Raw genomic sequence first — 57,000 nt, 5'->3', positions numbered from 1 at the left:
GACGCCCATGATGTGGCCGCGCGAGGTTTCCCGGAAGCGCGCCACGCCGACCTCATAGGCGATCCCGCTCTCGCGCACCTGCTCCTCGGACTGGCCGACGGTGGAGATTTCCGGCACGGCGTAGATGCCGTAAGGAAACGTTTCCGGCGGCGGCGGCAGCGCCACGCCGAAGGCATGGCAGGCAGCCACCCTGCCCTGCTCCATCGAGGTCGAGGCCAGACTCGGAAAGCCGATGACGTCGCCGGTGGCATAGATATTGGGCGCGCTGGTCTGAAATGTCTGGGGATCGACCTTGATGCGGCCGCGGCTGTCGGCCTCGATGCCGACCATGTCGAGCCCGAGGCTGCCAAGATTGCCGCTGCGGCCTGCAGCGTAAAGCACGATTTCGGAGCGGATGGTGCGGCCGTCGGCAAGGGTCACTTCGGCATGATCGGGCTTGGAGGCGATTTCTTTTACCGTGCTGCCGAGGCGAATGGTCATGCCGCGGTCGCGCATCTGATGGATGAAGTCGTCGACGATTTCGCGATCGACGAAATCGAGGATGGTGTTGCGCGGCTCGACCAGCGTCACCGGCACGTCGAGCGCCGAAAAGATGGTCGCGTATTCGACGCCGATGACGCCGGCGCCGATGACGGTCAGCGTTCGCGGCAACCGGTTAAGTTCCAGCATCTCGTCGCTGTCGAAGACGCGTGTCTTGTCGAACGGCACGTCGCGCGGGCGGTGCGGCCTGGTGCCGACCGCGATCAGCGCATTGGCGAAACCGATCTCGCTGTAGTCGCCATTGTCGGTGGTCAGGCTGACCTTGTTGGCGCCGATGAACTTGGCCGTGGCCCGCGCGCTTTTGACCGCGTTGCGCATGAACTGATGCTGCAGCACCTCGACTTCGTGATCGAGCGTCTTGTGCAGGCGCTCGACGAGGTCGCTGACCGAAATATCCTGCTTGACCCGGTAGCCGCGCCCGTAGAAGCCGCGCTCGCGCCAGCCGGAGAGATTGAGCACGGTTTCGCGCAGCGTCTTGGATGGAATGGTGCCGGTGTGCACGGAGACGCCGCCGAGACGCCGGCCTCTATCGACGACCAAAACCGACTTGCCGAGCTTGGCCGACTGCACCGCGGCGCGGCGCCCGGAGGGCCGCTGCCGATGACCAACATGTCGTAATCCATATTCCCCATCCCCTCGGCGTCTTTTTGCGCCGCAGCAGGCTAACGCGATCCGCGCCTGGAATTCAATCGCCGCAGCGCCGCTCGCCACAGCCTGCCGCGCCGGCGTCACGAGCAGTCCATCTTGATTCCGCCATCGGCTTTCACCATTTCAGAGGCGAATGGCCGAGACTTATTTCCGGCCTGTTGCGAGGGCATGACACATGAACACGCGCGTGCTGGACGGCGAGATTATCACCACAAGGCTCGAGGATACACGCGCCTACCGCGGCGTGCGCACCAGGCGCGTCTTCGCCTTCATCCTCGACTATTTCTTCGTGGCGCTGCTCACCATCCCCTTCGCCATATTGGTCGCCCTACTCGGGCTTTTGACCTTCGGCCTGGGCTGGGCCCTGTTCTCCGTCCTGCTTCCGGCGGTTGCCATCCTCTATATCTGGAACACGCTGGGCAGCCGCGACCAGGCCACAGCCGGCATGAAGATCATGGGCATCCGGCTTGAGAGGCTCGACGGCACGCGCATCGACGGCCTGACCGCCGTCGTGCATTCGGTGCTGTTCTGGGCCGGCAACGTCACCCTGACGCCGCTGGTGCTGCTGGTCACGCTGTTTTCCGATCGCAAGCGCACGCTGCACGACCTGCTTCTCGGCACCGTCGTCACCCGCACCGATAGCTGACGCTATGTGCGGCCGCCCTCGCCGCGCCGGTTGTGCTAGATTATGAACAGCTTGGGCCGGCCGAGACAGCACAATCCTGTTGAATTTTTCGCCGGCCGGGCCAAAGGTAGGGCGATTCGCAGGAGCGTGTCCAAGAATCGATGACGCAGCATCCGACCCAGTCGCCGCAGTTCTTCCTGACCGCGCCGTCCCCGTGCCCCTATCTGGAGGGCCAGTTCGAGCGCAAGGTGTTCACGCACCTTGTCGGCGACAAGGCGCCCGAGATGAACGATCTGCTCACTCAAGGCGGCTTCCGGCGTTCCCAGAACATCGCCTACCGACCGGCCTGCGAATCCTGCCGCGCCTGCGTTTCGGTGCGCATCCTGGCGCAGGAGTTCACCGCCAGCCGCAACATGCGCCGTGTCACCCAGCGCAATGCCGACCTCATCGGCGCCATGCACGACGCGCAGCCTTCCACCGAGCAATATTCGCTGTTTCGCGCCTATCTCGACGCGCGCCATCGCCGCGGCGGGATGTCCGACATGACAGTGCTCGACTATGCGATGATGGTCGAGGACACGCATGTCGACACCAAGATCATCGAATACCGGCGCCGCGGCCCCGACACCTTCATCACCGGCAAGGGCCAGGGTGAATTGATTGCGGTGGCGCTGACCGACAAGATGGCCGACGGCCTGTCGATGGTCTATTCCTACTTCAATCCCGATTTCGAGGACCGCTCGCTCGGCACCTTCATGATCCTCGATCACATCGCCCGCGCCAAGGCGATGGGACTGCCCCACGTCTATCTCGGCTACTGGGTCAACGGCTCGCGCAAGATGAGCTATAAGATGCGTTTCATGCCGCAGGAGCATCTCGGTCCGAAAGGCTGGGAACGCTACGACCACGAAGCGGTCATTCGCTGACGTTTTTCCAAAGCCCGTTCTTAAACTGTTTCAAGGGGCAGGAAGCTGGTGTTTCCGCCACTCGCTGGAAGAGTGCGCCATCGATCCAGCCGCCGCCTGCAAATCATTGCGAGACCAATCATGTCTTCCCACCACGACCATCAGAAAGGCCTGCTGATCACCGCGATCGGCGGCCTGGTGCTCACCTTCGACATTCCCCTGATCCGGCTCGCGGATGGCAGCCCGTGGACCATCATGGCGCTGCGGACCGGGACAACGCTCGTCGCCACCCTGTTGATTTGGGTCGTCTGGCGAGCGGTGCGCGGCAACGTGCCGAAGCTCATCCCCGGCTGGTCGGGCCTGGCGGCGGCGATCTGCTACGGCCTGACTTCGATCACCTTCGTCACCGCCGTCTATCATACCTCGACCGCCGACCTCGTCTTCATCCTGGCCTTCAACACCGTCTTCGCGGCGCTGCTCTCCTGGCTGTTCCTCAGAGAACGACCGCGGCTGAGCACCGTGATCGCAATGCTGGCGATGATCGTCGGCGTGCTGATCATCGTCGGCGGTTCGGTCGGCACCGGAAAACTGTTCGGCGATTTCATGGCGCTCTGCTCGGCCTTCTTCGTCGCACTCGCCATCACCATCTCGCGCGCCAGCGGCAAGGACATGGGCTTCACCGCGCTGGTCGGCGTCGTCTTTCCGCTGGCGCTCGCCGCATTCATGGTCTCGGGTGAAGGACTGCACGTCAACGCGCCGTGGTGGATCATCTTCAACGGCGCGGTGATCATGCCGATCTCGTTCTTCTGTCTCGCCGCCGGCCCGAAATATATTTCAGGGCCGGAGGTGGCGATGTTTTACGTTCTGGAGACGGTGCTCGCGCCTGTCTGGGTCTGGCTGGTCTTTGCCGAGGCTCCGACACGAAACAGCCTGATCGGCGGCGCGATCCTGATCGTGGCGCTGGTAGCCCACTCGCTCTGGCAATTGCACGAAGGCCGCAGGCGCCGGGCGGCGCTCGCCGTCGCCTACCCGGCCTGAATTTTCCTGGTCTCAGGCGCCGTCTCGATCCGTGGCGGCCCGTTCCCTTCTTCAGCGGCAGGTGGAAGCTCATCCATCAGCTCGACCTCGCGCAGCCATTCGCGCCAGATGGCGACGAGCAGCGCCATCAGTACAGGGCCTATGAAGAGGCCGAGGAAGCCCATCGTCTTGACGCCGCCGATCAGGCCGAAAAAGGTCGGCAGGAAAGGCAGCTTGATCGGCCCGCCGACCAGCTTCGGGCGCAGCGTCTTGTCGACGATGAAAAGCTCGACCGCGCCCCAGACGAACAGCGCAAGGCCCGCAAACAACTTGCCGCTGGCGGCGAGGTAGATCGACACCAGCGTGAAGGAGAGCGGCGCGCCGCCCGGGATCAGCGCCATGATGCCGGTAAGCGCCCCGAGCGTGACCGGCGACGGCACGCCGGCCAGCCAATAGGCGACGCCCAGCACCACGCCCTCGCCGATGGCGATGACGGTCATGCCGGTGACGGTCGATGAAATGGTAGCCGGCACGACGCGCGAGATGCGCTCCCAGCGCGTCGGCAGGATGCGCTCGCCGAGGCGATCAACCTGCGCCGCGAAGCCCTCGCCGTCGCGATAGGCAAAGAACAGCGCGATCAGCATGAAAAGCAGCGTGAGCAGCAGCCCGAAGGCGCTGCCGCCGGCGGCCAGCGCGCCGCGATAGATGGTGCCGATGTTGGAGCCGCTGACCATCTGGATCAATTCGCCGATGCCGCCGGGATGGCCGAGATTGGCCGTCCACTGCTGGTTCAGCCATTCGCCGACGACCGGCATGGTGGCGATCCATTGGGGCGTGGCAGAGCCGTGGCGGTTGGTCTCGATCGCCCAGACCACCCACTCGCGAAGCTCGTTGATGGCGTAAGTGCCGGCGAGCGCTATCGGCACCACCAGGAAGGTCAGAATGAACAGGATCGCGAGGGTCGCGGCGATCGTGCGGTTGCCGCCGACCCCGGCGAGCAGCCGGCGGTAGAGCGGCCAGCTGGCGAAGGCGATGACGAGCGCCGCCAGCACCGGGAACAGGAAGCCGTGGAAGAAATAGACGCCGGCGGCGACGATCAGCACCAGGAGCCAGCGCGCCGCCGACAGCGGCGGGATGACGGCAGCCCTCAGCGGCGCCGACAGACCGAACAGGCGCTGCCCTGGTTTCTGGATCTCAGCCCGCTTCAACGCGGCGGTTCTCCCCTGCCAGCTCGATGGTTGCTTATGCACCATCATAGTGCAGCAATCGTGACGATAGTCCAAATGTTTGCGCCTAGCCTCCTCCCCGTGAGGGAGAAGGTGGATCGGCACGTAGCGCCGAGACGGATAAAGGATGTTCCAGCGGAGCGAGACCTCTGCGTTCCTTGGAACACGCTCATCCGTCGCCTTCGGCGACACCTTCTCCCACACGGGGAGAAGAGGGAGCCCCGCTACCCGAACTTGCCCGTCCTCGGGAAACCCTTCGGCACCATGCGACCGGCGGCTGCACGGGCGCCGATCCACTCGGCCAATTCCTCGCGCGACTTGGTGAAGGTGCGGTCGGCCGAATCCTGCCAGGTCAGCCCCGCTGCAATCGTGAAGGTCTTAAGGTCCAGCACGCCGCCGTCCTTGTATTTCTGCAGGCGCACACCCTTGCCTCGCGCCATTTCCGGGATTTCAGACAGCGGGAAGATCAGCATCTTGCGATTCTCGCCGACGATGGCGAGATGGTCGCCGGCAACCGGAATGCAGCGTTTGGCCTCGTCCGGCGCCTTGACGTTCATCACCTGCTTGCCCTTGCGGGTGTTGGCGATCACCTCTTCCTCGGAGACGACGAAGCCGTTGGCGTCGTATGAGACCAGAAGCAGCCTGCGCTTCGGGTCGTGCACAAAGGCGGTGACGATGTCCTGGTCGTTTTCCATGTCGACGATGATGCGGATCGGCTCGCCATGGCCGCGCCCGCCCGGCAGCCGGTCGGCGCCGATGGTGTAGAACTTGCCGCCGGTGGTGAAGACCAGGATCTTGTCGGTCGTCTGCGCGTGGAAGGCGAGCTTCAGGCTGTCGCCTTCCTTGAAGGCAAGCTGCGAATAGTCGGTCAGGTGACCCTTCATCGCGCGGAGCCAGCCCTTTTCCGAAACCACGACGGTGACAGGCTCGCGCTCGATCATGGCGTGCGCGATATCGGTGAGGTCATGCTCGGGCGCGTCGGCGAACTGGGTGCGGCGTTTGCCGAGCTCGGTCTCCGGACCGAACTTCTTACGAACCTCAGCGACTTCCCACTTGATCGTCGCCCATTGCTTGGCGTCGGAGGCAAGCAATGCCTCGATCTGCTTCTTCTCCTCGGTAAGGCCGTCGAACTCCTTGCGGATTTCGATCTCTTCCAGCTTGCGCAGGGCGCGCAGCCGCATGTTCAGGATGGCTTCGGCCTGATTGTCGGTGAGCGACCAGCGGGCCATCATCACCTGCTTGGGCTCGTCCTCCTCGCGGATGATCCTGATCACCTCGTCGATGTTCAAATAGGCGATCAGATAGCCGGCCAGGATTTCCAGCCGCTTCTCGATCTCGCCCAGCCGATATCTCGAGCGGCGGATCAGCACGTCGCGGCGGTGATCGAGCCATTCCTTCAGCACGCCCTTCAGCGACAGGACGTTCGGCACCTTGCCGCGCGACAGCACGTTCATGTTGAGCGGGAAGCGGCTTTCGAGCTCGGTCAGCTTGAACAGCGATTCCATCAGGATGCCTGGATCGACGCTGCGGCTCTTCGGCACCAGCACGATACGGATATCCTCGGCGCTTTCGTCGCGGACGTCCTCGAGCAGCGGCAGCTTGCGCGCCATCAGGAGCTCGGCGATCTTCTCGATCAGCCTGGCCTTCTGGACGCCATAGGGGATCTCCGTGACGACGATGCTCCAGGTGCCCCTGCCCTGGTCCTCCTGGCTCCATCTGGAGCGCACGCGGAAACCGCCGCGGCCGCTCTCATAGGCTTCGAGGATCGAGGCGCGGCTATCGACGATGATGCCGCCGGTCGGGAAATCCGGCCCTTGGACGAAATCCATCAGCTTCGCCACCGGCGCGTCCGGATGCTCGATCAGATGAAGTGCCGCGTCGCAAAGCTCGGCGGCGTTGTGCGGCGGGATCGAGGTCGCCATGCCGACCGCAATCCCGGACGAGCCGTTGGCGAGCAGGTTCGGGAAGGCGCCGGGAAGAACGGAGGGTTCCTCGTCCTCCTCATTATAGGTCGGCCGGAAGTCGACGGCGTCCTCGGTGATGCCGGCAAGCAGCTCGGTCGCCACCTCCGTCATGCGCGCCTCGGTGTAGCGCATGGCGGCGGCGTTATCGCCGTCGATATTGCCGAAATTGCCCTGCCCGTCGACCAGCGGGTAGCGCATCGAGAATTCCTGCGCGAGCCGCACCAGCGCGTCGTAGATCGACTGGTCGCCATGCGGATGGAACTTACCCATCACCTCGCCGACGATGCGGGCGCATTTGGCGAAGCCCTGATCCGGGTTGAGCCGCAAGAGCCGCATGGCATGCATGATGCGGCGATGGACCGGCTTCAGTCCGTCCCGCACATCCGGCAGCGCCCGGTGCATGATGGTCGACAGCGCATAGGCGAGATAGCGCTTCTCGAGCGCTTCCTTCAGATCGACCGGTTCGATGTTGTCGCCGCCGCCACTGTCTTCAGGCGGCAAATGCCTTTTGCCCATGGATTTGGACTAGCCGAGCGGGTGATTCGCGGCAAGCGCCGGGTTGGCAGTCGGCGGATTCGTCGCAAATGGCGACGTGAAGGATTTCACGGAAGCGGCAAGTTGAACATTCCAGTTTGCCCATTCTGCAACCGGCCCCGGCAGCAAGCGGGCTAACCGGCCAACATCAATCTGTTACATGCGCCCTCTATCTGGGCAGGCAACGCGCCGGCGCAGGAGAGCCGCGGTCTTCATGACAAATTCACCGCATCATGCAATGCGTGCCGGCCGGGTTTGCTTTTCATCGCCGTTTTCGACAAATGTGCCGGGAAACGCCTTGTTCCCGACCCGTTCGTCGCGGAATGGTGATGGAGTAGAATTCAAAAACACTTTTCAGGACAGGGAACTCGCCATGAAAATTCAACGCTCAATGCTCAAGAAACTGGCTTTTTCAACCATTCTGCTGGCCCTGCCGCTCAACACCGCCTTCGCCGCCGATCCGGCGGTGGCCGACCGCGTCAAGGCGGCCCTTGCCGCCCAGGGCGTCGACATTTCCTGGACCGGCGTCTCCGGCGACAATTCGAACGCGGTGCTGCAGGGCGTGTCCATCAAGCCGGCAGCCGAGAAGGAAGCCCTGCCGATCGGCGACGTGAAGCTGGAGGGCATCACCGAGGCCAATGGCGGCTTCGAGATCGCGACCGTCTCGAGCTCGGCATTCGAGCGCAGCCAGGACGGCGTGACGCTCAACCTCAGCCCCGTTGTCATTCACGGCATGAAGGTGCCGGCCGAAGGCAGCACCGACCCGCTCGGCTCGCTGATGATGTACAAGTCGGCCGAGCTCTCCAACATGACCGTCAAGGTCGGCGACAAGACGGCCTTCTCGATGGACGGGCTGGCCGTCCAGATCACCCCGCCGGCCGACGGCAAGGCGATGGACTTCACCGCCAACACGGAAAAGTTCAACGCCGACCTGACACTGGTCGAGGACCCGAAGTCGAAGGAGGCGATCCAAGCGCTCGGCTACCAGAATATCTCCGGTACGGTCTCGATGGCCGGCACCTGGCAGCCCAGCGACGGCAAGATGGAGCTGTCGAAATACGACATCTCGGTCGAGAATGCCGGCACGCTCGGCATGACCTTCAATCTCGGCGGCTACACCCTCGACTTCATCAAGTCGATGCAGGAGATGCAAAAGAAGTTCGCCGCACAGCCGGAGGGTGCCGACAATTCCGCGCAGGGCATGGCCATGCTCGGCCTCTTGCAGCAGCTGTCCTTCAACGGCGCCTCGGTGCGCTTCGACGACGATTCGCTGACCGGCAAGGTGCTCGACTATGTCGGCAAGCAGCAGGGCATGTCCGGCAAGGACGTCGCCAACCAGGCCAAGGCGATCGTGCCGTTCGGCATGGCGCAGCTCAACAATCCCGAACTGACGGCCGAGGTATCGGCCGCGGTCAACAAGTTCCTCGACGACCCCAAGAGCCTAGAGATCTCGGCCGAACCGCCGGCGTCGGTGCCGTTCGCGCTGATCATGGCCGGCGCCATGTCCAACCCGCTCGACCTGCCGAAGACGCTGGGCGTGAAGGTCAAGGCGAACGAGGACTGATCGGGGGCGCCTCGCACCTGCCAGCATTATCCAACGGCGGTTCGGATGATCCGGATCGCCGTTTTCCTACGATCAGGGCCTGACCTCCTCGACGAAGGCGTTCGTCGCTCTTTACAAAGAGTATGTCGGACCACACCGGCCCGCCGTGACCCTCCTCGGGGTCTCGGGTTTGGCATTCCCGCAGCAATTGGTTGAAATCCGGGCGGTTGCCCACACGCTCTGACCCAATCCTTGAGAAAATGGCTCTGGGAGCGATGGCCAGCCGCCAATCGCTCCCGGGGCCACCATCGATTCAGGATGAGCCCCCGCGTCAGTCCTTCTTCGCGACGGCGACGCGCAGCGACAGCTCCCGAAGCTGCTGCGGGGTGGCCTCCGAAGGGGCGTTCATCAGCAGGTCATAGGCCTGCTGGTTCATCGGGAACATGGTCACCTCGCGCAGGTTCTTGGCGCCGACCAAAAGCATGACGATGCGGTCGATGCCGGCCGCCATGCCGCCATGCGGCGGCGCGCCATACTGGAAGGCGCGGTAGAGGCCGCCGAAGCGCTCCTCGACCGTCTGGCGATCGAGGCCGACCATCTCGAAGGCCTTGACCATGGTCTCCGGCAGGTGGTTGCGGATGCCGCCGGAAGCGATCTCGAAACCGTTGCAGACCATGTCGTATTGGAACGCCTTGATGCCCAGCGGCTCCTGACCGCCGAGCGCGTCGATGCCGCCCTGCGGCATGGAGAACGGATTGTGGGCGAAGTCGATCTTCTTCTCGTCCTCGTTCCATTCGAAGAACGGGAAGTCGACGATCCAGCAGAGCTCGAAGCGATCGCGGTCGACGAGGTTCAATTCCTCGCCGGCGCGGGTGCGCGCGGCGCCCGCGAAGGAAACGAACTTCTTCGGGTCGCCGGCGACGAAGAAGGCGGCATCGCCATCGGCAAGGCCAAGCTGCTGGCGCACCGCCTCGGTGCGTTCCTCACCGATGTTCTTGGCGATCGGTCCGGCGCCTTCGAGCTTGTCGCCCTCCTTGCGCCAGAAGATGTATCCGAGGCCTGGCTGGCCCTCGCCCTGCGCCCAGGAGTTCATGCGATCGCAGAAGGCGCGGCTGCCGCCGGTCTTGGCGGGGATAGCCCAGACTTCGGCCTTCGGATCGTTGGCCAGGATGTTGGCGAAGACCTTGAAGCCGGAATCGCGGAAATGATCCGAGACCGCCTGCATCTCGATCGGGTTGCGCAGGTCCGGCTTGTCGGTGCCGTAGGTCCGCATCGCCTCGTCGAAGGGAATGCGGCGGAATTGCTGAGTCACCGGCTTGCCGGCGGCAAAGGTCTCGAAGACGCCGCGAAGCACCGGCTCCATGGTGGAGAGCACGTCATCCTGCTCGACGAAGCTCATCTCGAGGTCGAGCTGGTAGAACTCGCCGGGCAGGCGGTCGGCGCGCGGATCCTCGTCACGGAAGCAGGGCGCGATCTGGAAGTAGCGGTCGAAGCCGGAGACCATGATCAGCTGCTTGTACTGCTGCGGCGCCTGCGGCAGGGCATAGAAGGTGCCGGGATGGATGCGCGACGGCACCAGGAAGTCGCGCGCGCCTTCGGGCGACGAGGCGGTCAGGATCGGCGTCGAGAATTCGGTGAAACCGACCTCGCCCATGCGCTTGCGCATCTCGGCGATGATCTTGGTGCGCGCAACGATGTTCCTGTGCAGCGTCTCGCGGCGCAGGTCGAGGAAGCGGTATTTCAGGCGGATGTCCTCGGGGTATTCAGGCTCGCCGAACACCGGCAGCGGCAGCTCCTTGGCCGCCGAGAGCACTTCGATCTCGCGCGCGAAAATCTCGATCTCGCCAGTCGGCAAATTGGCGTTGACGGTCTCCGGCAGGCGCGCCTTGACCTCGCCGTCGATGCGGATCACCCATTCGCCGCGCACCGTCTCGGCGACCTTGAAGGCCGGCGAGTCCGGGTCGGCGACGATCTGGGTCAGGCCGTAATGGTCGCGCAGATCGATGAAGAGCAGCCCGCCATGGTCGCGCACGCGATGCACCCAGCCGGACAGGCGGACCGAATTGCCGACGTCGGTCTTTCTCAATTGGGCACAGGTGTGGCTGCGGTAACGATGCATTGTCATTGGTGGAGTCCGGAATTGCGGGCGAAAGCCCGGCTCGAAAATTGGCGCGAAAAGCGCATGAGAGGCCGGCTTTGTCAAGGCAAGCGGTCACACGCAGGCGCGGTGCCCCAGGTCAGGCAAAGTGGATTTCGGCACCCAGGCGCTCGAAATCGGCAAGGATGGGTGAAGGCGCCGTCTTGTCCACCACCAGATGGCTTATCGCGTCGGGCGCGGCGACGCGATAAGGCGCCGCGGTGGCGAGCTTGTCGTTGGTGACGACGATCACGATGCCGGCGCTATTCCCGGCCATGGCGCGCTTGACCTCCGCTTCCGCCGAATCGAAGGCGGTGACGCCACGCGAGGCATCGAGGCCGCAGGAGCCAAGGAAGAACAGATCGGCGCCAAGCTGCGCCACGGCGGCCAGCGTATCGCCGCCGACACAGGTGCCGAGGTCGCGGACATACCTGCCGCCCAGCACAAACAGCTCGACCAGGGGCAGATCGGCGAGTGCCGATGCGACGCCCGGCGAATTGGTAGCGACCGTCAGCTCTGGAGCGCGGGCTTCTTCGGCGCCGGGCTGTTCGGCGGCGCCATGGCGCATCTCGGCCTGTCGCCGCAGCTGCATCTGGCGCTGGTGGTGCCGATGGTGACCATTGCAACGGCCCTGTTTCTCGGCGGCTTCGAGCCGGCGCCCGCCCGCTTCGCCAGCTCCGGCGACAAGGCGCCGATGTTCGCGCGGCCGACATTGCCGATCCTGGTCCTGGTCGCCGTGACGCTTTCGGCGATGCTCCTCGAAGGCGCCAGCATCGACTGGTCGGCGATCTACATGCGCACCGTCTTCGACTCCGGCCCCTTCGTCGCCGGGCTTGACCGTGGCGCTGTTTGCCTTCTCGCAGGCAACCACACGCCTTTTCGCCGACTCCTTCGTCGACCGCCACTCGCCAAGCGGGGTCGCGCGCGTGCTCTTGGCAGCGATGGCGGCCGGCGTGCTCATCGTCTTCTTCTCGCCGCTGCCGGCCGTTTCGATGTTTGGCTTTGCCCTGTTGGGCATCGGCAGCAGCGCCCTCTTCCCGCTGGCGATCTCCGCCGCCGCGCAACGGACGGATCGCCCGGCGGCGATCAACGTCGCGGCGCTCTCACAGATTTCCTTCATCGCTTTCCTGCTCGGCCCGCCGCTGCTCGGCTTCGTATCGGACCATTGGGGCATCCGCTCCGCCTATGGCATCGGCATCCCCTTCATCGCGCTCAGCCTGCTGACGGTAGGTTCACTTGGCCGGAGGCCGGCCGTGGAGAACATCCATGCGTTTCCGGGCAAGACACCTGCTACGGTCGAGCTGGAGATAGAAATACGGGCCGGCAAGGCTTAGGACACCCCTACCCCAATTGGCAGCCCATCTCCTCGGCCGGGTGCAAGGATGTGAAGTTGCATTTGCGGCTGGCGTTGACAGGATCTATGGTCCAAGAAGAGGTCACAGATCCGTGATTGCCTCTCTTTAATGTCGTCCATCCGTCCGCTTATTCCGCTCCTGATTGCCGCCGGCATCCTGCTTGGCGGCAACGGGCTGCAGGGCACGCTGATTGCCTTGCGCGGCGCGCAGGAAGGCTTTTCCGCTTCCGATATCGGCCTGATGGGCACGTTCTATTTCGCCGGTTTCCTGCTCGGCTGCCTAGCCGTCACGCGTATCCTGAAGGCGGTCGGCCACGTCCGGACTTTTGCCGCGCTGGCCGCGATCGCCTCGGTCGGCACGCTGCTTCTGGTGCTCGTCATCGACCCCGTCATGTGGTGCGCGGTGCGCTTTGCCGGCGGCTTCTGCTTTGCCGGCCTGTTCACCGTCATGGAAGCCTGGCTGAATTCCGGCGTCGGCAACAAGGATCGCGCGCGGGTGCTTGCCATATATCGCATGGTCGACATCGGCTCCGTTACCGGCGCGCAATTCCTGATTCCGATCTTCGGCGCCGGCGGTTTCGCCATCTTCGCCGTCATGTCGATGATGATCACCTTTTCGCTGGTGCCGGTCTCGCTCGGGGACCGCTCGAACCCGGCGCCTCCGGAAGACGTCAAGCTCGACCTGCCGCGCGTCTGGCGGATCTCGCCGCTCGGCTCGATCGGCTGCATCGCCGTCGGCCTCACAAACAGCGCCTTTCGCACGCTGTCGCCGGTCTATGCCGAGGAGATCGGCATGTCGGTTGCCGATGTCGTGACCTTCGTCAGCGTCGGCATTTTTGGAGGCGCCCTCATCCAATATCCGCTTGGCTATCTCTCCGACCGCCGAGACCGGCGCTCGGTGCTGTTGGCGACGACGTGCTGCGCATTGCTTGCTGCGCTGGCGCTGGCCTTCGTGGCGCGCGCCGACCCGTTCCTCAACTTCATCATCGTTTTCATCTTCGGCAGCTTCGCCATGCCGCTCTATTCACTATCGGCCGCGCATGCCAACGACCGCGCCGGCAAAGGTGAGTTCGTGCTGATCAACGCGGCGTTGATGCTGTTCTACTCCTTCGGCGCGATCGGCGGTCCGATTGCGGCCTCGGCGGTGATGCAACATTTCGGGCCGAGCGCGCTGTTCGTTTTCAACGCCCTCGTCTATGCCGTTCTCATCATTGTGATCCTCTACCGCATGCAGGTGCGGTCGAGTGTGCCGGCCGGCAGCCGCAGCCGCTTCACCGCGCTTTTGCGCACGTCGACGCTATTCGCGCGGCTGGCGCGGCGGGGTGGCGATTCAGACAAGCAGGATTAGGCGTTTCAGCGTTTCGCGGACACGCCGAACCGCTCTATCTCTTTGATTTTACGCAATTACGGACGGAAAACTGTTCGTCACTTTTCCTGGAATTGCTCTAACTGCGGCTTGACGAAAGCGCTTGCGGCTGAAATTGAAGAGGCCTGATATGATGCCAAAAGCGAATTGATGCACGTCATCACCACCCAGAAAGAACTCGAGAGCGTCATCGCGGCGTTCGAAAAGTCCGAATTCGTAACCGTCGACACCGAATTCATCCGCGAAACGACCTTCTGGCCGATCCTCTGCCTCATCCAGATGGCCGCGCCAGGCGTGACGGCGCTGATCGATCCGCTTTCGCCCGACATCGACCTCAAACCCTTCTTCCGGCTGATGGCCAACGAAGCGGTGGTCAAGGTTTTTCACGCCGCACGCCAGGACATCGAAATCATCGTTCATCTGGGCGACCTGGTGCCGCATCCGGTGTTCGACACGCAGGTGGCGGCCATGGTCTGCGGCTTCGGCGACAGCGTCTCCTACGATCAGCTGGTGCAGCGCATCACCGGCGCGCGGCTCGACAAATCCTCGCGTTTCACCGACTGGCGGCACCGGCCGCTCTCCGACAAGCAACTCGAATACGCGCTCGCCGACGTCACCCACCTGATCAAGGTATATGAGCACCTCAGCGCCGAGCTGAAGCGCGAGGACCGCGCCCACTGGCTCAACGAGGAGATGGACGTCCTCACCTCGCGCCAGACCTACGATCCGCATCCGGAGGATGCCTGGAAGCGGCTGAAGATGCGGCTGCGCAAGCCGCAGGAGCTGGCGATCGTGCAGGCGGTGGCGGCATGGCGCGAACGCGAGGCGCGCGAGCGCGACGTGCCGCGCGGCCGCGTGCTCAAGGACGATGCGATCTACGAAATCGCGCAACAGGCGCCGCGCGACGCGACTGCGTTGGGGCGGCTGCGGACGACGCCGAAGGGCTGGGAGCGTTCGGCGACGGCAACCGCGCTGCTCAGCGCCGTCAACACCGCCCTTTCCCTTCCGAAGGAAGCGATGCCCAAGCTGCCGAAGACGTTCCAGCCGCCGGAGGGCTCGAGCGCTGCGGCGGAACTGCTCAAGGTGCTGCTCAGGATCGTCGCCGAGAAGGAAGGCGTCGCCTCCAAGGTGCTCGCCTCCAGCGACGACATCGACCGCATCGCCGCCGAGGGCGATGCCGCCGACGTGCCGGCGTTGCAAGGCTGGCGGCGTGCCGTGTTCGGCGAGCAGGCGCTTAGACTGGTGCGCGGCGAGATCGGCATCAAGTTCGACAAGCGCAGGATAGCGGTGTTCGACCTCTAAAGCGCGTCGCGCTGAAACGGTTTCCGGCAACGTGCTTCAAATACTTGAGTTGATGGCGTGTCGTTGTCCCAGAACCGCGCACACTTCTGAGCGACAAGCATCAGTCTACACCGCCCCAAGCAGGTGCAGCGCGAACCAGATCCAGGCGACGAGAAGAATGCCCGCGCCCAGGAAGAAGGCGCGGCTGCGGTGCAGCAGATAGTTTCTGGTGAGATGCACCCAGGCATGCACATAGCGCGTGACGACGAAGAGCCACATCAGCGTCAGCGTCAGGTAATTCACGCCATTGGTAACGAACAGCGCCAAGCATAGCACGTGAAAGAGGACCGGCAGCTCGAACTGGTTGATGAGGTTGTTGGCGACGGTAACGCTTGAGGCCGGCTCGGTCGAGCGGACCTTGTACTGGCTGATCTTGGCCTCGCCGGACTTCACGGCAAGATAACGCCGCTTCAGCATTACCAGATAGACGATGTAGACCAGCAGCACCTGCGCCAGCATCGGCCAGAAGATGGCGGTCTGGTTCATCTTGCCCCTACCGTTTAACGCCGCCGCTGCCCGGCAAGCGCCAGGACCGCAACGACCGCGAAGGGGATCGCCAGAAGCGTGAACTTTGTCACGGTCAGCGACGAGGCGAAGGCCAGCGAGTCGGGATTGGCCGACTGGAAATCCGACAAAAGCCGCGCCACGGCGAAGTTCTGCGCGTAGTCGGCGATCGTATAGGGCAACACCAGGACCAGTGCCGACAGCGCCTTCAATTGCGCGGGCATGGAGCGGAAAGTGCTCAGCCGCCTGCCGAAGGCCAGGATCAGGCTGAGCAAGGTGAGCGACAGCAGCGCCGGGAAGAGCAGATCAAACGTCAGATAATGCCAAACGATGATGATCTCGCTGCCGCGCCGGCCGAGCGCCGTCAGCCATGCCATGCCCTCATCCGGCGTGAAGCCGGTAACACGCATGTCGAGCGAAGGAAGCCCGCCGCTCAGGTGGCGGAAATAAAAGAACTCGAGCGCCGTCATGGCGATGAAGATCGCCGCGGACCCAATCGAGAGCGCCGCCGCGTGACGCGACAGGCGCAACACCGTGACGATCAGGTTGCGCCATAGTCCCAAGCGATCCGGCCGCTCGTCTGCCTGATCAAAGTCCGCCCGGATAGTTCGGGCTTTCGCGGGTGATCGTGACGTCATGGGCGTGGCTTTCACGAAGTCCGGCGTTTGATATGCGCACAAAGGTGGCGCGTTCGCGGAACTCGGCAAGATCGCGCCCACCGACATAACCCATAGCGGCTTTCAGGCCGCCCGCAAGCTGGTGCAGCACGCCAGCCACAGGTCCTTTGTAGGGAACCTGTCCTTCGATGCCCTCCGGAACCAGTTTCAAGGTGTCGCGCACCTCGGCCTGGAAGTAGCGATCGGCCGAGCCACGCGCCATGGCGCCGACCGAACCCATGCCGCGATAAGCCTTGAAGGAGCGGCCCTGGTGCAGATAGACCTCGCCCGGGCTCTCGTCGGTGCCGGCAAGCAGCGAGCCGATCATGGCGGCACTTGCGCCGGCGGCGAGCGCCTTGGCGAGATCGCCCGAATATTTGATGCCGCCATCGGCGATGACGCTTACGCCCGACTTCTCAGCCGTCTCCACCGCCGACATGATCGCCGACAGCTGCGGCACGCCGACGCCGGCGACGATGCGGGTGGTGCAGATCGAGCCGGGGCCGATACCGACTTTGACGGCGTCGGCGCCGGCATCGATCAGCGCCTGCGTGCCCTCGGCGGTGGCCACGTTGCCGGCCAGGATGCGCACCGAATTGGAGAGCTTCTTCGCCCGCGTCACCGCGTCCAGCACGCGCTGCGAATGGCCGTGCGCGGTGTCGATGACCAGAAGGTCGACGCCGGCATCGATCAGGCGCTCGGCGCGCTCGAAGCCGTCGTCGCCGACGCTGGTGGCGGCCGCGGCGCGCAGCCGCCCCTGAGCGTCCTTGGTGGCGTGCGGGTTGAGCTGCGACTTCTCGATATCCTTGACGGTGATCAGGCCGACGCAATTGCCCTTGCGGTCGACCACCACCAGCTTCTCGATGCGATGCTTGTGCAACAGGCGCTTGGCCTCGTCCTGGTCGACATTCTCTTTCACCGTGATCAGGTTCTCACGGGTCATCAATTCGTAGACCTTCTGCGACGGATCGGAGGCGAAGCGCACGTCGCGGTTGGTGAGGATCCCGACCAGCCGGCCGACCGTATGACCGCCGGTGCCGCCGTTCTCGACCACCGGAATGCCGGAAATGCCATGAGCGCGCATCAGTGCCAGGGCGTCGGCGAGCGTGGCGTCGGGGCCGATGGTAACGGGATTGACCACCATGCCGGATTCGAACTTCTTCACCTGCCTGACCTGCTCGGCCTGCTCGGCCGGCGAGAAATTGCGGTGGATGACGCCGATGCCGCCGGCTTGCGCCATGGCGATCGCCAGCCTCGCTTCGGTGACCGTGTCCATGGCGGCCGAGAGGATCGGCACGTTGAGATCGATGTCGCTGGCAATGCGGGTGCGGATGTCGGTCTGGCCGGGCATGACCTCGGAATGGCCGGGCTGCAACAGCACGTCGTCGAAGGTCAGCGCCAGCGCGCCGGTGGACGTCTCGATGATTTTTGCCATGGCCAGTCCTTTTTGAATGCGGAAAAGGCGCTGGGCCGAAATGGCCAGCGCCGACTCTCATCTTCCCTTTCAGGATTGGCGCTGGCTGGTAACACGTCCCGCAGGAGATGAAAAGCCGATCGTTGCGAGACGCTTCAGGTTCCTATTCCGCACCTAGGAGAGCATCCAGCAGAGCGTGCCGCGGCGATGCAAAAGGATTGACGACGGTTACACCGCCCCAGGTAAAGCCATCCTGCAGATCTTCCGACAGGAGTAGCCGGCAACCCGTTTGCGAAGCAGTCGAAAGAATGACAGCATCCCAGATGCCGAAACGCTGGTCTGCCGCAAGATCGACAGCCTTCATCATCACTTCCGGCGTCGTTCCGGCAACCGCGAAGGCGTCGCTCCAGCTAAGCAGCTTATCCCGAGCTTCCTGGGAATGTCTTCCAGCCTTGCGGACGAGAACATTGAACAGTTCGCCCAGCACCTGGACCGGAATGACTGCGGCCTCTCGTGGAACGTTGCGTAGCAGTTCGATAACGACGTCGCGCTTCTCCGCGTTGTTAACGCCCTCAGCATAGGCCAGGACGTTGGTGTCGATGGCGACCTTCACCGATCGTCCTCATAAAGTTCATCGCGGGTCCAGTGTCCGGCATTGAGTATCGGCTGCCGTTCGAGGCGCGACAGCAATGCTGCGTGCGAGCGGGAGGCCACGTCCTCGTGCTTCTGCGCAGGCACGATCCGCGCCACCGGCCGCCCATGGGTGGTCACGACGTAGCTGTGGCCCTCGCGTACATCACGCAGGATGTGGGAGAACCTGCGATTGGCATCGGCTGCCGAAACGGTTTCGTCCATGGCTGCACCTAACCTGTAGTTATTCTCACTACAATAACGACAGAGGCTCTGTTTATCAAGCGGCGCGCACGATGATTCCCAGCGAGGGTTGCGGTCGCACAAAAGTGACCGCAAATTAATGCGACATCCGGGCCAATTGGTGGTACCGCCCCGGCGTGCCGGCTCGCCCCCAAAGCCAGGCCCGGAATCGCGAAGTCAAATCAGGGCGTTCCCTTGAACCGCATCATCCCGCTCATCCTGGCGGTCGCTCTTTTCATGGAGAACATGGATTCGACCGTGATCGCGACCTCGCTGCCGGCAATCGCCATTGACATCCACACCAGCCCAATCGCGCTGAAGCTGGCGCTGACGGCCTATCTCGTGTCGCTGGCAATCTTCATTCCGATCAGCGGCTGGATGGCGGACCGGTTCGGGGCCAAGAAGGTGTTTCGCGCCGCGATCGCCGTCTTCATTGCCGGCTCGGTCGCCTGCGCCTTCTCCAATTCGCTGCCGGCCTTCGTGGTGTCGCGTTTCCTGCAAGGCATGGGCGGCGCCATGATGACGCCGGTCGGGCGCCTGGTGCTGGTGCGCGCGACGCCGAAGAGCGAGCTGGTCGCGGCGATGTCATGGCTGACGGTGCCGGCGCTGGTCGGGCCGTTGGTCGGCCCGCCGATCGGCGGCTTCATCACCACCTATTTCACTTGGCACTGGATCTTTTTGATCAACGTGCCGATCGGGCTTTTGGGCATCTGGCTTGCCACCCGCTATTTGCCGGAAACCGACCCCGCCAAAACGCCGCCGCTCGACTTCCCGGGCTTCGTGCTCAGCGGCCTCGCGGCGTCCGGCATCGTCTTCGGCCTCTCGGTGGTCAGCCTCCCCGCTTTGCCGCCGATCGCCGGCTTCATTACCGTTGCCGTCGGCCTGGTTTCGGGCGTGCTTTATCTGCTGCATGCTCGGCGCGCCAGGAACCCGCTGTTGGCGCTGGAGCTCTTCAGAAACCAGGTGTTCCGCTCCTCCGTGCTCGGCGGCTCGCTGTTCCGCATCGGCATCGGCGCGGTGCCTTTCCTGCTGCCGCTGATGTTCCAGATCGGCTTCGGGCTGACGCCATTCCAGTCCGGTATGATCACCTTCGTCTCCGCGGTCGGCGCCATCGGCATGAAGTTCGTCACCGCGCTGCTCTTCAGGCTCGCCGGGTTCCGGCGGGTGCTGGTCTGGGGATCGCTGATCGCCGCCGGCTCGATTGCCATCTACGGCCTTTTCACCCCCGCAACCCCCTATGCACTGATGCTCGCGATCCTTTTGGTCGGCGGCTTCATCCGCTCGATGTTCTTCACCGGCGTCAACGCGCTGTCCTACGCCGAAGTATCGACCGCCGACACCAGCAAGGCGACGCCGATCGTTGCCGTGTTCCAGCAGTTGTCGATCGCGCTCGGCGTGGCGCTGGCCGGCGGCATCCTCGAAGTGTCGACTTCGATCCATGGCGGCCCGCTGACGCTTGGCGATTTCCACATCGCCTTCTTCATCGTCGCGGCGGTTTCGGCGGTGGCATCGCTGACCTTCATGCGGCTGGCGCCGGACGCCGGCAATGCGGTGTCGGGACATGGCAAATTGACGACGCCGAAGACGCTGGAGGCGGTGGGGACCGCGGGGAAATGAGCGCCACCTTTCCCTTCTCTCCTGACAAGGGGAGAAGGTTAGGCGCTACCCCTTGAACTCCTTCGCCAGCAGGTAAAGCTCCACCGACTCGTCGCGCGAGGCCGGCGGCTTCACATGATGAACCGAGCGGAAATTCTGCTTGAGCCGCGAGAGCAGCTCGTTCTCGGCCCCGCCCTGAAAGGTCTTGGCGAGGAAATGGCCGCCGGGCTTCAAAACCTGCAGGGCGAAATCCGCCGCCACTTCGCACAAATGCATGGTGCGCAGATGATCGGTCCGGCGATGCCCGGTGGTGGGGGCAGCCATGTCCGACAGCACGACATCGGGCTGACCGCCGAGCGCCTCTGACAGCTTTTGCGGCGCGTCGTGATCGAGGAAATCCAACTGCAGGATGACAGCGCCCGGCACCGCGTCCATCTCAAGATAGTCGATGCCGACGACATGCGGGTTTTCCGCGCTCGATTTCGTGCGGGCCGCCGCCACCTGGCACCAGCCGCCGGGCGCGGCGCCGAGGTCGATCACCTTCATGCCGGGTCTCAAAAGATGATGCTTGTCGTCGATCTCGGTGAGCTTGTAGGCGGCGCGCGAACGGTACCCATCGGCCTTGGAGCGCTGCACATAAGGGTCGTTCATGTGCCGCTCGAGCCAGCGGCGCGAGGATTCCTTCAGGCCGCTCTTCTTCTTGATCCGGGTCTTCAACACGCGCATGCCGGCCGAGCCCGGCTTCTCTGGCTTCCTGCTCATTGTCGGCCGCGCCCGTCATGACGCCAGACGCCGTCATCGGCCATCAGTTCGCTCAATATGCCTTCGCGCAAGCCGCGGTCGGCGACCCGCAGCCGCTCCGACGGCCACACGCCGCGGATCGCTTCCAGGATGGCGCAGCCGGCAAGCACCAGGTCGGCGCGGTCGGCGCCGATGCAGGGATTGGCGACGCGCTGCTGGAAATCCCAGCCGATCAGTTTTTCCACCATGCGGTCGACGCTCTGACGGTCCATCCACAGCCCGTCGACGCGGCGGCGATCGTAGCGCTCGAGGTCGAGATGGACGCCGGCCAGCGTCGTCACCGTGCCGGAGGTGCCGAGCAGATGGAAATTCGGACTGGCGAGCACATGCGCGAGCCGGTCGCGCCCGTCGAAGGCTTTGAGCCGCACCGCAACGTCATCGACCATGGCGGCGAAGGTCTCGCGCGTCACCGTGCGACCGCCGAAACGTTCGGCGAGCGAGACGACACCCACGGGCAGCGACGTCCAGGAGACGATGTGGTTGGCAAGCTGCGGCGAGCGTTGGCCGCGCGTGAGGTCGATCAATGCGATCTCGGACGAGCCGCCGCCAATGTCGAACAGCACCACGCCGCGCGTTTCGCGCTCGACCAGCGAGCCGCAGCCAGAGACGGCCAGCCGGGCCTCGGTCTGGCGATCGATGATCTCCAGCTTCAGACCGGCCTCGCGCTCGACCCGTTCGAGGAAGTCGACGCCGTTTTCGGCCGAGCGGCAGGCCTCGGTGGCGATCAGCCTCGCCTTCCTGATCTTGCGGTTGCGCAGCTTGTCTCCGCAGACCTTCAACGCCTCGACGGCACGGTCCATGGCCGCCTGGCCGAGCCGCCCGCTGGCCGAAAGCCCCTCGCCCAGCCTGACAATGCGCGAGAACGCATCGATGACGCGGAACTGGCCGTGGCGGGCGGGCACCGCGACCAGCAGCCGGCAATTGTTGGTGCCGAGGTCGAGCGCTGCGAATACCGGCAGTTCCTGATGCGACGGGCGCGCGCCATTTGGAAGCGACGGTCGCGGCTGGGGGACGATCGGCGCGGGTTCAGGCGCAAGGCTGGCGGGAGCGGCGACGGGCCCCGGCGAGGGTATTCCGCCGTTCTCATCACGTGCGAAAACCTTGCGGCCTCGCCTGCGCTTGCGGCGCTTGCGCGTTTTGCCTTTCGGGTTCTCGCCTTGATTGTCGGCATGTCTTGCGTGCGCGCCCGCATGGCGGCTGAAACGCCCCGCGGGCGGGCCCGCCGGTACCGCCGGCGATGCCCCGGACACGCCCACTGCCGACGCGCCCGCGCCGGTATCGTGGTCTTCCACTTCAATTCCTTTCGGCGCCGCGCGAACCAGCAAGGACGCAGCAGGCACCTCGATTTGTTCAAGTTGAGAACAGACTAGCAGCGCGCTTTGCAATCACCAAGAGCGCATGGCCCGATTTTTGGCGCCGTCACGCAGGGGCCACCTCATGCCGGTTGAATAGCCGGCTTCAATCAGGCATGTCTCAATGAGACTTGGAACGGGTTTGGACGACATCATAGCAATGAGCTTAATCGCATGACGACGACGCCATGAACTGGACGCGCTATTTCTGGCCGGTCATCGGCGTAGCGGCCGTGGTGTTCTCGCTCTGGCTGCTCATCCATGAGTTGCGCGGCATCTCACTCGACGATGTTTGGGCCGGTATCGTCGCCATCCCCCCGCGCGCCTGGGTGCTGGCGGCGCTGAGCTCGGTCGTCGCCTATGCCTCCCTCGCCGGCTACGACCACATTGCGCTGCTCCATATCGGCAAGAAAGTTTCGTGGCTGTTCGTCACGCTCTGCTCCTTCACCACCTATGCGCTGTCGCACAATATCGGCGGCTCGGTGCTGTCTGGCGCGGTGATCCGCTACCGCGCCTATGGCACCCGGGGGCTGACCGGCCAGGATGTCGGCGTGCTGGTGGCGATCTGCTGGATCACCTTCGTGCTCTCCAGCCTGCTTGTCGGGGGTCTCGTGCTGGTGCTGGAGCCGGAGATCGTCGACCGTTTCACCACGACCCCGCACCACGAGTTGGCAACAGCCGCCGGCCTCGCCATGCTGATCCTGGTTGCGGTCTATGTGTTCTGCAGCTGGCTGCATCTGAGGCCGCTCAAGGTCGGCAGCTTCCAGCTGCATTACCCGGCACTGCCGATCGTGGCGCGGCAATTGCTGATCGGCCCGGTCGAGCTGCTCGCGGCGGCGGCCATCATCTACTTTGCCTTGCCGGCGGCCGGCAATCCCGGCTATTTCGTCGTGCTCGGCGTCTTCATGATATCCTTTTCGGTCGGGTTGCTGTCGCATGCGCCGGGCGCGCTCGGCGTCTTCGAGGTGGTCTTCCTGGCCGGACTGTCGCACATGGATCCGGTCGGCGTGCTCGCCGCACTCCTGGTGTTCCGCCTGTTCTACCTGATCATCCCGCTGCTGATCGGGCTCGGCGTGGTGCTGTTCTTCGAGCATTCGCAATACAGCCGCGGCGAAGGCTGAGCGTCCCCGTGCGGCCCGCGATCGAATGAGAAAAAGGCTGCGGTTGAACTGCGGCGCGGGGTTGACTATTTTCGGATGGCGGCTACAAGGCAGCGCTCGCGGCGCTTGAGCCGCCCGCTTCGCGCGATACCGACCGCGCCTGCTGGGGAATAGGTTAACGGTAGACCAGCGGACTCTGACTCCGTTAGTCCTGGTTCGAATCCAGGTTCCCCAGCCACTCTAAGTCCTTGGAATTGCAGCGTTTTTAGCTTCGCTCGGTTGATTTCGCTTGTTGCAGTGGCTTGCAACTAAAAGCCAATAAAAACAACAAGGGGCCACAGCGGCGCGCAACCCCCCTGCAACTGCTCATGCAACAAATGCAACGGTTCTCCGCCGAGTCCCCTCGCCCCGCATTGCCGCTTGCGAGCGTTAGTTAGCTGTGCATAAATGGACGGGTAGACAGAGGTCCCACAAGGGGACCGAAAATCATCTTGGCCCAGCTTTGAAGCTTAGGCCCGCGCCGAAAGCGCCTGACGCGAAACAACCGCGCCGCCTGTCTCAAATCCCATTTGCCGGAACCATGACGCCAGTCGGCGCTAGCCAGAGAGCCGACAAATGGCAGGAAACGGAACACATATCAAACAGGACGAAGATCACGACATCGTTTGGGGCACTCCAGCGATTGGCAAGGTGATCAATCGCGAACCGCGAGCGGTCGAATATCTCTGCAAACGCTACCCCGAGGAATTCCCCGTGAAGAAGGTGGTCGGAGGCTATGTCGCTAGCCGGAAAGCGCTGCTCGACTGGCTCACGAAGAAGGTGGCGGCGTGATGGAGCGGAAAAGAAAACGCCGGCCCCGCAAAAGGCCGGCGTCTCTGAAGAACATCTGCATCGTCAGCTTCAAACACCGCAATGCCGAAAGGCACCTCTCAGCAACGCTGCCCTATTCAAGAGAGCCAGCTCAACTGAAGCGTTGTTGAACAGAGGGCGGTAACCATTACCGCCCCCTCTAATGACCAAAGGGTGTTTCACGCGGAAATCGACCCTGGGACCACTCTCCCAAAGTACCCGCAAAACCTTGATGGTACAAGGGCTTAGGCCCTTGATGGACAAGGACTTAGGGTACATGTCACAATCCTCTGTAGACCTCGATGAATCTGAGCGCTTTGCTGAGCGTTTTCGCGGATACACTGCCGCCTATGGTCGCTACGTCATCCAGCGAGTGAATGAGAAGGGCAAGAGCGATGGCAAGGGGACGACAATCGAAGAGCCGGTGACGCAGGCGCTGTTTGATGACCATCTTGCCGGCATATCCTCTCTCGGCATCCTACCGCTTGATGCTGACAACAAGGTGAGCTGGGCTTGCATCGACATTGACGAGATCGGCATCGATCACAAGGAACTGATCAGGAAGATTGACGAGCTTCGCCTGCCACTGTTGGTCTGTCGTTCAAAGTCGGGCGGCGCGCATTGCTTCCTGTTCCTCGTCCAGCCGTCAGATGCGGACGTCGTTCGCCGATATCTCGTCGCCTGCGCGGCCGCGCTTGGCCACCCTGGGACCGAAGTCTTTCCCAAGCAGACGCAGCGCAAGGAGGGTGAAGTCGGCAATTGGCTCAACCTGCCCTACTTCTTCGAGTCGAAGACGACCCGCTTCGCTGTGGCGGATGACGGCGACGCACTGCCGCTAGTCGAGTTTCTGAACAAGGCGGATGCAACGGCGGTGGCGGTGGAGAGCCTCGTCGCTCCGCATGTCTCGGCTGAGCTAGTGCCGCTCAAACGGGGTGAGAAGTTCGTCCTCCCCGACATGATTCCTGAGGGTGGGACCATCTACGGCGGGCGCGACAACACCCTGTTCAAATATGGCTGTTCGCTTCGAGCCAAGGGGGCTGACGACGAAAAAGTCACTCTTGAGTTGCGGATGGTCAATGCAGAGAGATGCGACCCTCCGCTGCCGCGCAGCGATGTGGAGCGCATCACCAAGCAAGTCCTGAAACACGAGCAGGGCCATCCTATCCCCGAATGGGTCGAAGAGATGAATGAACGTCATGCTGTCGTGGCGGAGGCAGGCAAAGCGTTCGTCCTCAACCTTCGGGATTGGGACCCGGCGATGAAGCGGCGTGTCCTCACGTACAGCAGCTTTACCGACTTCAAGAACCTCTACTGCAACGCCTATGTCCAGCTTGGCGAAAAATACGCTGCCAAGGGCGCAGCGTGGCTTGCCCATCCGCAGCGCCGCCAATTCAACGGAACGACCTTCGCCCCCGGCGATGAGACGCCAGGCTGGTTCAACACGTGGCAGGGCTACTCCGTCGAGCCGATACAAGGCGACTGGTCGCTCCTGAAACGCCACATATTCGAGAACCTATGCGGCTCCAGCCATCTATTCTTGAACTATCTGCTTGGCTGGATGGCCTTTGCCGTGCAGCGCCCGCAGCAAGTCCCGGAAGTTGCGGTGGTGCTGATGGGAGGGCGCGGCACGGGCAAGGGCATCGTCGTCAATGCGCACGGAAGTCTGATGCGCGAGCATTACGTGTCTGTCTCAAACCCCGAGCATGTCAGCGGCAAATTCAACGCTCACCTCAAGGACACGGTCATCCTGTTCTTGGATGAAGCTTTCTGGGCCGGTGACAAGAAGGGTGAAGGCACTTTGAAGCGGCTAATCACCGACGAGTTCATTCCTGTCGAGAAGAAGCGGATCGATGTGGTCATGTCGAGGAACTATTGCCATGTCTGGGTCGCGTCTAACGAGCGATGGGCTGTTCCAAGTGGGCTGGACGAGCGGCGCTTCTTCGTCCTCGACGTATCCAAGGCGAAGCAGCAAGACCATGAATATTTCGGTGCCATAGCTAAGCAGTTGGACGACGGAGGGCGGTCAGCGATGCTCTACGACCTGCTGCATCTGGACCTGAGCAATTTCAATCCACGGCAAGCACCGATGACCCCCGCTCTGTTTAGGCAGAAGATTCATTCCATGGATAAGAAGACGGCGTGGTGGTTTGAATGCCTCTGGAATGGCGAGATCACGCTTAAGCGGGGTGACGACACAGATGAGGAAGGCGCTAGCGGGTGGAAGCGCGAGGTGGTGAAGGACAAGGTGTATCAAGCCTACCTCGAACACTCGGGCAACGCTGGCGCTAGGGCGCATCGAGGGACGCAGACCGAGCTTGGTATGTTCCTTAGTTCGATGCTTCCCGACGGATGGCCCAAGGACAAGCGCGTCGGAACGACGAAGTGGGCGGAGGACAACGACGGCCAGCGCCGACCGATACCGACAACTGCCCCCGGATACGAATTGCCCCGCCTTGAGGAATGCCGAGAGTGGTTTGACAGGGAGTCCAAACAGACGACTGACTGGCCGGAAATCTACGGCGTCGAAGACGAGGACATCCCGTTTTAGCGGTGGGCTACCGACCTTGTTTTTGTTCCAGTGCGAAAAAGCGAAAGGTCGGTAGTGAAAAGTCCCAGCAAATCCAGAGGGTTCAAGAAGCTGCTACCGACCTTACCGACCTTACCGACCTTTTGGGAGTGTTGCGCCAGCTGGGAGCCGCATGCTGCGCGCTTAACATTGCTGTAGGGTCGGCAAGGTCGGCTGAACCAAAATCTTCGCGCCGCATACGTTCCTCCCGGCAAGATGAAGATGCCATCATCTCGTGCTTTTTCTTGCCGCATGAAGCTCCGATGCAGCTGGGCTAAAGTTCCAATCGCACTAACGGAGTTGGGGTCCGTCCGTGTGATTTCAACCGTCGCTAAGCGATTCTAAGCATTGCTGAAAATAATGGCAAAAAGTTCTAGTTGCACTTCAGTTGCAGTGCGCCATACGCATTTACACTGCCAAGCAGGGCAGCAAACTAGTACGCAGATAGCTAAGCGACAGGACATGGACAGGGCTAAGAAAGCTATCAAGAAGCCTATGGCTCGCAGTGCCACGACGAACGGCAGGGACGTTTTGCCCAACGTTGACGGGCGAACAATCTGGGTGCGTCGCCTGTCGGATTTGATGGCGCTCATCATCCACGACTTGGGCGGTGAGGACGCCATTAGCGAAATGGAGCGCGGGCTTGTTCAGCGCGTCGCCACGCAGCAGGTGGCGATAGAGAAGCTTGAAGCGCAGTTCGCGCAGGAGGGCGCGGCGGACGACAAGCAGCTGGACCTGCACCAGCGCCTCAGCAACACGCTGCGACGCAATCAGGAAGCACTTGGGCTCAAGCGCCGAGCGAAAGACATCCTGCCGACGCTTGACCAGTACATGGCAGAGCAGAGCGGCGCATGAACATCCTTCAAGCATCCGCCGACCCCAACCTGTTCGCTCCGTGGTTCAGGAAGCGCGAGACATACGCGGCATGGTTCGCCTTCCTCGCCGCTCTGTTCGCACTGCCAATGGACGATGCCCAGCTCGCCCTGTACCGCGAGCACACCGGGAGAAGCGAGCCGCCCTCCTCGCCATCGGACGAAGCTTGGCTCATCGTTGGGCGGCGTGGTGGCAAGAGCTTCGCGATGGCCCTTATCGCCGTCTTCCTCGGGTGCTTCCGCTCCTATCGGGAATTCCTCGCACCGGGCGAACGGGCAACCATCTTTGTCATTGCCGCCGACAGGAAGCAGGCCCGCATCATCGTCAGATATGTGCGTGCAATGCTTGAGGGCATCCCCCTGCTGAGCAAGATGCTCGTCACCTCGAATGCGGAAAGCTTCGACCTGTCGAACAGCGTCACGATTGAGATAGGCACCGCCAGCTTTCGCTCCACCCGCGGATATACGTTCGCCGCTGTGCTGGGTGACGAAGTTGCGTTTTGGCGGACGAACGATGATTCCGCCAACCCCGACTTTGAAATCCTTGCCGCTGTTCGCCCTGGGCTAGCGACGATCCCGGGCAGTATGTTGATCTGCGCCAGTTCGCCATATGCCCGGAGGGGCGAGCTGTTCGCCGCCTTCAAGCGCTTCTGGGGCAAGGATCAGACGCCGCTCGTCTGGAGAGCATCAACCCGGGCGATGAATCCAACATTGCCGCAGCGCGTGGTTGATGAAGCAATGGAACGCGACGCTTCCAGCGCCAAAGCTGAATATTTGGCGGAATGGCGCGAGGACATTGAGGCCTTTGTCAGCCTTGACGTTGTGGAGCGCTGCATACGCACCGACCTGTCCGTGCGGAAGCCCGAAAAGGCGCGCTGTGGCAGCTACGTCGCGTTTGTGGATCCGTCAGGCGGCAGTTCTGACGCCATGACACTGGGTATCGCTCACCTTGATGGCGACATGGCGCTGCTGGACGCGCTGCTTGAGGAGCGGCCACCGTTCTCGCCCGACAGCGTGGTGAAGAAGTTCGCCGACTTCCTCAAGACATATGAAATCAGCAGCGTCGAGGGTGACCGATACGCTGGGGAGTGGCCGCGCGAAGCGTTCCGCAAGCAGGGGATTGAGTACAGGCTGGCGGATAAGTCGCGTTCCGAACTGTATCTCGACCTACTCCCTGCTCTGAACAACGGCAGCGTCGATCTTCTGGACAATCAACGGCTGGTCAATCAGCTCGTGAGCCTTGAGCGGCGCGTGGCGCGCGGGGGACGCGAAAGCATCGACCATCCACCTGGGGGACATGACGATCTCGCAAACGCGGCGGCAGGCGTCCTCAACATGGTGACGCGCCCGACTCTGCACACCGTCACCAAAACCAAAGTCATACCGATTTGAGAGCAACCATGCGAGCAGGCGACATCATTCGATCAAAGCGTGGGCACATCTGGATTATCGGCTATGCTGTCGAAGACGGTGCTTATGAGTGCCTTTGCAGCGGACGCCATTTGTTTCTGGTTCGAGACAATGGAACTGAATTGCTGTTCACGTTGCGCCCCGAATGCGACCTCAAGCGGGGGCATCGAAGCAACGACTTCGAAGTCGGCTACACGTCAGCGCGCTATCTGGACAGCAGCCTGACGCTCCTCAAGCAAGACGCGCTCTATTTCGCGATTCCCGCTCCGTGGCCGCCCCATCCGTTTGTTGAGACGGTAGACGGCAAGGCGTTGGCCAAAGCGCCAAGCGCCCTCGCTGAGCTGTTCGTTTTCTTGCAGCGCGATTGCGATGACGGCCGCATTGAAAATCTCACGTTGTGGCGCTGGCAATTCAGCTTGCTTGTGATGAGGGATCGCGAGGGCAAGCCACCCATCGATTTCGATTCTATCCAATCGCGCATAGCTCGGCCGGAGGAAGTCTGATGGCCGACCTCCAAATCGGCGATGTTGTCACTGTGGCGATAGGGCCGATGTGGACCACGTATGCGGTGAGTGGGTTCATCGAAGACCGGCAGCGCGTCAAGCTGGTCCGCAAAAACAGTTCAGGGACATACTCAAGTATCCTCAGTGATCCAAAACGGGTGCGACAGATTTCGAGACCGGCCTTCAAGTCCGGTGACAAAGTGCTGGTCGATGGTTTCAAGGGCGAGTTTATGAGCTTCGAACGAGGCGGCGACGTTGCGCGCGTCATGTTGGCACCACGCCGCAGACAGTTCACGGGCGTCGGCTTTATCGACATCAGCCACGCCGTTGTACGCCTGAACTATTGGATGCTGGTGATCGAAAATTCCAAACGTCTGATGGAGAAGTAACATGGCACTGAAAATTCCCGCCGACCTGAATGAAACTTTCGTCAACCGGCACGCGGAGATCGACCCGACGACTGGCGCCCCTGTCGCTGACCCCGTTTTTGATGGGCTGGCAAACGCGGTGAGGCTGGCGCGCGAGCAGGCAGGCATGCTTGCCAACTTGGAAAAAGCTGCGATGGCGGATAAAACGATGACGCCCGAAGCCAATGTGGTGCGCGTCGCCAGTGCTGCATCAAAAACCGGGGAGCGTGTCGCTGCGCAGCTGGACGTCGCGCGGACGCGGGCCATGGCGGAAATTGCCAACATCGAGAAGCGAACCAGTTCGCCACCGCCGCCAAAGGATAGCGTGGCGCTGTCCATCGAGAGCGACATCACGCGCGCGCTGGCGTCGATGGGCGACAAGGAACGCGCCGACGCTATCGCACAGGCGAAGGCCCAAGGCGACGAGACTGTCATCGCTGCCATCCTGCGCAGGCCTGCCATGGTTAGTGGCTTGGGTGAAGCGCAGCTGGAGGGCATCCGCCATGCCTACCGACAGCACTTCCACAGCGCCGACTACGCCCGCCTGCAACGCCTGCAACGAGCGGTGGAGGCGATGGAGAAGTCCGGCCGCCTGTTTGTTGGCATCATCAAGTCGGCCATGGACACGCCGTTCGCACGGCAGGCGGCAATCGCGGCGCGCGAGGCTGATGCCGCCGCTGCTCATGCAAGCGGAGCATGACCATGGCTAAAGCAATGAGACCGGTGCACGCACCAGACCCGAGCAACTACTATGTCCCGGTGCATTATCAGGAGGAGCTGTTGCGGTTGCCGCGACGCATCGCTGCAGACGCGCTGGATGGGATTCCGGAAGCCTATCGCGCCGCCTATCTTGAGGAGGACGACCCGAGCAAGGGCTTCAGGCTCTCGACCAGCGTTGCTGATGTCATTCGCGATGGTACGGCTGAGATTGCAGCACTTGAAGCACAGCTTGCCGAGCTGCCAGTAAAGCGTGAAGCGGCCATAGCGGCTGAGAAGCAGGCACGCAAACAGGAGAAGATCGACGCCACCTTGCATAGCACCTGCGAAGCGGCTGGTATCCCGGAAAAGCTAATCGAGGGCGCTATTGCGATCCTATCGGGAAACACGACGTTCGAGGTCGATGAGAGCTATGAGTTCGGCGGCGGCGTGGTTGTCGCGACGCGCGACGGCGTGCAGAACTCGGTCGAAGGGCTGGTGGAGAGCTTTCTGGACAGCGACGAGGGCGCGGGCTTCCGAGGGAAACGCCGCGCCCCTCCGTCTGATGGCTATTTCACTTCGCTTCTGGGGCGGCGCTGACGCTCGCACCCTTGCCAAACGTGCGGGCGGCCTTTGCCTTGGGCTTCTTGGCTTCGGCCACGCTGTAGTGCATCGCGCCATCACGCATCGTGCCGCTGATAGCGACACCGCTGCGCTTCACGTCGCCGATCAGCGAGTAGGCGGCCTGCCGGCTGATTGAAAGCTTTTCAGCGATAGCGGCGACGGACACGCCGCCCTCGCGCAGCATTTCCTCAACCTGGCTCTTCTTGGTGGGTGCCTTCTGGGCGATCTCTTTCTTCGTCTTGGGCATTGCTGTTCTCCTGTCTGGGTGCGTCCTTGTTCGGACGAAAACAGCAGTAGGACAACATTCCTAGTTGGTAGAGCGACTGGTAGTTGCCTGCTTCGAGACAAGCGAAAAAACCTGTCAAGCGGCGTCCCTGTGAACAGAAAAATCTTTTCTGTGAAAAGCGTGAATCAAGCGCTCGATTGGGGACACTGTTGCAGATAAGTGGAAATTCGCGAGGAACGGCGGTGTATATAGGGGGTCATCTTCAACCAGGGATTCGCCCCAAGATGACTTCTCTCCAGATCGCCTACCTCCTGATTGGCCTTTCCTACCTCCTCGCCGTGATGGCCCTGTACTCCTCCCACTAGGCCGCCCCACGCAGCAAGCATCGCGCCGCCCGCACACTTGGGGCGGCACGCATGCTTGTCGCGCTACAGGCGGCGGCTTTGGCCGAAGCAGCTTAGAAAAGAGCCGCCTCCGCTGCCGCAAGCTCAGCACTCGCATCGCCCTTTGGGAACAGATGGCCGTACACGTCGAGTGTCATGACGATGGACGAGTGGCCCAAGCGCTCCTGCACGAGCTTCGGCGCGAGCCCAAGCCCGTCGTCCTCTTTCGCGTTGATGCAGTAGCTCGCGAAGTAGTGGCGCAGCGCGTGGAGGCCTGAATACTTCGGCGCGAGGATAGGCTGGCCCTCAGCATCGACCTCGCCAGTGTCGATCGTCACGCCAGCGCTCATCTGGGCAGGGTGCCACCAGTCCTTGATGATATTGGAATGGTTCATCACGCCGCCCTTGTTCTTCCCCGCAATGCTCGGAAAGACGAAGACGCGCGAGGTGCAGGCAAGCTTCCATTCGCGAAGCTCGGCAATCGCCTTCGGCCCGATAGGTAAAGTGCGTTTGCCGCTGCTCGACTTTGGCGAGCCAATAGCGCCGTACGCGTCTGCACGCTGGGCCACCTCGATCTCGCCTTTCGTCAGATTGATCGCGTCCCAGATGAGGCCGCGCAATTCGCTTGCCCGCATGCCAGTGAGCGCAGCGACACGAAGGAAGACGCGCGGCCGACCAGCTTCGGCGGCTTCGATAATGCGCTTCACTTCCTCGGTGGTGGGAATATCGACGCCGACTTTGAGGCGCTTCTTATGTCGGCTGTCGCGCTTCGGCTTGCTGTCGCGCCCCATCTCCTTGACGGCGTTAAAGATGACCTTCCCCTGCTTCTGGGCGTTTGATAGCAGCGCCCCGAGGCTTACCCTCACCGCGCGCACCATTGGCTCGGAAAGGCCCTGCTCGCGTAGCTTGCGAAGGAAGTCGTAGACGAACGGCACTCCGATCTTGTTGAGCTTCGTCTTGCCGATGTTCGGATAGATATGGTTGTCCAGGTGCCCCTGGTACTGGTCACGCGTGCTGCGCTCTAGATCAGCGCATGCTTCCATCCATAGCCCACCGGCCTCTTTGACGGTGATGGAATCGATATCGGGGACATGCGTGTTCCCCTTTAGCTCCATCCGGATCTTCGCCTCAGCCTCCTTCGCCTCCTTCTTGGTGCGGTAGAGCATTTGGTGGCGCTTGCCGTTGCCATCGAAATAGTCGTGGCACCACTTATCCGTCCCCTTACGCTGCCGCACTGACATAGCTGTTTCTCCTGTGTCCTGGAGAAGCACACTAACGGATTTCACTGCAACTTTACAACGAAGAAGCGCCCGCAAGATGAACGGAGAGCGGATTCATCAACAAACGTCGACTATTGACGACTAGTCCCGTCTTTCAACTAACTGCAACTGAACTGCAACAGAATGGGCAAAAAGTAGAATAAAAACAACGGACTTGCACGGACTCTGACTCCGTTAGTCCTGGTTCGAATCCAGGTTCCCCAGCCAACGAAATATTCAAGCAGAACAATGCCTTAGATGAAAACATGGTCTCCGGACCGTGGTTACATCACATTTGCAACACGCTCTCACCTAAGTCCTTGTTTTCCGTGCATTGCAAAACATTCCCGCTCACTCCATGGAACACGGAATGGCCGTGATGTTCTCGGCACGTTCTTGAATTAGCAGGCACTAACGGGTCTGTGAGTCCTGTCACAGACGCTCCTGGCGCATCGGCCTAGCTTGTGCAGCGGTGAAGGGAGTGCCCTGATGCTTGTGAACCTTCCTATGCTTATGAACCTTCCTCTAGTCGTAGCTGGTCCCGTTGTCGATTGGTTTGGTCGCCGAGCCGATCAGAGGGCGCTATTGAAGGCAACTGACGATCTGAGCGACTCACCGGACGACATGCTCAGCGACATGGGGATTTCCCGCGACGACATCGAGACCGCGCGCTGGCGGTCCAGCCGGAGAGTGAGCTGACAGAAAGCCCGGAAGCCGGATGCTAGCCCTGCTCTGGTGCACATCGCCATCGCTCCCATGCGAAGCGCCCGCTGCGTTGCCGCAGCGAGCGCTCCAGTGGTCCCCGCATCCCTCGCAGCCAAGACGGTACGCCTCGGTAAGAGGGATCATAAGCGCGCCCTAGTTGAAGCGCTGCATATTCAGATTGCGTGACATTTCTGCCACTAGAGACAGGAAGGCCGGAGCCGGCATTCAACCGTAATGGAACTTCGGCTTTGGCTCGGTGCCCTTGAATTCAACGCCTACGCGATCACTCTTGCGCCATCGAACAACAGTCCTGTAGGCGATCCCATCAACTGGTACGCAAAGCAGGCATTTATGGTCTGGCCCGAGCCGTTTCACCAGTGCGGCAACGTCCAATACCGCCGACCGCCGGCAAGTGAGGCAATAGACAGAAAGACCCGTCCCGGCCTCCAGCTTTTGCCGAGTGTGTCTTCCGTGAAGGGAAATTTCATTGTCATGGCGATCCTCGCAAATTGGGGTCGCCGCACCGGTGAGGATTATTCCTGATCGCCAGGGCGATTGCCAAAGAGGTTCCGCGATCACACCATGTCCTTTTGAGGTAGAAATTAGCTATCTTGCATATGCGGCGGACCACTAGTCGCTAGGCCGGCGCCGGGCTCTCAGGCAATTCTCCCCCACGAGAAAAGGCGCCGGTCACCTTAGCCCGCCGCTGGGTGTGGGGGCACACCGAGCGCAGGGTCACGAGCGGGCCGATGATCAGGATCAGCAGCGCCAACACGATGAACGTGTAGGGCCGGCTGAGGGCAATGCGGACGAGTGCAATCATGAAACAATGCCTGAGGCAAACCAATGACGCGTGTAGGTCGCCTCAACCCTTCAGGTTTTCTTACTCACACCATTTGGCAACCGAACCTTTGCCTAGGCCGGTTCAGTGTAGATGCCGCCAGGCGAAAGGGCCTTGAGCTTGGTTGCGTCGTATGTGTCGTCAAACGCAACGTAGAAGGTTCCAGACAGGATCGTCGCGAAGCGGGAATCGAGGTGCGACAGCGGCATGACGTGTTTGTGCGGCTCAAGCCGCAGCACACGGCATGCAATCCAGGCTTCGTCGCATTCACATGGAGCACCGTACCGCTCTGGCCGTTGACCCGGGACATGCCGGTCGTCTCGGACGTGCTCGTGGTGATGGAGGGTTCCCGGGGCCTCGCAACAACGAGTGGCATTTGAGCGTCCGCTGCCTGGACTGCATTCATTCCCGCTGGCGACAGCAAGGCCATGGCGAACATCAGGTACCGGAAAGCCGACTTCATCGATCGCTCCTTGGTCGAAAGGCAACTCTTAGGGGAGCCGACCAACTCCCTATTCAACTTCCCTGGGCAAGCAGTGCCTTCTGCCTCCAGCCCGCAATCGAGGTCCGCTGCAGCGTGGGCCCGATCGCGCGTTCCCGACAGGCATCGATGTCTGCTCCATCGGTCGTCAGGCACGCAGCCCTGCTTCGCTGGTGGCGTTGAGAGCAGAGGCGTTCTGAACGAACCATCGCCCAAAAAGGTTGTACGCGTCCAATTTGGAAAACGCAGAAACACTCATCACCACGGTGAATAATGTGCGGCTTCAGGCTCAACCGGCTGGTCGGTCTTCCAAGCCAATATGCTGCAGAGGAACGCCACTCGCGTGCGCAGGGCGGCGAGCGGCCGATGGATCAGCAGCAGGAAAGGCTCTCTTCCGCTGCCGTCTTTCCCCCACACTCATCAAACTACCAGTTCCGGCTTCGCTGCGACCGGGCGCGTTCCTGCCGCTGGAGGATGAGCGGACGACTCCTAGCCGTTGAAGGCGGGCAACGGCTGCGAGACGGTGAGACTTGCGGAATATACCGGCCTGCCGGCTTCGTCATGAACGGCAACGGTCACAGTCTCATCCAAGTCGCTTGAGGCGATTTCGTCTGCAGCGATATCGTGAAGCGCCTTCAGCGCTTCTCGTCGCAGGTCGGTGAGATTGCCGAGGTCGACCCAAGCATCGCCGAGGCTTTGCCCATTTCGGAAGACTTCGAACAGATAGTTCGGCATGCATTATTGTGGGCCGCACGAGCTGCACCCGCATTCAAATTTGAGAGATGGGAAAGCATCCACCCCTCCGAGTGTGAACGTAGCCTTCCCTGGGGTGCGTTCAGGCGGGAAAACCCGCCTTTCTGAAGCCTGATGTGAAAAGCCCGAGCGCGACATGGTCGGCGAACGGGAGATTTGAAATCAGCCGGAGAGTCAGGTCGTGTTTCCTGGTCAGTGCCTCCTCGACTTCAGCGCGCGCCTTCTCCGTCTCGCCCAAATGTGCGTAAGACGCTGCGAGGAAAGCATGGACGAAGAATTGGTCGCCAGCCTTCTGATACGAAGCGACGGCTTCGGAGTACCTTCCAAGCAGGAACAGGGAGCTACCCTTCACCTCCCAGAACCACATCGGTGGTACCGGGTCGCGCAGGAGCGCTGTTTCGAGCACGTCGAGCGCCGTCTCGGCCCGTCCGCCGTAGTTGAGCCAGCTTGCGTAATCCCCCGCTATGTTCACGTCCAGCGGGTTCAACGAGCGCGCTCGCTCGAAATGCACTCCCGCATCGCTGTGTTGGCGCATGTGGGTAAGCACCAGCCCCATGCTCTGATGACAGACGCCATCGCTCCTGTCGAGAGCGAGCGCCGTTCGAGCGGCGTCCCAGGCCTTCTGTAGCGACCGCAGATCGTTGTCGTACCAAAATCTGCCGACGAGGGCCTGCGCCAGGAAGGCGTGACCTTGAGCGAATGCCGAATCGAGCTTGATACACTGCGCGAAGAGGGGCTCGGCCTTGTCCAGTTCATATCGGTAGAAGTGCGCGCGCCCCTGCAGGTAGTAGTCGTATGCGTCCCAATCGGTCGGACGCTTGCGTCTGCTGCGGCTCGCAGAATCGGCCTCGGCTTGGCCTTCGACCATCGAGGCGATAAGAGCCGCAACCTCGTCTTGCAATGCGAAGATGTCGTTGAGGGCCCGGTCGTACCGTTGGGCCCAAAGGTGGGTGCCGGTGGCGGCATCAATCAATTGTGTGGTGATCCGAATGCGATCACCGAGCTTTCGTATGCTGCCTGCGACGAGGTAGCGAACTCCGAGCTTGCGGTGGGCTTCGGCAGTGTCCAATGCGGGGTGACGGAACTGAAACGATGAATTGCGTGCGATGACGAGCAGGGAGCGGAACCTGGCCAGCTCCGTAATTATGTCCTCGGTTATGCCGTCGCTGAGATACTGCTGGTCCGGATCGCCGCCCGAGTTGACAAAGGGCAGCACCGCGATCGACGGCTTGCCGGGCGGTGGGATCGCTCCGTAGGACGCGCTCGCCACCGGCTCGACAGTCCCCGTGAAGCGGTACCCGAGGCGAGGCACTGTGGCGATCCACTCACCGCCGTTATCAGCCGGACCGAGTGCCTTTCTCAGCGTCGCGATTTGGACGGTAAGGTTGCCTTCCTCAACGGCGGTGCCCGGCCAGGCAGCGTCCATCAGCTCGGCCTTCGTCAGGATCTCACCGGGCCGTGCGGTAAGCGCAGCAAGCAGCGTCAGCCCACGATGCCCAACAGTGATCGGGATCTGGTCTTTAAGAAGCGTCCCCATGTCGGGATCGAGCACGAACGGACCGAAGGCGATGCGACACCGCTGCATTTGGGCATATTAGACGTTTGGAAGTTGTCGGAACAGGCACCCCCTAAATTCCCGGGCCAAACTCTCCATTCTTCCTAGGTGGTAGTGCTGAAAGACGTCGCGGGTCTCGTCGCCGTCTGGTGTTTGCGTCGGCACTTACGCTACTTGCTGCGGTCCAATCCCACCTTAAAAATGCAACGCAGCCCGGAGCGATCGTAGACCAGCTCAACCCCGCCCGTTCTTTCGCTGTCGAACACTCGCTGCAGGAGTTGCGTACCAAAGCCGTGTTTGCCAGGCACGACCGGCGGGCCGCCTTCCTCGCACCATTCCAGGACCAGAATTCGGCCCCCATCGACGTATTCCAACCGCCACGAGATCGAGACCGATCCGGTAGGATTGGAGAGCGCCCCATATTTGATGGCGTTCGTGGTAAGTTCATGAATGGCCAGCGCGAAGGAAAGCGCCACGTTCGAGCGCAACCAAACCGGCTCGCCTGTGAGATCGAACCGATCGAGAGAGGCATGCGGGTCGATCGAGGCGGCAATGAGCGTGCTGAGATCGGCACCGCTCCAATTCTCCCGGGTGAGGATATCATGCGCTTGTGCCAGCGAAACCAGCCGGGCCGAAAGCGCCTCCTTTGCGAGCGCGAGGCTGGTTGCGCTGCGCATGGTCTGGCTCGCGATTGCCTGAACTACGGCCAGCGTGTTCTTGACCCGGTGGTTTAGTTCATTGACCAACAGTTGGCGCTGCTCCTCACTCCGTTTGCGCTCGGAGATGTCGAGGCTGATCTGGACAGCGCCTATTACCGAGCCTGCCGCATCGCGGACGGGCCGCGCGCTAGAAAGCAGGTAACGTTGCACCCCGGATGGCAGCGTATAGGCGAATTCCTCACTGTCAGTTTCCTCGCCGCGCATGGCTCTGCTCAGCGGACGGTCTTCCCGGCTGATGGTCTGGCCGTCTTTGTACGCCAGCGTTTCGATCACCAAGTCGGGCGTCCCAAAGGATCTCCGGGACTCCGTCGATAGGCCCATCAGTTCCGCCGCGAACCGGTTGCGGATCACCTGTCGCGCTTGCGGATCATAGGTGAACCAGACCGCCACCGGCGCCGTATCCAGAACGGTTTCCAACTCGCGCGTGCGTTCCGCGATTGCACGGCCGGCTTTGATCATGGCTTGGGCAATCGTGTCGAACTCGGCGACAGACGTCGACATAGGTTTGACCTCGCTCCCTTTGCCGAGCGAATCGGCGCGCGCGGCGAGGTCGACTGTCGCCTTGGTGAAGGTTTTACCAACCACGTAGCCCAGAGTGAGCGAAAAAAGCAGCGCAGTTAGGCCTGTTGCGCCAATCTGTGCGAGAGACCACCAGAGAGGTGCCTGAACATCAGAAAGCGGAACATTGGCGGTGTAGAACCAGTCCGAATAGGGCGATCGATAGTACCCGGCCAGCAGCGTGGTGCCTTCGAAATTGCGAGATCGGAACGTACCGGAGCGGCCGACGACCTTTGCTAAATATTCCGGCAAACCGGGCTTGCCGGTCACCTCACCATGCAACTTGGACCTTGCAACGTAGTTGCCCTCACGATCACCGACAGCGACCGTCCACCCCGCTGGGACCGCGGGCAGCATAGCAAGGCGAATGCGTTCCGTCGGGACCGACATCGAAAGCAGCAACGACTGGCCTTTCGAGCCCGACACTTGTCTGGTGACCGCGATCCGGTATGCGTTCGATCGCGGCGCGGCGAACACGTTGCTGACCAGCACGCCAGCAAGATCCAGGTGCTCGCGCTCCTCGGGCGTCAGCGGTTCGGCCGAAGGCTCGGAGCCCTTGGCGGATTGAGTGCTTGCCAAGGCGCGGCCACCGAGATCACGCAGCGTGATTACCTGATCCGTACCCTGGACGAGGCGGCTCGCCTCGTTGCTAAAAGCCTGCAGATCATCATTGGCGAGAGCAGGCGACTTGGAGAGCCCTTCCAGAAGGGTCTTGAGATTGACGAGTTCGCCATCAACGACCAGCGACACCTGACGAGCAATCCAAAGCGCCTCCTGCTCGATACGAGACTGCTCATGCAGGGCGTAGGCAACGAACAGATAGGCAGCAAACAGCCAGACCGGCAACACGGCCGCTGCGATTAGTCCAAGCAGATGGGCTCGTACCGATCGACGAGGCAAATCTGTTTCCCTGTCTTCCCCAATACTGCAAGCTTAGCCGCAAGCTGGCGAACGACAAGCTTAGATTAACACTGCTGAACATGGCCAAGTTCGAAGGCCGCTTGGCGCCAGACAATGCGGCTAAGCGAAAATCACTGAGTTGCAAAGAGTCCCGCCCGAGGGGTGGACAGAGGAGCCACGCGGGAACCAGAGCTTGGTTTTGCCGTCATTTCCGGCTCGGCGGGCCAGCGTATCTCGTCGCCTTTCATTCGAGGGACGAAAAGGTGACGTACCCCTTCGCCGGCAAGACGGTACGCCTCCCTAGATGGATAATAAGCGCGCCCGAGCGCGGGGTCAGCCCGAGCGGTCTGCGCTACAGCGAACGCGATACCGTCGGGATGGCGGCAGACTGACAATTGCCGGCTTGGTCTTGCATGCGCCGCTGCGCTGAACCAACAGGAGTTTTCTGGATTGCTCGACCAGTCTGGAGCTCTTGGCAATCATCACTCGCGTCTGGTCGATCAGCTCTAGATAGCGCATCTCCTGCTGGCGGAGTTGGATCAGCAAGCGGCGACGATTTTCCCTCTTCATTGCCTTCATCAGATTCCCTTCTCATCATCCGACCGGCACCGACAAGCTTGAGCAGACTGCGGCCTTGCTGCATGTAAGCGGGCAAGAAACTCGCTGCATTAACCTTTGTGATTTGCGCCTCAAAACCACAACGGAACGACGCGGGGGATTTCGCGTTGTGGGCAATGCTTCTCCACGACCACATCAGCATGGCGCGGCGCCACGTCCGACAGGGCGAGCGGCACATCGCACGTCAGCACGAGCGGATTGCCTGCCTCAGAACCAGCAGGCTGCCGATCGAGGATGCATTGAGGCTCCTGAGCCTGTTGGAAGAGGTTCACGCATTGCAGCGGCAGCACCTGTCGCGACTGCTATCGAAATCGGCCGGTAAAGCAGTCTCGGAGCTTTCGGCCGAGACGCAAGTGGTGGCGGGCCGGAATGACGTGATTGCGATTCCCGAGCCCATTATCGGGCTCGGGCTGGAGCTGGAGCAAGCGCTTAAAGAAATCTTGAGCGAGTCGGCCGCCAAACCTTCCAAGGACAAACTTCACTAGCCAAGGCGGCTCTCTCGCTCCTCGGGAGTCCTACTGCAAAAAGCGGATCGCTTCAGCCCGCCTTCTCAAGAAAGCGCTTCGCCATAGCCAATGTGGACCTTTTGCCCGCGAATTATCCGACGCCGCAGGCGCGCTACGCTCTCCGTCGCTTAGAAACCGCGCGCCATAGGCGGGGCAGGTGTGACGTTTCGCGTCGGTTTGCGGTCGAAATCCGGAAGCAGCCACCCTATTTGCGTTGAGCCATGATCAGTCGGACCGATCTTTGAATGAGCGAAGCAGCCAAAAGGCGCGCGTTGCTGCTCCTCAATCCCAAGGCTCGGCGCGGCCAGGAGATGCTCGCGCCAATTGTGGAGCGGCTGGGGCGAGGTCGGCTTTCCGTCACTGTTGAGATGTTCGAGGCGTTGCCTGAAATCGCGCGAGACATCGTTCGCTTACGCCATATGGCCGATCTTGTGGTCGTGTGCGGTGGTGATGGTTCGGTGTCCTCGGCGGCGACGGCGATCATGGAAAGCGGCCTGCCGATGGGCATCATTCCTATGGGGACGGCGAATGACCTTGCTCGCACGCTCAACATTCCGATGGATCTCCTGCAGGCCGCCGATGTGATCGCGCGCGGCCGGACTCGGCTGATCGATGTCGGGACGGTCAACGGTCATGCCTTTTTCAACGTCGCAAGTATCGGACTCAGCACCGAACTGGCGCAGGGTCTTGACCCCGCACTGAAGAAGCGCTTCGGCAGGCTGGGCTATGCGCTGGCGGCGATGAAAGTGTTGACCCGGGCCGCGCGGTTTCACGCGAAGATTACCGAGAAAGGCGCGGCGATCGAGGTGGAAACCTACCAGATCGCGGTTGGAAACGGTCGGCACTACGGCGGCGGCAACGTGGTGGAAGAAACGGCCGAAATCGATGACGGACATCTCGATCTCTATAGCTTGGAAATGACGAACCTCTGGAAGCTGGCTTTGATGCTCCGCTCTTTCCGTTCTGGAACGCATGGCGCATGGCGTGAGGTGCGCACGGCCAGGTGCGTCGAGTTCGACATCGAGACGCGGAAGGCGATGCCGGTCAACACCGATGGCGAGATCGTCACGTCGACACCGGCCCATTTCAAGGTTCACCCCAAGGCGATCTCGGTCTTCGCGCCGGATCGCGCCGTGTGAGCGCCCCGTCTTACGGTTTGATCAGTTTCCAGTGCCTCGCCTTGCGCTCGATCAGCGGCAGAGCACGAATGTGCTCGCCGTTGAGGAGAGAAGGTCGAAAGCGACGAAGGCGAGCCTGGGCGTTCCAGGTCATGCGCGAATGGATGGCATGGAAGTTCGGCCGTCCGTCGGGATCCCGCGTGATCATCTCGCCGTCGATGATGAAGGACTCGGGTGTTCGGTTAGCGCGGTCCAAAAGAACGGCCGCCCCTGATGCTCTCGCTGGCCGGCTGACCTACTTTAAGCTAGCGAAGCTTGCGCCCGGGCACCGCCTTTTTGGATCAATGCTGGAAGCGGGACCGGCCGAAAGTTCCAAGCATCTACGCCAACGTCGTACTGGCGTGGAAGCGGCTTAAGCTTCCCATGCGAGTGACCGTGCAAATTGATCGACTTCTTGCCCATCTGATTCCAGGTGCGGAACGGATAGTGGCACAGGATGAGAAGCACCCCATTGAACCTGAGTTCCGCGTAATGCTGAATACTGGCCCATCCGTCGGCGGCGGTCGTTTCGTCCGGGTCATTGTTGCCGATGATCAGGTTCTTGCGCCCATTGAGGCGCGACAGAAGTGCCTCCCCGCCTGCTTTGCCGTGGCGCGCGAAGTCGCCAAGATGCCAGACCTCGTCGTCAGGCGTGACGGTCTCGTTCCAGAAAGAGATCAGCGCTTCGTCATGTTCGGCAAGCGATGCGAAAGGCCGCCGGTCAATCCGTAGGATGCGGGCATCATTGAAATGCGTGTCGCTCGTAAAAAATAGCATCAGGGCATGCCGGCAATGCAGATCGAAACCCACCCTGGGCCTAAGGCTAGCAGCCTTCGGCCCTTAAGGATCTTACCATTCGCACAATGATCCGATCATAAGGCGTTTTCTCCGATCTGCTGTAGTTGATCGTGAAAAGCGCGGCGCGGTCATCACAGACCCTGATGGCGCGAACATATCGGATCTCGCCGTTGTTGATCCCTGAATAGCTGGCCCAGGTCGAGGTCAGGCGCCGGTACGTCAACTTCCAGCCGGCCTTTTCGTCTTCCAGCATGCGATGCTCGATCTCGGCCCGAAAGCTGGCTCTTCCAAGTCTGGCGCCCCACACGGCAAGAAACGCGTCTTGTTCGCCTTGGAATGCAGCACCCTGATCCGAATGCTGGGTGAGGACGAAACCAGGCGGAACATCGAATGTGAAGCCCAGTTGCCGGACCCCAAACGGCTGCCACTCCTGGGCCTGAAGAGAGGCGGTGCAAAAAAGAAAAGTAAATATACTGAACGCAACCCGCATCGGCTTGATTTAGCGCCGCTTCATAGGGCGTCCAGATCAGTTGGGGCCCCCCGGCCCACCATCTGGTGATCCATCGCAGAGCTGCAGCGGCGTTCGGGCCATGATCTCGACGGACAAGCCTGGCTTGGCGCAAGTGTGTCGCCGGACTTTGCGGGAAGCTGCCGTGGACCCGCAACCGTCGATGCGGCACACCAGCCGCCAAGCTAACTCCAAGCCTGAATCGGCCGCCGTTCAGGCCCGAGCGGAAAAACTGGGGCGCAGGTCTGCTTCAGGAAAAGCTGGGCGTATACGTCCCGTTCTTCGGCTGTGATGCCTTGCTCGCGAGTCAATTGCTTGAAGGCTTCTCGCAACTGATCGAGGTCGAACGTTGAAATGTGTTTGGAGGTAGTCATTGCGCACCTAGGGGTGATGTTCCACTCATTTCTTGGCAGCTCGCGAGAGGCCTTGCGAAGGCTTGGCTTCCTGTCGGGTTCGCTTGCGCTGCTGTCTCCCAACGCGACGGCAATAGCCGACGCCACGTCGCACCGAACTGCGTTCAGCGAGGCTTGTTCCGCTGAACGGCTTGTCTTCTTTCTAATATTAGCAAAGTCTTTATGAAGGTCCCGCCGGCCCATGACTCGTTAACCATGGCAAAGGGCTTGAGCATTGGGCGACGAAGTGCATCGAGGCAATCATCATTCAGGATGACGGCCGGGCCGGTCTGTCGACCCCATCACCATCCCTACTCGATCCCAACGCCCCCCGAAAAGAAGGCCAAAGACATGGTGGATCTTATCTGGGAGCTGGCAGCGTTGCTGGTGATAGGAACGGGTAGACCAGCGGACTATTAACTCCGCCGGTCCTGGTTCGAATCCAGATTTGCAGCTAGAACTTCGTGTGAGAATTCAATTGCTTGGGATATGTCGTTTGCCGGCATCGCTGTCCGCGAGCTTCCCATACGACGATATATTAGCGAATTAACGAATCGTAGACCGCGCTGTCCTATTCTGGGACAGCGCGGACACTACCCATCGGCCGCGCAGGCGGCTCCGGCTTTCAGGCAACCCTACCCCTGGCCGGAGCCGCCACCTTTTACATACCAGCAAGGGTTGAATCAACCCTTACCAAGCATCCTTACTGGTGCATTTTGCCGATCGTTAGATTTTGAAATGTCGAGGATGTTAGCCGTACCGCGCGGGGATGATCTGCCTCCGCCGCATCCGATAGCATCCGGGAATCCGCCCCAAAGGCTTCGCCGATCATATTAGCGATCAACGATGTATTAACGACTAAGGCGCAGCCTTGCCGGATCGGGGACGAGAACCGCCCCCTGATCGACGATCCGGCGCTTTATGTGCCGAGACGTTCGACCGATGCGGAGCCAAACGCATGAGCGTCGAAACAGCGCTGGCGCAGCTGTTGCGCATGCTTCACCGTCGAGCCTTGAACCTGGCGGCGTTGCCGGACGATGAAAGACTTGCTCATTACGACCTCATCCGCCGCTCGTGCTGCGGAGCAGCCGAGCAAATCGGCCAGAGCCCCGACAATGCCGCCATCACGGCAAACAGCGTGGTCGAATTCACCCGCGCCATGGTGGGCATCATCGAGGCAAGGCGCGGGTAAGAAGGCGGCGAGGAAGAGCTGATCGGCTGTCGCGGCAAGCGGCTCATGGCAAATGGCGAAGCCGAGATCGCGCCCTTTCCCTATCTGCCTGCGCCGGCCTCTGCTCCGCCTACTCCGCCGCCGCGTATCCCGCGATGCCCTTGATCTCCAGAAAATCCTCGAGACCGTATTCGGCATATTCGCGGCCGTTGCCGGACTGCTTGTAGCCGCCGAAGGGCAGGCCGGCGTCCCACGTCGGATAGTTGATATAGACGTTGCCGGAGCGCATGCGGGCCGCGGCCTGGCGCGCCTTCTCGATGTCCTTGGCCTGGATGTAGGAGGCGAGGCCGAAGACGGTGTCGTTGGCCAGCTCGATCGCCTGCTCGACCGTGTCGTAAGGCATGATCGACAGCACCGGCCCGAAGATTTCTTCGCGCGCGATGCGCATGTCGTGCGTCACGTTGGCGAAGACGGTCGGGCGGACATAGTAGCCGCGGTTGAGCTCGGCCGGACGGCCGGGGCCGCCAGCGATCAGGGTCGCGCCTTCGTCGATGCCGCTCTGGATCAGGTCTTGAATCTTGTCGAACTGCAGCTGGCTTACCACCGGGCCGAGCTTCGTTCCCGGCGCGTCGGCCGGCCCGACGGTGAGTTTCTCCGCCGCCGTCCTGGCATAGCCGGCGGCCTCGTCATGCCGGTCGCGCGGCACGAACATGCGGGTCGGCGCGTTGCAGGACTGGCCGCTATTGCCAAAGCAGCCGGCCACGCCCTTGGTCACCGCCCTTTGCAGATCGACGTCGGGGAACAGGATGTTGGCGGATTTACCGCCGAGCTCCTGATGCACACGCTTCACCGTGTCGGCGGCCGCCTTGGCGACGAGGATGCCGGCCCGCGTCGAGCCGGTGAAGGACATCATGTCGACATCCGGATGGCTGGCCAAAGCCTGCCCGACAGTTGGGCCATCGCCGTTGACCAGGTTGAAGACGCCCTTCGGCACACCGGCCTCGTCCATGATCTCTGCGAAGATGATGGCGTCGAGCGGCGCGATCTCCGACGGCTTCAGCACCATGGTGCAGCCGGCGGCGAGCGCCGGGCCGACCTTGCAGGTGATCTGGTTGAGCGGCCAGTTCCAGGGCGTGATCAGGCCGACGACGCCGATCGGCTCCTTGACGATCAGCGAGGAGCCTTTGACATGGCGAAACTGGAAGGTCTTCAGCACCTCGGCCATCTTCTCCAGATGCGCCTGGCCGACGCCGACCTGGCTGTCCAGCGCCATCTGGCGCGGCGCGCCCATCTCGCGCGAGACGGCGAGCGCAAGGTCCTTGCTGCGCTTCTTGTAGACCTCGATGACGCGGTTGAGGATGTCGAGGCGCTCCTCGACTTCACTGAAGCCGAAAGTAGCGAAGGCGCGCCTGGCGGCAGCGACCGCCTTGTCGACATCGGCCTTGGTGCCCAGCGAGATCTGCGCGAAGGCGTCTTCGTTCGACGGATCGATGACGTCGAAATTGTTCGGCACCACCGGATCGACCCACACGCCTTCGATATAGAACTGCAGATTGTGCGACATATCTTCTCCCTTCGGCGCGCTTGGCGAGCGTCATATTCCGCCAGAGATAACGACGCGCGTATGGCAACGCAAGACAGGGTCGTTGAGCCAGCGGCGGAGCCGTACCGCAGTCCGCTAAGAGTTCAGTCCTCAAAGGAACTGGCGGCCACATAGATCGCGGCAAGCTTCTCGATGCCGGCCTGGTCTTCCTTGTCGAAGCGGCCTGGCAGCGGGCTGTCGAGATCGAGCACGCCGAAGATGCCTTCGTCGTCGCGCAAGAGCACGACCAGTTCCGAGCGCGAGTCGGCATCGCAGGCGATGTGGCCGGGAAAATCGTGCACGTCCTTGATCAGCATCGACATATCGAGATCGACCGCCGTGCCGCAGACGCCCTTGCCGACCGCTATGCGCACGCAGGCCGGCTTGCCCTGGAAGGGGCCGAGCACCAGCTCTTCGTCGGATTGAAGGAAATAGAAACCCGCCCAGTTGAGGTCGGGCACCATCTGGTAGATGAGCGCCGAGGTGTTGGCGGCGTTGGCGATCGAGTCTCGCTCGCCTTCCAGCAGCGCTTTCAATTGCCTGGCCAGCTCATCGTAGAAGGCCGGCTTGTTGCTCGTGTCGAGGGCCGTTGCCGCAAACATCCTGGTCGTTTCTCCGTTGCTAAGGCGCTGAAGCGCCCGCTACAGTTTGGCCTTATCTGCCACCAATGCTGCGCGCGGGAAATACACAAGTCGTGAGCGCCATTCTCGCCAACCGAAAACGCGACCGCGCGCAGCCGGAGGCAGGCGAGACCCCGCTCACCTTTGCGGTGCTGGTCTTTCCCGGCTTTCCGATGATGGCGTTTTCTTCTGTCATCGAGCCGCTGCGCGGCGCCAACATTCTTGCGAAGCGCGACTGCTACCGATGGGTGATCGTCGGCGCGGATCAGGGCACGGTCGAAGCCTCCAACGGCGTCGTCATCCAGCCCGGCTTCTCGGCCGCCAACGCACCGAAGGTCGATCGCATCGTCGTCTGCTCGGGCGGCGATGCCGACCATGTCGTGGCCGACGAGGCGATGAGCTGGATCCGCAAAAGCCTGCGCGGTGGCGCGCATATCGGCGCGGTGGCGGATGCGGCGTTCTTCCTCGCCCGCGCCGGCCTGCTCGACGGCCATGCCTGCACCTTGCACTGGACCAGCCGGGCCGCTTTCACCGAGGCGTTTCCCGACATCGAGCTCAGGCGCGATCTCTTCGTCATCGACCGCAAGCGTTTTACCTCGGCCGGCGGCGTCGGCAGCCTCGACATGATGCTGGAGATCATCACGCGCGACTACGGCGCCGAGCTTGCCGCTGGTGTCGCGGAATGGTTCGTGCACTCTCCCCTGCGGTCGAGCGTCGACCGCAAGCTGATGCCGCTGCGCCTGCGCACCGGGGTGCAGAACGAGCTGGTGCTGTCGGCGATCGCCATCATGGAGGACGCGGTCGAGGAACGGCTCGGCATGGCGGAGCTGGCTGAGCGGCTTGGGGTCTCGCCCGACAAGCTCGAGCGCAATTTCCGCGCCGAGCTGGATATCTCGCCGAACGGCTATTACCGGCGGCTCAGGCTGAAGCGCGCCGCCGATCTGCTGGCGCATTCGACGCTGATGGTGCGCGATGTTGCGCTGGCCTGCGGTTTTGCTTCGATGTCGAGTTTCGCGCGGGCTTTCAAGGAGGAGCATGGGCAGGCGCCGAAGGCGATGCGGCGGCGGTAGGATCAGAGTTCAACGTCCGGTTTGCCAGTTTCCGACCGGACTTTGACAGGCGGCGATTTCTCGGCGGCGACGTTGGGCCTTGCCTCTTCATAGGTCGCCGCGACATCCCAGATCACCCCTTGGCGATTGGAAGAAGGCGGAAGGTCCAATGTCGGGAATGCTTTGTTGATTTTGTTGATAGCCCAAACCAATCCGACGATAATGCCGAAATATGCCGCCAGACATGCGAGCATGGTTGTGTTGCCAAAATCGTCGGCCAGCCAATGCAGAATCGGCTGAATATAGGCCAGAAGGCAGAAGCTGAAAAAAAGCAGGATGTATAAGGGGCCAAGCGCTATTCGATAATCCACGGTGTGGTCCGCAATACCAGATTATTCAGCGACTTTACCACAAAGTCTCAAAGCTGATGAGGCATCGAGCAGAATTTTAGCGGTTGCAGTTCCACACGGCCAGCGGCATCCGGCACAGCATGAGCGGCTTTCCGCACAATACCTTCTCCCCTCCTGCGCCATGGTCGGCATTTACAACCTACTCAAGGCCAGGCACCCATGAGCATCGTCGTTTTCGATCCCGACAGCACCGAGGATGTGGACTTCAAGGACCGCATGCGCCATCCGGCCGCGGCCGATCCCGCCGGCGGCATGTGGCTCTCCGACACCGAGCCGTCCTTCATCGACGCTGACGCTCTGCGCAAGGGGCGGCTCGCCAAACTGCGCGCCTGGATGCGCGAGGCGGGCTATGGCGGCGTCGTGCTGTTCGACCCCTATAACCAGCGCTACGCCACCGGCTCGCGCAACATGTTCGGCTATTTCCTGCGCAATTCGACCCGCTACTTCTTCATCCCGACCGATGGGCCAATCGTGCTGTTCGAATATCCGCAGAGCTACCATGTCTCGATGGTGCTCGACACGATCGACGAGGCGCGTCCTTCCAAGCTCGTCTGGTCCTCCGTCTCCGGTCGCGACGACGAGACGGCGGGGCCGTTCGCCGACGAGATCACCGAGCTTCTGAAGAGGCATGGCGGCGGCTCGATGAAGCTCGGCCTCGACCGCTGCAGCCATCTGCAGGCGGTGGCTCTGGAAAAGCGCGGCTGCGAGGTGAAGGACTGCCAGGGCGAGATTCTTGCCGTGCGCGCGGTGAAAACGCCGGAGGAGGTGAGATGCCTGCAGGCTTCCATGGCCGGAGCCGAAGCCGCGGTGGCCGCCGTGCGCGAGGCGATCAAGCCCGGCGTTTCCGAAAACGAGCTCTTCGCCATTATGTATCACGAGGTGATCCGCCAGGGCGGCGAGTTCATCGAGACCCGGCTGCTGACTTCAGGACAGCGCACCAATCCGTGGTTCAACGAGGCGAGCGGCCGCAAGATCAGGCCGGGCGAGCTGGTCGCGCTCGATACCGACACCATCGGCTGCTACGGCTATTATTCCGACTTCTCGCGCACCTTCCGCTGCGGCCCGGGCAAGCCGACGCCCTACCAGAAATCGCTCTACCGCATGGCGCACGACCAGGTGCAGCACAACATTTCCATCGTGAAACCCGGCATGGCCTTCCGCGAGATCGCCGAGAGGGCCTGGAAAATCCCGGACCGCTTCGTCGACCAGCGCTATACCTCGGTCATGCACGGCGTCGGCATGCATGGCGAGACGCCCTTCATCGCCCACGCGATGGATTACGAGACGTACGGCCGCGACGGCATGATCGTGCCGGGCATGGTGGTGAGCGTCGAAAGCTATATCGGCGAGAAAGGCGGCCGCGAGGGCGTCAAGCTGGAGGACGAGATTCTTATTACCGAAACGGGGACCGAGCTGCTTTCGCGGTTTCCTTATGAGGATGAGTTTCTGGAATGAGCGGTTTGATGCCGATACGCTCTGTTGGAGCCGCCCATACATTGTCGCAGGCGTTCGAGATTGGCCGCCGCACTCATGTCGTCGTCATCCTCGGGCGAAGCAAGGAGCGAAGCGACGCGGCGCAGGCCATAGGATCCATTCCGTTACGTCGGAGCGCCGCAACGGTGCAGAATTCTGTTAGGCCGAACTCTTCGATCAAGGTAACGGAATGGATTCCAGGGTCTTCGCGACGCCGCTTCGCGGCTGCTTCGCGCTGGAATGACGAAGCTGATACGCTGCGGCACATTCCGACGCGCCGCGGCACCCCTTCGAGAGCATCCGCATGAAATCCCCCATTTCCATCCGGCGCGGCACGGTGGCCGCGGTGTTCATCGATCTCCAGGAGGAGCATCGCAAGGACAAGCGCTATCTGGTCGAGGGCTTTGCCGACATCCTCGCCAACGTCCAACGCCTGCAGGAGGCGGCGCGGCGGAATTTCGTGCCGCTCTATCATTGGGCCTATATTGTCGACCTCGCCGAGGCGCGGCCGTTCCATCCGCTCGACGAGAGCGGCAAGTCGGCCTTCTCCGACAAGGACGATCCGCTGACGGCGATCTGCCATGAAGTGGCGCCGCAAAACGGCGAAGCCATGTTGCTCAAGCAGGAAGCGAGCGTCTTCGGCAAGAACGATTTTGGCGACAAGCTCGAAGCGGCCGGAATCGAATGGTTGGTGATTGCCGGCGTGTGGACCGAAGCCTGCATCGACGCCACAGTGAAGGATGCGGTGACGCGCGGTTTTCGCGTGCTGCTGGTCAAGGACGCCTGCGGCAGCGGCAGCAGCGCCATGCACCAGACCGGCATTCTCAACCTCGCCAACCGCCTCTATGGCGGCGCCGTGACCAACACGCTCGACGCTTGCCGGCTGATGGCAGGCGACACGGTGAGCGTGTGGCAGGTCGAGGGATCGGTGCCGCTGCGCTTCACCTTCGAGAATGCGGCGCAACTTTACGCAGAGCTCTGACCGCGAAGACCGGAGACCCAGCCGCCCGGCAAGGCGCAGCAATTATGCGCGTCAGCCAACTTTAGCCTGCGGAACAGCGCACAAGAATTGCGGAAAACCAAACATTTCGTCGCGGAAAGCGGACCTATGATCCCCTCGCAGGCAACGGCGCCCGGCGGCCGTATCCGCCTCCGCGCCTGACGGCAAGGGGGCGCCCCTGGGCTTCGTGCAGGTCGTTGCCGCCAAAAGCCGCCGCGCGGGCGACCTGCACCAACAATAGAGGGAACGACAATGAAATTCATGCTGACCGACAGAAAACTGCACCCGCGGGCAAAGCCGACCGCGGGTGATTTCAAGAAGGGCGCGATCAGCCGGCGCGAGTATCTGGCGCTTATGGCCGGCTTGGGCGTCAGCGCCGCCGGCGCGCTGGCGTTGGGTGGGCTTGCCCCCTCGCCTGCCCGCGCCGAGGAGCCGAAGCGCGGCGGGGTCCTGCGCGTCGCCATGAACGTGAAGGGCTTCAAGGATCCGCGCACTTTCGACGGCGTCGAGATGTCGAATGTGGCGCGTCACTGCAACGAATATCTGGTGCGCTGGAAAACCGACTTCACCTTCGAGCCCTGGCTGCTCGAAAACTGGGAGACCAGCGACGACGCCAAGACGATCACGCTTCACGTGCGCAAAGGCATCACCTGGTCGAACGGCGACACTTTCAACGCCGACGACGTGATCCACAACCTCAACCGCTGGTGCGATGCCTCGGTCGCCGGCAATTCGGTCGCCGCGCGCATGGGCGCGCTGGTCAACGCCGACACCAAGAAGCCGGTCGACGGCGGCATCCAGAAAGTCGACGACTACACCGTCAAGCTCAACCTGCCAAAGCCCGACATCTCGCTGATCGCCGGCATGGCCGACTATCCGGCGCTGATCATGCACCGCTCCTATGAAGGCGATGCCGATCCGAAGAAGGCTTTGGCCATCACCACCGGCCCGTGCGCGCTGGTGAGTTGGGACGCCGAGACCGGTGCGGAGGTGAAGCGCAAGGACAAGCCTTGGTGGAAGGGCGAGTTCTATCTCGACGGCATCAAGTGGGTCGACTACGGCTCCGATCCCAACGCCATGCTGTCGGCCTTCGAATCCGGCGAGATCGACACCGACCACGAGACCGCCTCGGACGCCGTGTCGCAGACCGAGCAGATGGGGCTCGAAAATTCCGAGATCGCGACCGGCTCGACCATCGTCGCCCGCTTCAATGTCGGCAACGCGCCCTATGACGACGTCAAGGTGCGCCGTGCCGCCCAGCTTGCCGTCGACAATGCGGCCGTGCTGAAGCTCGGCCTCGACGGCAGGGGCAAGCCCGCCGATAACCACCATGTCGGACCGATGCATCCCGAATTCGCCGATATCGGCCCGGCCAAGCGCGATGTCGACGCGGCGAAGAAGCTGTTGGCCGAATCCGGCAAGGCCGACCACGAATACGAGCTGATCTCGGTCGACGTCGAATGGCAAAAGAGCACCGCCGACGCGATCGCCGCCCAGATCCGCGAGGCCGGCCTCAAGATCAAGCGCACCGTGCTGCCGGCTGCCACCTTCTGGAACGACTGGAGCAAGTTCCCCTACTCCTGCACCGAATGGCTCGGCCGTCCGCTCGGCGTCCAGGTGCTGGCCCTGGCCTATAAATCAGGCGCGGCCTGGAACGAAAGCGCTTATTCGAACAAGGAGTTCGACGAGCTTCTCGATAAAGCACTTGCGACCCCGGATGCCGCCCAGCGCAAGGAGATCATGGCCAAGATCGAGCAGAATTTGCGCGACTCCGGCATCATCATCCAGCCCTACTGGCGCTCGGTCTACCGCACCTACCGCAAGGGCGTGCATGGCTGCGAGCAGCACCAGGCGCTCGAGCAGCATTTCGAGACGGTTTGGCTCGAGTCCTGATTCCTCCCAGGACCGATCGCGACGATCTGGGCCTCAGCGGCGCCGTGCAGCGCTGCGCCCAGCATCCGGACAATGTCTGGGCGCTACACGGGCTGGTCGAATGCCTGAAGCGGCGCCGCGAGAGCGAGGAGCTGCCGGGCTTGCAGGCGAAACTTGCTTTGGCGCTGACCAAGGCGGACGTGCCGATCACATCGTCATGCCTCTGCCGCACGAGCGTGCAGGCAGACCACTGCTGTTGTCGTTGAGACAGCGGGCGGCCGCCCTCAAAGTGGAAGGCGGCTGGGCCGTTGCTAAGAGAAGATTTTCGCCAATTCGTCGACGCTGGTGCCTTCCTTGACTTGGCGCAGTTCGACATAGCTGACCGCGGTGGCGACGGAGAGCACCATCGAGACGACGGCCTGCACCACGGCGGCGCCCAGTTCGGCGAGGATCCCGCCGAAGAGAAGCAGCACCACCAGGATCCCCCACTGGATGACCATCGCGATGATGACCAGGATGAGGAAGAGGCCGAACAGCGACCAGCGATTGCCTTTGGTCAGCGCTCGGCTGCGCGACATCGAGCCGAATACGCCCAACCGCTCCTGGATGAGAACGGGAACCGACATCGACCAGCCAAGCCACAGGATGATGCCGGGGACGATCAGCGCTATCATAGCAAGCGCTGAGCCGATGCCGACGAGCAGGCCGATCGCGAGCGTCGGCAACAGGAAGCGGATGGCAATCTGCACGCTGTCGCCGAAGGATGGCCGCCTTCCGTTCAGATCCTCGATCGTTGCCCGCACCAGCGACGACTGGAGCAGCAGCGTGAAGACGAAGGAAATCAATCCCGCGAGGATGCTGAGATAGGAGTTGCGCAGCATCGCGTTCGGATCCGCCATGGCACTCGGATCGCCATTCATCACCGCTTCCATCTGCGGTTGGGTCCATAACCTGATGAGCAGCGTCGGCAGGCCGGCAAACAAAAGCCCCAGCCCGACGCAGAGTCCTATGTTGCGCGTGATGACGGCAAAAGTGCTGTTGAACACCCTGCCGATTTCGAATCTGCCTGGTCGTCCCAATGTCGCAGTGGTCATGATAGCTTTCCCCCGAGCCGCTGCCGAATCCAATTCGGCAACTTCAAAGTAAATCTGCCAAGAACGGCGGGCCCCGTCCAGTGGACTTGCAATTGTTTCGGGTATTCCCGGTGTCAGCCAGAACCGCCGACTGCAGCAAAGCTCACGGTCGCGCTCTGATTTGAGGCCAGGAAGGCGATTTTGCAGGACAGGCAGGCTCTCAGCGGGGGCTGCCGCTCACCAGCACTTCGGCCGGCCTCGCCAGCATCCCAGACTACGAGAATATCTCCGCCAGTTCATCGACGCCGGTGCCTTCCTTGACCTGGCGCAGTTCGACATAGCTGACCGCGGCTGCGACGGAACCCACCATCGAGCCGATGCTCTGGACCATGGCGGCCACGACGGCGGCGACGATGCCATGGAATAGATAAACGACCACTCCGGTGATGGATTGCATCACAAGCCCCATGATGACCAGGATCACGAAAAGGCCAAACAGAGCCCAGCGGCTGCCTTTGGCCAGGGCGCGGCTGCGCGACATCGAGCCGAAGACGCCCAAGCGCTCCTGAATGAGCACCGGTATTGCCACCGACCAGCCGAGCCCGAGGATGATTCCGGGCACCAGCAAGGCAATCGAGGCCGCGCCCACGCCGAGCGCTACAAGCAGACCTATGGCGACCGTGGGCAACAGGAAGCGGATCGCTGTTGCGATGGAATCCCCGAAAGTCGGCTTCTTGCCGTTCATGTCCTCGATCGCCACCCGGACGAGGCTCGACTGCAACAGAACCGCAAAGGCGAGATAAAGTATTACAATGACCGCAGTTCCAATGATGAAGCCGAGCTTGTGGTTCGTGATAGCCGCGGCGAAATTCGCCGGATTTCCAGTATGGGAATTCAGACCCACGTGCTGGGTGACCAGTTGTGGCATAAGTTGGGTGACCAGTTGCGGTAGTCCTGAAAACAGCGCCGCAAGACCAACGCAGAGTACAATGTTACGACCGATCACGGAGAAAGTGTTGTTGAACACTCGGCCGATCTGAAAATTCTCCGGCCGTACCAACGCGGCTGAAGTCATGACGCCCTCCCCTGCTCGGCCGCTCTGCGCCAGCCTATGGCCCCAAAGCAAATCTGCCAGTATTGACGAGACGAGTCCAATCACTTGCAATTGTCCTGCGGTATTGCCAGTGTCGAACCCGTGGGTAGCAGGGGAGCGAGTTGGTGACAGCGGCACAGCCGGCCACAGCGGACGCCGAATGGCTGGCCAAGATGCACAAGCAGCTGCTGGCGGACGATACGATCCAGTTTGACCTGCCGGGGCTGGTGCGGCCGGAACCGCCGGAATGGCTTAAGCCTTTTCTGGAAGCCCTGGCAAAGCTTGGCCCCTACATGATCTATCTGTTCTGGGGCGCGGTGATCATCGGCGCCGCGATCATCGTGTTCCTGCTCGTGCTCGAGGCGAAGGGCATCGCCTGGCGGCTGCCATGGCGGCGCCCCGGCAAGGAGGACGAGACGAAGGAGGAATGGCGCCCGGATGCCGGCGCGGCTCAGATCCTGCTCTCCGAAGCCGATGCGCTCGCCGCGCGCGGCGACTATGACGAGGCGGTGCATCTGCTGCTCCGGCGCAGCGTTGCCGACATCGCCAGCCGCCTGCCCGACTTCCTGCGCCCGTCGCTGACCGCGCGCGACATCGCCGCCGCAGGTTCCATCCCGTCCCGCCCCCGCGCTGCCTTCAGTGAGATCGCGCGCATCGTCGAGGCTGCCTTGTTCGCTCGCCGGCCGGTCGGCGCCGAGGGCTGGCAGCAGGCGCGCTGCGCCTATGAGCGCTTTGCCTTCCGGGATGCCTGGGCATGAGCGCGGAGGCGACAGAGGCACAAGAGCCGTTCAGCCGCAGGACGCTGTTCTGGGGCATCTTCGCCAGCCTGCTCGCGGCCGCCGGATTCTTCCTGCTCTCGACCTACGCTCCGGACTTTCGTCAGCCCGAGGGCGGCGCAACACCGCTCTCCAAGGGCGGCACCGGCTATGCCGGGCTCGTGGAATGGCTGAAGCTCACCAACGGGCAGGCGCCGCCCATGGCGCGCGGGGAGAAGGATCTGCAATCTCCCCTGGCATCCACATTCCTGCTGATCGTCACCATCGCGCCCAACAGCGACCCGGCGGCGCTTCAGCGCATCATCAAGCTCCGCTTGGGCAAGCACACGCTTTTCGTGCTGCCCAAATGGGTCACCTTTCCGCAGCCGGGCCAGGAGGGCTGGGAGACGAAAGTCGAGCGGCTGCCCGCAACGGCGGTCAACGACTGGCTCGGTCGCCTCGCCAAGGCCAAGCTCGGCGACGGCAAGCCATCGGTCGATCGGATCGATGTAGAGGGGCGCAAGATCGCCGTGCCCGAGGAGTTGCAATGGGTAGCCGACAATCATCCGCTGATTGCGGCGGGTGACGGCAAGGCTGTTCTCACCGAACTCGACAGCGAACCCTTCTACATCCTGACCGATCCCGATCTCATCAACAACGCGGCGCTGAAGGATCCGCAAAAGGCGGCAGCGGCGCTCGACATGATCGCCATGCTGGAGCCCGCCAAGGGCGCGGTTATGTTCGACCTGACGCTTCACGGCATCGGCCAGAACTACGATCTCGGCAAGCTCCTGGTCGAACCGCCCTTCCTGGCGCTGACGCTGTCGGTGCTGGTGGCGGCTGCCCTCGCCTTCCTGCACGGGCTCGGCCGCTTCGGGCCGCCACGCACCGAGGGTCGCGCCATCGCCTTCGGCAAGCAGGCGCTGGTCGACACCACGGCAATGCTCCTGAAGCGGGCAGGACGGCTGCAGGAACTCGGCGACCGCTATGCCGCGCTGATGCGCCAGCGCGCCGCCGCGCTGCTTGGCGCGCCGCACGGGCTGCAGGGTGAAGCGCTGGACCGCTGGCTGGATTCCCGCGACAAAAATGAGGCGAACGGCTTCACCGCACGGTTCAAGGC

Annotated in this window: 53 protein-coding genes, 1 tRNA gene and 3 pseudogenes (1 of these 57 only partly in view); 28 read left to right on the top strand and 29 right to left on the bottom strand. The window is 62.1% G+C overall.

What is annotated here, in order from left to right:
- Positions 1–1,163 (bottom strand): annotated as a pseudogene (gene sthA, locus EOA79_RS01605) (Si-specific NAD(P)(+) transhydrogenase); it reaches 225 nt to the left of the window's first position.
- 200 nt (positions 1,164–1,363) lie between these two features.
- Between sthA and EOA79_RS01600 the strand changes: the two are divergent.
- The 3 genes from EOA79_RS01600 (at position 1,364) to EOA79_RS01590 (ending at position 3,756) form a co-directional block, all read left to right on the top strand.
- Positions 1,364–1,834 carry an RDD family protein gene (locus EOA79_RS01600; protein WP_095824751.1) on the top strand — a complete coding sequence of 157 codons (471 nt, stop codon included), beginning with the start codon at positions 1,364–1,366 and terminating at the stop codon, positions 1,832–1,834.
- A gap of 140 nt (positions 1,835–1,974) precedes the next feature.
- Positions 1,975–2,739, top strand: coding sequence for an arginyltransferase (locus tag EOA79_RS01595; RefSeq protein ID WP_095815147.1), 765 nt, complete (start codon positions 1,975–1,977; stop codon positions 2,737–2,739).
- Positions 2,740–2,859: 120 nt separating this feature from the next.
- Entirely contained in the window at positions 2,860–3,756 is an 897-nt protein-coding gene (locus EOA79_RS01590; protein ID WP_095824752.1) for a DMT family transporter, read from the top strand.
- Here EOA79_RS01590 and EOA79_RS01585 read toward each other — a convergent pair.
- Both EOA79_RS01585 and parC read right to left on the bottom strand, forming a co-directional pair.
- On the bottom strand, positions 3,744–4,943 hold the full coding sequence (locus EOA79_RS01585) for an AI-2E family transporter (RefSeq protein WP_067329987.1): 1,200 nt from the start codon (positions 4,941–4,943) through the stop codon (positions 3,744–3,746). The genes EOA79_RS01590 and EOA79_RS01585 overlap by 13 nt on opposite strands.
- A gap of 242 nt (positions 4,944–5,185) precedes the next feature.
- Positions 5,186–7,441, bottom strand: a complete 2,256-nt coding sequence (gene parC, locus EOA79_RS01580; protein WP_095824753.1) for a DNA topoisomerase IV subunit A — start codon at positions 7,439–7,441, stop codon at positions 5,186–5,188.
- Positions 7,442–7,832: 391 nt separating this feature from the next.
- On the opposite strand from parC, the gene EOA79_RS01575 reads away from it, so the two are divergent.
- Entirely contained in the window at positions 7,833–9,023 is a 1,191-nt protein-coding gene (locus EOA79_RS01575) for a hypothetical protein (protein ID WP_067329980.1), read from the top strand.
- Between the two features lie 310 nt (positions 9,024–9,333).
- Here the strand turns inward: EOA79_RS01575 and aspS are convergent, their stop codons facing one another.
- Both aspS and EOA79_RS33395 read right to left on the bottom strand, forming a co-directional pair.
- On the bottom strand, positions 9,334–11,121 hold the full coding sequence (aspS, locus tag EOA79_RS01565) for an aspartate--tRNA ligase (protein ID WP_067329976.1): 1,788 nt from the start codon (positions 11,119–11,121) through the stop codon (positions 9,334–9,336).
- Positions 11,122–11,239: 118 nt separating this feature from the next.
- Positions 11,240–12,100: a DeoR/GlpR family DNA-binding transcription regulator gene (locus tag EOA79_RS33395; protein WP_245322381.1), complete on the bottom strand. Its 861-nt coding sequence runs from the start codon at positions 12,098–12,100 to the stop codon at positions 11,240–11,242.
- Between EOA79_RS33395 and EOA79_RS33390 the strand changes: the two genes are divergently transcribed.
- From EOA79_RS33390 to rnd, 3 genes are all read left to right on the top strand, one after another.
- Positions 11,985–12,473, top strand: a complete 489-nt coding sequence (locus tag EOA79_RS33390) for an MFS transporter (RefSeq protein WP_245322392.1) — start codon at positions 11,985–11,987, stop codon at positions 12,471–12,473. The two genes, EOA79_RS33395 and EOA79_RS33390, sit on opposite strands and share 116 nt — an antisense overlap.
- A gap of 129 nt (positions 12,474–12,602) precedes the next feature.
- Complete coding sequence (locus tag EOA79_RS01550) at positions 12,603–13,841, top strand: MFS transporter (RefSeq protein ID WP_127246928.1); 1,239 nt, start codon at positions 12,603–12,605, stop codon at positions 13,839–13,841.
- A 168-nt stretch (positions 13,842–14,009) separates the two neighbouring features.
- Positions 14,010–15,161 (top strand): ribonuclease D, encoded by a 1,152-nt coding sequence (gene rnd, locus EOA79_RS01545; protein WP_067329970.1) that lies wholly within the window; start codon positions 14,010–14,012, stop codon positions 15,159–15,161.
- A 105-nt stretch (positions 15,162–15,266) separates the two neighbouring features.
- Here rnd and EOA79_RS01540 read toward each other — a convergent pair whose 3' ends face one another.
- The 5 genes from EOA79_RS01540 to EOA79_RS01520 form a co-directional block, all read right to left on the bottom strand.
- A complete protein-coding gene (locus tag EOA79_RS01540) occupies positions 15,267–15,686 on the bottom strand; it encodes an MAPEG family protein (RefSeq protein ID WP_067000646.1) in 420 nt (139 codons plus the stop codon).
- Between the two features lie 14 nt (positions 15,687–15,700).
- Complete coding sequence (locus EOA79_RS01535) at positions 15,701–16,249, bottom strand: hypothetical protein (protein ID WP_245322393.1); 549 nt, start codon at positions 16,247–16,249, stop codon at positions 15,701–15,703.
- A 43-nt stretch (positions 16,250–16,292) separates the two neighbouring features.
- The gene (gene guaB, locus EOA79_RS01530) at positions 16,293–17,795 is read right to left on the bottom strand and encodes an IMP dehydrogenase (protein ID WP_067329968.1); all 1,503 of its coding nucleotides are present in this window, start codon (positions 17,793–17,795) and stop codon (positions 16,293–16,295) included.
- A gap of 142 nt (positions 17,796–17,937) precedes the next feature.
- Positions 17,938–18,387, bottom strand: coding sequence for a PIN domain-containing protein (locus tag EOA79_RS01525; protein ID WP_095824754.1), 450 nt, complete (start codon positions 18,385–18,387; stop codon positions 17,938–17,940).
- Positions 18,384–18,629: a type II toxin-antitoxin system prevent-host-death family antitoxin gene (locus EOA79_RS01520; RefSeq protein WP_067329962.1), complete on the bottom strand. Its 246-nt coding sequence runs from the start codon at positions 18,627–18,629 to the stop codon at positions 18,384–18,386. The genes EOA79_RS01525 and EOA79_RS01520 overlap by 4 nt, the downstream gene beginning before the upstream one ends.
- A gap of 213 nt (positions 18,630–18,842) precedes the next feature.
- On the opposite strand from EOA79_RS01520, the gene EOA79_RS01515 reads away from it, so the two are divergent.
- Entirely contained in the window at positions 18,843–20,264 is a 1,422-nt protein-coding gene (locus EOA79_RS01515; protein ID WP_095824755.1) for an MFS transporter, read from the top strand.
- A 45-nt stretch (positions 20,265–20,309) separates the two neighbouring features.
- Here the strand turns inward: EOA79_RS01515 and EOA79_RS01510 are convergent, their stop codons facing one another.
- Positions 20,310–21,005: an RlmE family RNA methyltransferase gene (locus EOA79_RS01510; RefSeq protein WP_067329957.1), complete on the bottom strand. Its 696-nt coding sequence runs from the start codon at positions 21,003–21,005 to the stop codon at positions 20,310–20,312.
- Complete coding sequence (locus tag EOA79_RS01505) at positions 21,002–22,336, bottom strand: Ppx/GppA phosphatase family protein (RefSeq protein WP_067329955.1); 1,335 nt, start codon at positions 22,334–22,336, stop codon at positions 21,002–21,004. The genes EOA79_RS01510 and EOA79_RS01505 overlap by 4 nt, the downstream gene beginning before the upstream one ends.
- 248 nt (positions 22,337–22,584) lie before the next feature.
- Between EOA79_RS01505 and EOA79_RS01500 the strand changes: the two genes are divergently transcribed.
- The 10 genes from EOA79_RS01500 to EOA79_RS01455 all read left to right on the top strand — a co-directional run bounded on the left by EOA79_RS01500 (position 22,585) and on the right by EOA79_RS01455 (position 31,399).
- Positions 22,585–23,517: a YbhN family protein gene (locus EOA79_RS01500; protein ID WP_095824756.1), complete on the top strand. Its 933-nt coding sequence runs from the start codon at positions 22,585–22,587 to the stop codon at positions 23,515–23,517.
- Between the two features lie 143 nt (positions 23,518–23,660).
- Positions 23,661–23,734, top strand: a tRNA-Gln gene (locus tag EOA79_RS01495).
- Positions 23,735–24,111: 377 nt separating this feature from the next.
- Positions 24,112–24,327, top strand: coding sequence for a hypothetical protein (locus EOA79_RS01490; protein WP_128292725.1), 216 nt, complete (start codon positions 24,112–24,114; stop codon positions 24,325–24,327).
- A gap of 274 nt (positions 24,328–24,601) precedes the next feature.
- Complete coding sequence (locus tag EOA79_RS01485) at positions 24,602–26,893, top strand: DUF5906 domain-containing protein (protein WP_245489831.1); 2,292 nt, start codon at positions 24,602–24,604, stop codon at positions 26,891–26,893.
- Positions 26,894–27,493: 600 nt separating this feature from the next.
- Positions 27,494–27,766: a hypothetical protein gene (locus EOA79_RS01480; protein ID WP_245489830.1), complete on the top strand. Its 273-nt coding sequence runs from the start codon at positions 27,494–27,496 to the stop codon at positions 27,764–27,766.
- Complete coding sequence (locus EOA79_RS01475; protein WP_128292721.1) at positions 27,763–29,175, top strand: hypothetical protein; 1,413 nt, start codon at positions 27,763–27,765, stop codon at positions 29,173–29,175. Before EOA79_RS01480 ends, EOA79_RS01475 begins: the two co-directional genes overlap by 4 nt.
- An 8-nt stretch (positions 29,176–29,183) precedes the next feature.
- Positions 29,184–29,696: a hypothetical protein gene (locus tag EOA79_RS01470; RefSeq protein ID WP_128292719.1), complete on the top strand. Its 513-nt coding sequence runs from the start codon at positions 29,184–29,186 to the stop codon at positions 29,694–29,696.
- Complete coding sequence (locus tag EOA79_RS01465; protein WP_128292717.1) at positions 29,696–30,085, top strand: hypothetical protein; 390 nt, start codon at positions 29,696–29,698, stop codon at positions 30,083–30,085. Before EOA79_RS01470 ends, EOA79_RS01465 begins: the two co-directional genes overlap by 1 nt.
- A gap of 1 nt (position 30,086) precedes the next feature.
- Positions 30,087–30,803 (top strand): hypothetical protein, encoded by a 717-nt coding sequence (locus EOA79_RS01460; RefSeq protein WP_128292715.1) that lies wholly within the window; start codon positions 30,087–30,089, stop codon positions 30,801–30,803.
- Positions 30,804–30,805: 2 nt separating this feature from the next.
- Positions 30,806–31,399 (top strand): hypothetical protein, encoded by a 594-nt coding sequence (locus EOA79_RS01455; protein WP_128292713.1) that lies wholly within the window; start codon positions 30,806–30,808, stop codon positions 31,397–31,399.
- Here EOA79_RS01455 and EOA79_RS01450 read toward each other — a convergent pair.
- The 9 genes and pseudogenes from EOA79_RS01450 to EOA79_RS01415 all read right to left on the bottom strand — a co-directional run bounded on the left by EOA79_RS01450 (position 31,374) and on the right by EOA79_RS01415 (position 40,382).
- Positions 31,374–31,670, bottom strand: coding sequence for an HTH domain-containing protein (locus EOA79_RS01450; RefSeq protein ID WP_128292712.1), 297 nt, complete (start codon positions 31,668–31,670; stop codon positions 31,374–31,376). The genes EOA79_RS01455 and EOA79_RS01450 overlap by 26 nt on opposite strands.
- A gap of 436 nt (positions 31,671–32,106) precedes the next feature.
- A complete protein-coding gene (locus EOA79_RS01445; RefSeq protein WP_128292710.1) occupies positions 32,107–33,273 on the bottom strand; it encodes a site-specific integrase in 1,167 nt (388 codons plus the stop codon).
- A 948-nt stretch (positions 33,274–34,221) separates the two neighbouring features.
- A pseudogene (locus tag EOA79_RS33385) lies at positions 34,222–34,341 on the bottom strand (PilZ domain-containing protein); the annotation flags it as partial.
- 292 nt (positions 34,342–34,633) lie between these two features.
- Entirely contained in the window at positions 34,634–34,819 is a 186-nt protein-coding gene (locus EOA79_RS01435; RefSeq protein WP_095824757.1) for a hypothetical protein, read from the bottom strand.
- 92 nt (positions 34,820–34,911) lie between these two features.
- Positions 34,912–35,076 carry a hypothetical protein gene (locus EOA79_RS32565; protein ID WP_164748366.1) on the bottom strand — a complete coding sequence of 55 codons (165 nt, stop codon included), beginning with the start codon at positions 35,074–35,076 and terminating at the stop codon, positions 34,912–34,914.
- A 731-nt stretch (positions 35,077–35,807) separates the two neighbouring features.
- Positions 35,808–36,053 carry a hypothetical protein gene (locus EOA79_RS01430; protein WP_067000612.1) on the bottom strand — a complete coding sequence of 82 codons (246 nt, stop codon included), beginning with the start codon at positions 36,051–36,053 and terminating at the stop codon, positions 35,808–35,810.
- A gap of 100 nt (positions 36,054–36,153) precedes the next feature.
- Positions 36,154–37,623 (bottom strand): winged helix-turn-helix domain-containing tetratricopeptide repeat protein, encoded by a 1,470-nt coding sequence (locus EOA79_RS01425; RefSeq protein ID WP_245322382.1) that lies wholly within the window; start codon positions 37,621–37,623, stop codon positions 36,154–36,156.
- Between the two features lie 173 nt (positions 37,624–37,796).
- Positions 37,797–39,752, bottom strand: coding sequence for an HWE histidine kinase domain-containing protein (locus EOA79_RS01420; RefSeq protein WP_245489829.1), 1,956 nt, complete (start codon positions 39,750–39,752; stop codon positions 37,797–37,799).
- Positions 39,753–40,136: 384 nt separating this feature from the next.
- Positions 40,137–40,382, bottom strand: coding sequence for a hypothetical protein (locus EOA79_RS01415; RefSeq protein WP_095824759.1), 246 nt, complete (start codon positions 40,380–40,382; stop codon positions 40,137–40,139).
- Positions 40,383–40,537: 155 nt separating this feature from the next.
- Here EOA79_RS01415 and EOA79_RS01410 point away from each other — a divergent pair, with 155 nt between their 5' ends.
- Positions 40,538–40,906: a hypothetical protein gene (locus EOA79_RS01410; RefSeq protein WP_067329933.1), complete on the top strand. Its 369-nt coding sequence runs from the start codon at positions 40,538–40,540 to the stop codon at positions 40,904–40,906.
- 266 nt (positions 40,907–41,172) lie between these two features.
- Complete coding sequence (locus EOA79_RS01405; RefSeq protein WP_067329930.1) at positions 41,173–42,066, top strand: lipid kinase; 894 nt, start codon at positions 41,173–41,175, stop codon at positions 42,064–42,066.
- 10 nt (positions 42,067–42,076) lie between these two features.
- Here EOA79_RS01405 and EOA79_RS01400 read toward each other — a convergent pair whose 3' ends face one another.
- Genes EOA79_RS01400 through EOA79_RS01390 form a run of 3 tightly spaced genes read right to left on the bottom strand, consistent with a single transcriptional unit; the run spans position 42,077 to position 43,372 of the window.
- Positions 42,077–42,301 carry a hypothetical protein gene (locus tag EOA79_RS01400; protein WP_067329928.1) on the bottom strand — a complete coding sequence of 75 codons (225 nt, stop codon included), beginning with the start codon at positions 42,299–42,301 and terminating at the stop codon, positions 42,077–42,079.
- 44 nt (positions 42,302–42,345) lie between these two features.
- Positions 42,346–42,861, bottom strand: coding sequence for a metallophosphoesterase (locus EOA79_RS01395; RefSeq protein WP_067329925.1), 516 nt, complete (start codon positions 42,859–42,861; stop codon positions 42,346–42,348).
- Between the two features lie 46 nt (positions 42,862–42,907).
- Complete coding sequence (locus EOA79_RS01390; protein WP_067329922.1) at positions 42,908–43,372, bottom strand: hypothetical protein; 465 nt, start codon at positions 43,370–43,372, stop codon at positions 42,908–42,910.
- A gap of 1,368 nt (positions 43,373–44,740) precedes the next feature.
- Here EOA79_RS01390 and EOA79_RS01385 point away from each other — a divergent pair.
- Complete coding sequence (locus EOA79_RS01385) at positions 44,741–44,974, top strand: hypothetical protein (protein WP_067329916.1); 234 nt, start codon at positions 44,741–44,743, stop codon at positions 44,972–44,974.
- A 109-nt stretch (positions 44,975–45,083) separates the two neighbouring features.
- Here the strand turns inward: EOA79_RS01385 and EOA79_RS01380 are convergent, their stop codons facing one another.
- Positions 45,084–46,517 carry an aldehyde dehydrogenase family protein gene (locus EOA79_RS01380; protein ID WP_095801246.1) on the bottom strand — a complete coding sequence of 478 codons (1,434 nt, stop codon included), beginning with the start codon at positions 46,515–46,517 and terminating at the stop codon, positions 45,084–45,086.
- A gap of 122 nt (positions 46,518–46,639) precedes the next feature.
- Complete coding sequence (locus EOA79_RS01375; RefSeq protein WP_067000588.1) at positions 46,640–47,137, bottom strand: GAF domain-containing protein; 498 nt, start codon at positions 47,135–47,137, stop codon at positions 46,640–46,642.
- Between the two features lie 191 nt (positions 47,138–47,328).
- Between EOA79_RS01375 and EOA79_RS01370 the strand changes: the two genes are divergently transcribed.
- Positions 47,329–48,225 carry a GlxA family transcriptional regulator gene (locus tag EOA79_RS01370; protein WP_245322394.1) on the top strand — a complete coding sequence of 299 codons (897 nt, stop codon included), beginning with the start codon at positions 47,329–47,331 and terminating at the stop codon, positions 48,223–48,225.
- A 2-nt stretch (positions 48,226–48,227) separates the two neighbouring features.
- Here the strand turns inward: EOA79_RS01370 and EOA79_RS01365 are convergent, their stop codons facing one another.
- A complete protein-coding gene (locus EOA79_RS01365; RefSeq protein WP_067329908.1) occupies positions 48,228–48,575 on the bottom strand; it encodes a hypothetical protein in 348 nt (115 codons plus the stop codon).
- 198 nt (positions 48,576–48,773) lie between these two features.
- Between EOA79_RS01365 and EOA79_RS01360 the strand changes: the two genes are divergently transcribed.
- The 4 genes and pseudogenes from EOA79_RS01360 to EOA79_RS01345 form a co-directional block, all read left to right on the top strand.
- The gene (locus EOA79_RS01360; protein ID WP_095801245.1) at positions 48,774–50,069 is read left to right on the top strand and encodes a Xaa-Pro peptidase family protein; all 1,296 of its coding nucleotides are present in this window, start codon (positions 48,774–48,776) and stop codon (positions 50,067–50,069) included.
- Positions 50,070–50,391: 322 nt separating this feature from the next.
- Positions 50,392–51,069, top strand: coding sequence for an isochorismatase family protein (locus EOA79_RS01355; RefSeq protein WP_095824761.1), 678 nt, complete (start codon positions 50,392–50,394; stop codon positions 51,067–51,069).
- A gap of 270 nt (positions 51,070–51,339) precedes the next feature.
- On the top strand, positions 51,340–52,980 hold the full coding sequence (locus tag EOA79_RS01350) for an ABC transporter substrate-binding protein (protein WP_095824762.1): 1,641 nt from the start codon (positions 51,340–51,342) through the stop codon (positions 52,978–52,980).
- A 17-nt stretch (positions 52,981–52,997) separates the two neighbouring features.
- Positions 52,998–53,225, top strand: a pseudogene (locus EOA79_RS01345) (hypothetical protein); the annotation flags it as partial.
- Between the two features lie 45 nt (positions 53,226–53,270).
- On the opposite strand, the gene EOA79_RS01340 reads toward EOA79_RS01345, so the two are convergent.
- Positions 53,271–54,053 carry a hypothetical protein gene (locus EOA79_RS01340; RefSeq protein WP_095783213.1) on the bottom strand — a complete coding sequence of 261 codons (783 nt, stop codon included), beginning with the start codon at positions 54,051–54,053 and terminating at the stop codon, positions 53,271–53,273.
- Positions 54,054–54,306: 253 nt separating this feature from the next.
- The gene (locus EOA79_RS01335) at positions 54,307–55,107 is read right to left on the bottom strand and encodes a hypothetical protein (protein WP_127335086.1); all 801 of its coding nucleotides are present in this window, start codon (positions 55,105–55,107) and stop codon (positions 54,307–54,309) included.
- A 143-nt stretch (positions 55,108–55,250) separates the two neighbouring features.
- On the opposite strand from EOA79_RS01335, the gene EOA79_RS01330 reads away from it, so the two are divergent.
- Both EOA79_RS01330 and EOA79_RS01325 read left to right on the top strand, forming a co-directional pair.
- Positions 55,251–55,883 (top strand): DUF4129 domain-containing protein, encoded by a 633-nt coding sequence (locus EOA79_RS01330; protein WP_095824864.1) that lies wholly within the window; start codon positions 55,251–55,253, stop codon positions 55,881–55,883.
- The coding region (locus EOA79_RS01325; RefSeq protein ID WP_128292707.1) for a DUF4350 domain-containing protein at positions 55,880–57,000 on the top strand (1,121 nt) is incomplete at its 3' end. The genes EOA79_RS01330 and EOA79_RS01325, both read left to right, overlap by 4 nt.

Origin of the sequence: Mesorhizobium sp. M1A.F.Ca.IN.020.03.2.1 (assembly GCF_004023205.1) — a bacterium.
In the GTDB taxonomy this organism is placed as follows: domain Bacteria; phylum Pseudomonadota; class Alphaproteobacteria; order Rhizobiales; family Rhizobiaceae; genus Mesorhizobium.
The sequence above is the reverse complement of the archived record's forward strand: the minus strand, read 5'-3'. Positions and strand labels throughout refer to the sequence as shown.

Excerpts from the sequence above, each read along its gene's own strand:
- EOA79_RS01600 (WP_095824751.1), top strand. The coding sequence starts at position 1,364 with ATGAACACGCGCGTGCTGGACGGCGAGATTATCACCACAAGGCTCGAG.
- EOA79_RS01595 (WP_095815147.1), top strand. The coding sequence starts at position 1,975 with ATGACGCAGCATCCGACCCAGTCGCCGCAGTTCTTCCTGACCGCGCCG.
- EOA79_RS01590 (WP_095824752.1), top strand. The coding sequence starts at position 2,860 with ATGTCTTCCCACCACGACCATCAGAAAGGCCTGCTGATCACCGCGATC.
- parC (WP_095824753.1), bottom strand. The coding sequence starts at position 7,441 with ATGGGCAAAAGGCATTTGCCGCCTGAAGACAGTGGCGGCGGCGACAAC.
- EOA79_RS01575 (WP_067329980.1), top strand. The coding sequence starts at position 7,833 with ATGAAAATTCAACGCTCAATGCTCAAGAAACTGGCTTTTTCAACCATT.
- aspS (WP_067329976.1), bottom strand. The coding sequence starts at position 11,121 with ATGCATCGTTACCGCAGCCACACCTGTGCCCAATTGAGAAAGACCGAC.
- EOA79_RS33395 (WP_245322381.1), bottom strand. The coding sequence starts at position 12,100 with ATGAGCACGCCGGCCGCCATCGCTGCCAAGAGCACGCGCGCGACCCCG.
- EOA79_RS01550 (WP_127246928.1), top strand. The coding sequence starts at position 12,603 with ATGTCGTCCATCCGTCCGCTTATTCCGCTCCTGATTGCCGCCGGCATC.
- rnd (WP_067329970.1), top strand. The coding sequence starts at position 14,010 with ATGCACGTCATCACCACCCAGAAAGAACTCGAGAGCGTCATCGCGGCG.
- EOA79_RS01540 (WP_067000646.1), bottom strand. The coding sequence starts at position 15,686 with ATGAACCAGACCGCCATCTTCTGGCCGATGCTGGCGCAGGTGCTGCTG.
- guaB (WP_067329968.1), bottom strand. The coding sequence starts at position 17,795 with ATGGCAAAAATCATCGAGACGTCCACCGGCGCGCTGGCGCTGACCTTC.
- EOA79_RS01520 (WP_067329962.1), bottom strand. The coding sequence starts at position 18,629 with ATGGACGAAACCGTTTCGGCAGCCGATGCCAATCGCAGGTTCTCCCAC.
- EOA79_RS01510 (WP_067329957.1), bottom strand. The coding sequence starts at position 21,005 with ATGAGCAGGAAGCCAGAGAAGCCGGGCTCGGCCGGCATGCGCGTGTTG.
- EOA79_RS01500 (WP_095824756.1), top strand. The coding sequence starts at position 22,585 with ATGAACTGGACGCGCTATTTCTGGCCGGTCATCGGCGTAGCGGCCGTG.
- EOA79_RS01490 (WP_128292725.1), top strand. The coding sequence starts at position 24,112 with ATGGCAGGAAACGGAACACATATCAAACAGGACGAAGATCACGACATC.
- EOA79_RS01485 (WP_245489831.1), top strand. The coding sequence starts at position 24,602 with ATGGACAAGGACTTAGGGTACATGTCACAATCCTCTGTAGACCTCGAT.
- EOA79_RS01480 (WP_245489830.1), top strand. The coding sequence starts at position 27,494 with ATGGCGCTCATCATCCACGACTTGGGCGGTGAGGACGCCATTAGCGAA.
- EOA79_RS01475 (WP_128292721.1), top strand. The coding sequence starts at position 27,763 with ATGAACATCCTTCAAGCATCCGCCGACCCCAACCTGTTCGCTCCGTGG.
- EOA79_RS01470 (WP_128292719.1), top strand. The coding sequence starts at position 29,184 with ATGCGAGCAGGCGACATCATTCGATCAAAGCGTGGGCACATCTGGATT.
- EOA79_RS01465 (WP_128292717.1), top strand. The coding sequence starts at position 29,696 with ATGGCCGACCTCCAAATCGGCGATGTTGTCACTGTGGCGATAGGGCCG.
- EOA79_RS01460 (WP_128292715.1), top strand. The coding sequence starts at position 30,087 with ATGGCACTGAAAATTCCCGCCGACCTGAATGAAACTTTCGTCAACCGG.
- EOA79_RS01455 (WP_128292713.1), top strand. The coding sequence starts at position 30,806 with ATGGCTAAAGCAATGAGACCGGTGCACGCACCAGACCCGAGCAACTAC.
- EOA79_RS01450 (WP_128292712.1), bottom strand. The coding sequence starts at position 31,670 with ATGCCCAAGACGAAGAAAGAGATCGCCCAGAAGGCACCCACCAAGAAG.
- EOA79_RS01445 (WP_128292710.1), bottom strand. The coding sequence starts at position 33,273 with ATGTCAGTGCGGCAGCGTAAGGGGACGGATAAGTGGTGCCACGACTAT.
- EOA79_RS01435 (WP_095824757.1), bottom strand. The coding sequence starts at position 34,819 with ATGATTGCACTCGTCCGCATTGCCCTCAGCCGGCCCTACACGTTCATC.
- EOA79_RS01430 (WP_067000612.1), bottom strand. The coding sequence starts at position 36,053 with ATGCCGAACTATCTGTTCGAAGTCTTCCGAAATGGGCAAAGCCTCGGC.
- EOA79_RS01415 (WP_095824759.1), bottom strand. The coding sequence starts at position 40,382 with ATGAAGGCAATGAAGAGGGAAAATCGTCGCCGCTTGCTGATCCAACTC.
- EOA79_RS01410 (WP_067329933.1), top strand. The coding sequence starts at position 40,538 with ATGCTTCTCCACGACCACATCAGCATGGCGCGGCGCCACGTCCGACAG.
- EOA79_RS01405 (WP_067329930.1), top strand. The coding sequence starts at position 41,173 with ATGAGCGAAGCAGCCAAAAGGCGCGCGTTGCTGCTCCTCAATCCCAAG.
- EOA79_RS01395 (WP_067329925.1), bottom strand. The coding sequence starts at position 42,861 with ATGCTATTTTTTACGAGCGACACGCATTTCAATGATGCCCGCATCCTA.
- EOA79_RS01390 (WP_067329922.1), bottom strand. The coding sequence starts at position 43,372 with ATGCGGGTTGCGTTCAGTATATTTACTTTTCTTTTTTGCACCGCCTCT.
- EOA79_RS01385 (WP_067329916.1), top strand. The coding sequence starts at position 44,741 with ATGAGCGTCGAAACAGCGCTGGCGCAGCTGTTGCGCATGCTTCACCGT.
- EOA79_RS01380 (WP_095801246.1), bottom strand. The coding sequence starts at position 46,517 with ATGTCGCACAATCTGCAGTTCTATATCGAAGGCGTGTGGGTCGATCCG.
- EOA79_RS01375 (WP_067000588.1), bottom strand. The coding sequence starts at position 47,137 with ATGTTTGCGGCAACGGCCCTCGACACGAGCAACAAGCCGGCCTTCTAC.
- EOA79_RS01370 (WP_245322394.1), top strand. The coding sequence starts at position 47,329 with ATGATGGCGTTTTCTTCTGTCATCGAGCCGCTGCGCGGCGCCAACATT.
- EOA79_RS01360 (WP_095801245.1), top strand. The coding sequence starts at position 48,774 with ATGAGCATCGTCGTTTTCGATCCCGACAGCACCGAGGATGTGGACTTC.
- EOA79_RS01355 (WP_095824761.1), top strand. The coding sequence starts at position 50,392 with ATGAAATCCCCCATTTCCATCCGGCGCGGCACGGTGGCCGCGGTGTTC.
- EOA79_RS01350 (WP_095824762.1), top strand. The coding sequence starts at position 51,340 with ATGAAATTCATGCTGACCGACAGAAAACTGCACCCGCGGGCAAAGCCG.
- EOA79_RS01340 (WP_095783213.1), bottom strand. The coding sequence starts at position 54,053 with ATGACCACTGCGACATTGGGACGACCAGGCAGATTCGAAATCGGCAGG.
- EOA79_RS01335 (WP_127335086.1), bottom strand. The coding sequence starts at position 55,107 with ATGACTTCAGCCGCGTTGGTACGGCCGGAGAATTTTCAGATCGGCCGA.